Annotated in this window: 60 protein-coding genes (1 of these 60 running past the window's edge); 29 read left to right on the top strand and 31 right to left on the bottom strand. The window is 64.8% G+C overall.

Annotated elements, in window-relative coordinates:
* The 3 genes from serS to ACE3TH_RS08040 all read right to left on the bottom strand — a co-directional run.
* A protein-coding gene (gene serS, locus ACE3TH_RS08050; protein WP_374599034.1) for a serine--tRNA ligase crosses the window boundary here: on the bottom strand, window positions 1-1,069 show its 5' portion. Its footprint begins 278 nt before the window's first position; 1,069 of the gene's 1,347 nt are visible here — the first part of the coding sequence; its start codon is at window positions 1,067-1,069; the stop codon falls past the left edge of the window.
* 160 nt (window positions 1,070-1,229) lie between these two features.
* Complete coding sequence (locus ACE3TH_RS08045) at window positions 1,230-1,625, bottom strand: YccF domain-containing protein (protein ID WP_374599032.1); 396 nt, start codon at window positions 1,623-1,625, stop codon at window positions 1,230-1,232.
* Window positions 1,626-1,727: 102 nt separating this feature from the next.
* Window positions 1,728-1,964, bottom strand: coding sequence for a DUF2171 domain-containing protein (locus tag ACE3TH_RS08040; RefSeq protein WP_296168711.1), 237 nt, complete (start codon window positions 1,962-1,964; stop codon window positions 1,728-1,730).
* 72 nt (window positions 1,965-2,036) lie between these two features.
* On the opposite strand from ACE3TH_RS08040, the gene ACE3TH_RS08035 reads away from it, so the two are divergent.
* Window positions 2,037-2,216 (top strand): DUF4169 family protein, encoded by a 180-nt coding sequence (locus ACE3TH_RS08035; RefSeq protein WP_374599030.1) that lies wholly within the window; start codon window positions 2,037-2,039, stop codon window positions 2,214-2,216.
* Here ACE3TH_RS08035 and ACE3TH_RS08030 read toward each other — a convergent pair.
* Window positions 2,213-3,124 carry a DMT family transporter gene (locus tag ACE3TH_RS08030; RefSeq protein WP_374599028.1) on the bottom strand — a complete coding sequence of 304 codons (912 nt, stop codon included), beginning with the start codon at window positions 3,122-3,124 and terminating at the stop codon, window positions 2,213-2,215. The genes ACE3TH_RS08035 and ACE3TH_RS08030 overlap by 4 nt on opposite strands.
* A 119-nt stretch (window positions 3,125-3,243) precedes the next feature.
* The gene (locus ACE3TH_RS08025; RefSeq protein ID WP_374599026.1) at window positions 3,244-3,999 is read right to left on the bottom strand and encodes a Coq4 family protein; all 756 of its coding nucleotides are present in this window, start codon (window positions 3,997-3,999) and stop codon (window positions 3,244-3,246) included.
* A gap of 128 nt (window positions 4,000-4,127) precedes the next feature.
* Here ACE3TH_RS08025 and ACE3TH_RS08020 point away from each other — a divergent pair, with 128 nt between their 5' ends.
* Window positions 4,128-4,550 carry a YbaY family lipoprotein gene (locus ACE3TH_RS08020; protein ID WP_374599024.1) on the top strand — a complete coding sequence of 141 codons (423 nt, stop codon included), beginning with the start codon at window positions 4,128-4,130 and terminating at the stop codon, window positions 4,548-4,550.
* Window positions 4,551-4,560: 10 nt separating this feature from the next.
* Window positions 4,561-4,785, top strand: a complete 225-nt coding sequence (locus ACE3TH_RS08015; protein ID WP_374599022.1) for a ribbon-helix-helix domain-containing protein — start codon at window positions 4,561-4,563, stop codon at window positions 4,783-4,785.
* A gap of 24 nt (window positions 4,786-4,809) precedes the next feature.
* On the opposite strand, the gene ACE3TH_RS08010 is transcribed toward ACE3TH_RS08015, so the two are convergent.
* Both ACE3TH_RS08010 and ACE3TH_RS08005 read right to left on the bottom strand, forming a co-directional pair.
* On the bottom strand, window positions 4,810-5,130 hold the full coding sequence (locus ACE3TH_RS08010; RefSeq protein WP_374599020.1) for a hypothetical protein: 321 nt from the start codon (window positions 5,128-5,130) through the stop codon (window positions 4,810-4,812).
* 3 nt (window positions 5,131-5,133) lie between these two features.
* Entirely contained in the window at window positions 5,134-5,322 is a 189-nt protein-coding gene (locus ACE3TH_RS08005; protein WP_374599018.1) for a hypothetical protein, read from the bottom strand.
* A 116-nt stretch (window positions 5,323-5,438) separates the two neighbouring features.
* Between ACE3TH_RS08005 and ACE3TH_RS08000 the strand changes: the two genes are divergently transcribed.
* Genes ACE3TH_RS08000 through parE form a run of 3 tightly spaced genes read left to right on the top strand, consistent with a single transcriptional unit; the run spans window position 5,439 to window position 11,263 of the window.
* Window positions 5,439-7,787 carry an ATP-dependent helicase gene (locus ACE3TH_RS08000; RefSeq protein WP_374599016.1) on the top strand — a complete coding sequence of 783 codons (2,349 nt, stop codon included), beginning with the start codon at window positions 5,439-5,441 and terminating at the stop codon, window positions 7,785-7,787.
* 49 nt (window positions 7,788-7,836) lie between these two features.
* Entirely contained in the window at window positions 7,837-9,189 is a 1,353-nt protein-coding gene (locus tag ACE3TH_RS07995) for an O-antigen ligase family protein (RefSeq protein ID WP_374599014.1), read from the top strand.
* Window positions 9,155-11,263 carry a DNA topoisomerase IV subunit B gene (gene parE / locus ACE3TH_RS07990; RefSeq protein ID WP_374599012.1) on the top strand — a complete coding sequence of 703 codons (2,109 nt, stop codon included), beginning with the start codon at window positions 9,155-9,157 and terminating at the stop codon, window positions 11,261-11,263. The genes ACE3TH_RS07995 and parE overlap by 35 nt, the downstream gene beginning before the upstream one ends.
* Here the strand turns inward: parE and ACE3TH_RS07985 are convergent.
* Entirely contained in the window at window positions 11,260-11,781 is a 522-nt protein-coding gene (locus ACE3TH_RS07985; protein ID WP_374599010.1) for a histidine phosphatase family protein, read from the bottom strand. The two genes, parE and ACE3TH_RS07985, sit on opposite strands and share 4 nt — an antisense overlap.
* Window positions 11,778-13,031, bottom strand: a complete 1,254-nt coding sequence (locus ACE3TH_RS07980; RefSeq protein WP_374599338.1) for a glycosyltransferase — start codon at window positions 13,029-13,031, stop codon at window positions 11,778-11,780. Before ACE3TH_RS07980 ends, ACE3TH_RS07985 begins: the two co-directional genes overlap by 4 nt.
* A 336-nt stretch (window positions 13,032-13,367) precedes the next feature.
* Between ACE3TH_RS07980 and ACE3TH_RS07975 the strand changes: the two genes are divergently transcribed.
* Window positions 13,368-16,544 carry an autotransporter domain-containing protein gene (locus ACE3TH_RS07975; protein ID WP_374599008.1) on the top strand — a complete coding sequence of 1,059 codons (3,177 nt, stop codon included), beginning with the start codon at window positions 13,368-13,370 and terminating at the stop codon, window positions 16,542-16,544.
* A gap of 55 nt (window positions 16,545-16,599) precedes the next feature.
* Here ACE3TH_RS07975 and phhA read toward each other — a convergent pair whose 3' ends face one another.
* On the bottom strand, window positions 16,600-17,475 hold the full coding sequence (gene phhA, locus ACE3TH_RS07970) for a phenylalanine 4-monooxygenase (protein WP_374599007.1): 876 nt from the start codon (window positions 17,473-17,475) through the stop codon (window positions 16,600-16,602).
* Between the two features lie 171 nt (window positions 17,476-17,646).
* Here phhA and ACE3TH_RS07965 point away from each other — a divergent pair, with 171 nt between their 5' ends.
* Window positions 17,647-18,795, top strand: a complete 1,149-nt coding sequence (locus tag ACE3TH_RS07965) for a Ppx/GppA phosphatase family protein (RefSeq protein ID WP_374599005.1) — start codon at window positions 17,647-17,649, stop codon at window positions 18,793-18,795.
* Here ACE3TH_RS07965 and ACE3TH_RS07960 read toward each other — a convergent pair.
* From ACE3TH_RS07960 to gyrA, 5 genes are read right to left on the bottom strand one after another with little or no spacing between them, the layout of a single operon-like run.
* Entirely contained in the window at window positions 18,771-19,673 is a 903-nt protein-coding gene (locus ACE3TH_RS07960) for a peptidylprolyl isomerase (protein ID WP_374599003.1), read from the bottom strand. The genes ACE3TH_RS07965 and ACE3TH_RS07960 overlap by 25 nt on opposite strands.
* 24 nt (window positions 19,674-19,697) lie before the next feature.
* Window positions 19,698-20,600: a peptidylprolyl isomerase gene (locus ACE3TH_RS07955; RefSeq protein ID WP_374599001.1), complete on the bottom strand. Its 903-nt coding sequence runs from the start codon at window positions 20,598-20,600 to the stop codon at window positions 19,698-19,700.
* Window positions 20,597-21,085 (bottom strand): pantetheine-phosphate adenylyltransferase, encoded by a 489-nt coding sequence (gene coaD / locus ACE3TH_RS07950; protein WP_374598999.1) that lies wholly within the window; start codon window positions 21,083-21,085, stop codon window positions 20,597-20,599. The genes ACE3TH_RS07955 and coaD overlap by 4 nt, the downstream gene beginning before the upstream one ends.
* A gap of 48 nt (window positions 21,086-21,133) precedes the next feature.
* Window positions 21,134-21,928 (bottom strand): aminotransferase class IV, encoded by a 795-nt coding sequence (locus ACE3TH_RS07945; protein WP_374598997.1) that lies wholly within the window; start codon window positions 21,926-21,928, stop codon window positions 21,134-21,136.
* A gap of 27 nt (window positions 21,929-21,955) precedes the next feature.
* On the bottom strand, window positions 21,956-24,724 hold the full coding sequence (gene gyrA, locus ACE3TH_RS07940; RefSeq protein WP_374598995.1) for a DNA gyrase subunit A: 2,769 nt from the start codon (window positions 24,722-24,724) through the stop codon (window positions 21,956-21,958).
* A 125-nt stretch (window positions 24,725-24,849) separates the two neighbouring features.
* On the opposite strand from gyrA, the gene ACE3TH_RS07935 reads away from it, so the two are divergent.
* A complete protein-coding gene (locus tag ACE3TH_RS07935) occupies window positions 24,850-25,437 on the top strand; it encodes a superoxide dismutase family protein (protein ID WP_374598993.1) in 588 nt (195 codons plus the stop codon).
* Between the two features lie 21 nt (window positions 25,438-25,458).
* On the opposite strand, the gene ACE3TH_RS07930 is transcribed toward ACE3TH_RS07935, so the two are convergent.
* Window positions 25,459-26,022, bottom strand: coding sequence for a hypothetical protein (locus ACE3TH_RS07930; RefSeq protein ID WP_374598991.1), 564 nt, complete (start codon window positions 26,020-26,022; stop codon window positions 25,459-25,461).
* Between the two features lie 144 nt (window positions 26,023-26,166).
* On the opposite strand from ACE3TH_RS07930, the gene rpmG reads away from it, so the two are divergent.
* Both rpmG and ACE3TH_RS07920 read left to right on the top strand, forming a co-directional pair.
* Window positions 26,167-26,334, top strand: a complete 168-nt coding sequence (gene rpmG, locus ACE3TH_RS07925) for a 50S ribosomal protein L33 (RefSeq protein ID WP_181543575.1) — start codon at window positions 26,167-26,169, stop codon at window positions 26,332-26,334.
* A 93-nt stretch (window positions 26,335-26,427) separates the two neighbouring features.
* Complete coding sequence (locus ACE3TH_RS07920) at window positions 26,428-26,619, top strand: hypothetical protein (RefSeq protein ID WP_374598989.1); 192 nt, start codon at window positions 26,428-26,430, stop codon at window positions 26,617-26,619.
* Here ACE3TH_RS07920 and ACE3TH_RS07915 read toward each other — a convergent pair.
* Window positions 26,616-27,980 carry a PleD family two-component system response regulator gene (locus tag ACE3TH_RS07915; RefSeq protein WP_292172381.1) on the bottom strand — a complete coding sequence of 455 codons (1,365 nt, stop codon included), beginning with the start codon at window positions 27,978-27,980 and terminating at the stop codon, window positions 26,616-26,618. The genes ACE3TH_RS07920 and ACE3TH_RS07915 overlap by 4 nt on opposite strands.
* 4 nt (window positions 27,981-27,984) lie before the next feature.
* On the bottom strand, window positions 27,985-28,350 hold the full coding sequence (locus ACE3TH_RS07910; protein ID WP_374598987.1) for a response regulator: 366 nt from the start codon (window positions 28,348-28,350) through the stop codon (window positions 27,985-27,987).
* 145 nt (window positions 28,351-28,495) lie between these two features.
* On the opposite strand from ACE3TH_RS07910, the gene ACE3TH_RS07905 reads away from it, so the two are divergent.
* The 3 genes from ACE3TH_RS07905 to ACE3TH_RS07895 are packed head-to-tail and all read left to right on the top strand — an operon-like array spanning window position 28,496 to window position 31,389.
* Window positions 28,496-29,755, top strand: coding sequence for a DNA polymerase IV (locus ACE3TH_RS07905; RefSeq protein WP_374598985.1), 1,260 nt, complete (start codon window positions 28,496-28,498; stop codon window positions 29,753-29,755).
* A gap of 33 nt (window positions 29,756-29,788) precedes the next feature.
* The gene (locus ACE3TH_RS07900; protein WP_374598983.1) at window positions 29,789-30,247 is read left to right on the top strand and encodes a RidA family protein; all 459 of its coding nucleotides are present in this window, start codon (window positions 29,789-29,791) and stop codon (window positions 30,245-30,247) included.
* A complete protein-coding gene (locus ACE3TH_RS07895) occupies window positions 30,244-31,389 on the top strand; it encodes a GNAT family N-acetyltransferase (protein ID WP_374598981.1) in 1,146 nt (381 codons plus the stop codon). The genes ACE3TH_RS07900 and ACE3TH_RS07895 overlap by 4 nt, the downstream gene beginning before the upstream one ends.
* 1 nt (window position 31,390) lies before the next feature.
* Here the strand turns inward: ACE3TH_RS07895 and ACE3TH_RS07890 are convergent, their stop codons facing one another.
* Window positions 31,391-31,756 (bottom strand): phage holin family protein, encoded by a 366-nt coding sequence (locus ACE3TH_RS07890; protein WP_374598979.1) that lies wholly within the window; start codon window positions 31,754-31,756, stop codon window positions 31,391-31,393.
* 87 nt (window positions 31,757-31,843) lie between these two features.
* On the opposite strand from ACE3TH_RS07890, the gene ACE3TH_RS07885 reads away from it, so the two are divergent.
* Window positions 31,844-32,290, top strand: coding sequence for an HIT family protein (locus ACE3TH_RS07885; RefSeq protein ID WP_374598977.1), 447 nt, complete (start codon window positions 31,844-31,846; stop codon window positions 32,288-32,290).
* A 5-nt stretch (window positions 32,291-32,295) separates the two neighbouring features.
* Complete coding sequence (locus tag ACE3TH_RS07880) at window positions 32,296-33,342, top strand: 2OG-Fe(II) oxygenase (RefSeq protein WP_374598974.1); 1,047 nt, start codon at window positions 32,296-32,298, stop codon at window positions 33,340-33,342.
* 4 nt (window positions 33,343-33,346) lie between these two features.
* Here ACE3TH_RS07880 and ACE3TH_RS07875 read toward each other — a convergent pair whose 3' ends face one another.
* On the bottom strand, window positions 33,347-35,197 hold the full coding sequence (locus ACE3TH_RS07875; RefSeq protein WP_374598972.1) for an ABC transporter transmembrane domain-containing protein: 1,851 nt from the start codon (window positions 35,195-35,197) through the stop codon (window positions 33,347-33,349).
* A 149-nt stretch (window positions 35,198-35,346) separates the two neighbouring features.
* On the opposite strand from ACE3TH_RS07875, the gene rpmE reads away from it, so the two are divergent.
* Both rpmE and ACE3TH_RS07865 read left to right on the top strand, forming a co-directional pair.
* Window positions 35,347-35,571: a 50S ribosomal protein L31 gene (gene rpmE / locus ACE3TH_RS07870; protein WP_374598970.1), complete on the top strand. Its 225-nt coding sequence runs from the start codon at window positions 35,347-35,349 to the stop codon at window positions 35,569-35,571.
* A 172-nt stretch (window positions 35,572-35,743) separates the two neighbouring features.
* Complete coding sequence (locus tag ACE3TH_RS07865; RefSeq protein WP_374598968.1) at window positions 35,744-37,303, top strand: murein L,D-transpeptidase; 1,560 nt, start codon at window positions 35,744-35,746, stop codon at window positions 37,301-37,303.
* Between the two features lie 3 nt (window positions 37,304-37,306).
* Here ACE3TH_RS07865 and ACE3TH_RS07860 read toward each other — a convergent pair whose 3' ends face one another.
* Window positions 37,307-37,807 carry a DUF1465 family protein gene (locus ACE3TH_RS07860; RefSeq protein ID WP_374599336.1) on the bottom strand — a complete coding sequence of 167 codons (501 nt, stop codon included), beginning with the start codon at window positions 37,805-37,807 and terminating at the stop codon, window positions 37,307-37,309.
* 128 nt (window positions 37,808-37,935) lie between these two features.
* Entirely contained in the window at window positions 37,936-38,142 is a 207-nt protein-coding gene (locus ACE3TH_RS07855) for a DUF1192 domain-containing protein (RefSeq protein ID WP_374598966.1), read from the bottom strand.
* A gap of 81 nt (window positions 38,143-38,223) precedes the next feature.
* Between ACE3TH_RS07855 and ACE3TH_RS07850 the strand changes: the two genes are divergently transcribed.
* Complete coding sequence (locus ACE3TH_RS07850) at window positions 38,224-39,195, top strand: NAD(P)H-quinone oxidoreductase (RefSeq protein ID WP_374598964.1); 972 nt, start codon at window positions 38,224-38,226, stop codon at window positions 39,193-39,195.
* Between the two features lie 108 nt (window positions 39,196-39,303).
* On the opposite strand, the gene ACE3TH_RS07845 is transcribed toward ACE3TH_RS07850, so the two are convergent.
* Window positions 39,304-39,828 carry a beta/gamma crystallin-related protein gene (locus ACE3TH_RS07845; RefSeq protein ID WP_374598962.1) on the bottom strand — a complete coding sequence of 175 codons (525 nt, stop codon included), beginning with the start codon at window positions 39,826-39,828 and terminating at the stop codon, window positions 39,304-39,306.
* A gap of 216 nt (window positions 39,829-40,044) precedes the next feature.
* On the opposite strand from ACE3TH_RS07845, the gene ACE3TH_RS07840 reads away from it, so the two are divergent.
* A complete protein-coding gene (locus ACE3TH_RS07840) occupies window positions 40,045-40,716 on the top strand; it encodes a DUF1013 domain-containing protein (protein ID WP_374598960.1) in 672 nt (223 codons plus the stop codon).
* Between the two features lie 78 nt (window positions 40,717-40,794).
* Here the strand turns inward: ACE3TH_RS07840 and ACE3TH_RS07835 are convergent, their stop codons facing one another.
* Window positions 40,795-40,968, bottom strand: coding sequence for a YdcH family protein (locus tag ACE3TH_RS07835; protein ID WP_292169571.1), 174 nt, complete (start codon window positions 40,966-40,968; stop codon window positions 40,795-40,797).
* 179 nt (window positions 40,969-41,147) lie between these two features.
* On the opposite strand from ACE3TH_RS07835, the gene ACE3TH_RS07830 reads away from it, so the two are divergent.
* Genes ACE3TH_RS07830 through ACE3TH_RS07820 form a run of 3 tightly spaced genes read left to right on the top strand, consistent with a single transcriptional unit; the run spans window position 41,148 to window position 42,488 of the window.
* The gene (locus tag ACE3TH_RS07830; RefSeq protein WP_374599334.1) at window positions 41,148-41,750 is read left to right on the top strand and encodes a UbiX family flavin prenyltransferase; all 603 of its coding nucleotides are present in this window, start codon (window positions 41,148-41,150) and stop codon (window positions 41,748-41,750) included.
* Window positions 41,747-42,226 carry a TIGR02444 family protein gene (locus ACE3TH_RS07825; RefSeq protein WP_374598958.1) on the top strand — a complete coding sequence of 160 codons (480 nt, stop codon included), beginning with the start codon at window positions 41,747-41,749 and terminating at the stop codon, window positions 42,224-42,226. Before ACE3TH_RS07830 ends, ACE3TH_RS07825 begins: the two co-directional genes overlap by 4 nt.
* Window positions 42,227-42,263: 37 nt before the next feature.
* The gene (locus ACE3TH_RS07820; protein WP_292169575.1) at window positions 42,264-42,488 is read left to right on the top strand and encodes a YdcH family protein; all 225 of its coding nucleotides are present in this window, start codon (window positions 42,264-42,266) and stop codon (window positions 42,486-42,488) included.
* Window positions 42,489-42,496: 8 nt separating this feature from the next.
* Here ACE3TH_RS07820 and ACE3TH_RS07815 read toward each other — a convergent pair whose 3' ends face one another.
* Complete coding sequence (locus ACE3TH_RS07815; RefSeq protein ID WP_374598956.1) at window positions 42,497-43,513, bottom strand: polyprenyl synthetase family protein; 1,017 nt, start codon at window positions 43,511-43,513, stop codon at window positions 42,497-42,499.
* A 114-nt stretch (window positions 43,514-43,627) separates the two neighbouring features.
* Here ACE3TH_RS07815 and ACE3TH_RS07810 point away from each other — a divergent pair, with 114 nt between their 5' ends.
* Both ACE3TH_RS07810 and ACE3TH_RS07805 read left to right on the top strand, forming a co-directional pair.
* Window positions 43,628-44,386 carry a tRNA1(Val) (adenine(37)-N6)-methyltransferase gene (locus ACE3TH_RS07810; RefSeq protein WP_374598954.1) on the top strand — a complete coding sequence of 253 codons (759 nt, stop codon included), beginning with the start codon at window positions 43,628-43,630 and terminating at the stop codon, window positions 44,384-44,386.
* A gap of 43 nt (window positions 44,387-44,429) precedes the next feature.
* Entirely contained in the window at window positions 44,430-45,041 is a 612-nt protein-coding gene (locus ACE3TH_RS07805) for a TIGR02466 family protein (protein ID WP_374598952.1), read from the top strand.
* Between the two features lie 3 nt (window positions 45,042-45,044).
* Here the strand turns inward: ACE3TH_RS07805 and ACE3TH_RS07800 are convergent, their stop codons facing one another.
* The 6 genes from ACE3TH_RS07800 to ACE3TH_RS07775 form a co-directional block, all read right to left on the bottom strand.
* On the bottom strand, window positions 45,045-46,541 hold the full coding sequence (locus ACE3TH_RS07800) for a serine hydrolase domain-containing protein (protein ID WP_374598950.1): 1,497 nt from the start codon (window positions 46,539-46,541) through the stop codon (window positions 45,045-45,047).
* Window positions 46,542-46,621: 80 nt separating this feature from the next.
* A complete protein-coding gene (locus tag ACE3TH_RS07795) occupies window positions 46,622-47,347 on the bottom strand; it encodes a helix-turn-helix domain-containing protein (RefSeq protein ID WP_374598948.1) in 726 nt (241 codons plus the stop codon).
* 60 nt (window positions 47,348-47,407) lie between these two features.
* Window positions 47,408-47,866 (bottom strand): DoxX family protein, encoded by a 459-nt coding sequence (locus ACE3TH_RS07790; protein WP_374598946.1) that lies wholly within the window; start codon window positions 47,864-47,866, stop codon window positions 47,408-47,410.
* Between the two features lie 10 nt (window positions 47,867-47,876).
* On the bottom strand, window positions 47,877-48,614 hold the full coding sequence (locus ACE3TH_RS07785; protein WP_374598944.1) for a putative DNA-binding domain-containing protein: 738 nt from the start codon (window positions 48,612-48,614) through the stop codon (window positions 47,877-47,879).
* Window positions 48,607-49,473, bottom strand: coding sequence for a DUF692 domain-containing protein (locus ACE3TH_RS07780; RefSeq protein WP_374598942.1), 867 nt, complete (start codon window positions 49,471-49,473; stop codon window positions 48,607-48,609). Before ACE3TH_RS07780 ends, ACE3TH_RS07785 begins: the two co-directional genes overlap by 8 nt.
* Before the next feature lie 13 nt (window positions 49,474-49,486).
* A complete protein-coding gene (locus ACE3TH_RS07775; protein ID WP_374598940.1) occupies window positions 49,487-49,789 on the bottom strand; it encodes a DUF2282 domain-containing protein in 303 nt (100 codons plus the stop codon).
* Between the two features lie 162 nt (window positions 49,790-49,951).
* Between ACE3TH_RS07775 and ACE3TH_RS07770 the strand changes: the two genes are divergently transcribed.
* The 4 genes from ACE3TH_RS07770 to ACE3TH_RS07755 form a co-directional block, all read left to right on the top strand.
* A complete protein-coding gene (locus tag ACE3TH_RS07770) occupies window positions 49,952-50,518 on the top strand; it encodes a sigma-70 family RNA polymerase sigma factor (protein ID WP_374598938.1) in 567 nt (188 codons plus the stop codon).
* Window positions 50,508-51,143, top strand: coding sequence for an NrsF family protein (locus ACE3TH_RS07765; protein WP_374598936.1), 636 nt, complete (start codon window positions 50,508-50,510; stop codon window positions 51,141-51,143). The genes ACE3TH_RS07770 and ACE3TH_RS07765 overlap by 11 nt, the downstream gene beginning before the upstream one ends.
* A gap of 119 nt (window positions 51,144-51,262) precedes the next feature.
* Complete coding sequence (gene ettA / locus ACE3TH_RS07760; RefSeq protein WP_374598934.1) at window positions 51,263-52,930, top strand: energy-dependent translational throttle protein EttA; 1,668 nt, start codon at window positions 51,263-51,265, stop codon at window positions 52,928-52,930.
* A 64-nt stretch (window positions 52,931-52,994) separates the two neighbouring features.
* On the top strand, window positions 52,995-54,596 hold a 1,602-nt coding region (locus ACE3TH_RS07755; RefSeq protein ID WP_374598932.1), incomplete at its 3' end, for a calcium-binding protein.

Genomic DNA, 54,596 nt, shown 5'->3' with positions numbered 1-54,596 from the left:
TCTTCCTCGCCGAAAAGCCCATGTCGCCCTTGCACAGCAGCATGCGCCGATACGGCAGCTCCAGTTTCTCCAGCACCACCTCGGCACAGCGCACCATCCGCTCGTGCTCGGCCTCGCTGTCTTCGGGCCTGGCGATGGAGACCATTTCGACCTTGTGGAACTGGTGCTGACGGATCAGCCCGCGCGTATCCCGCCCCGCCGACCCCGCCTCGGCCCGGAAACACGGCGTCAGGGCGGTGAGGCGCATTGGCTCGGCCAGCTCGTCCTCTGCCAGAATCTGCTCGCGCACGAGATTGGTCAGAGAGACTTCGGCGGTGGGGGTGAGGAAGCGGTCCGACAGTTCCTCATCCTTGGCGCGCGACCCGTCGGGAAGTTGCCATTCGGCCTCCGTGCCGGTGATCTTGAACAAGTCCTCTTCGAACTTGGGAAGCTGCCCCGTACCGTACATCGCAGGACGCCGAACCAGATACGGCGGATTGACCTCCAGATAGCCGTGCTCGACCGTCTGCACGTCCAGCATGAACTGGCCGATGGCGCGTTCCAGCCGCGCCAACCCGCCCTTGATCACCGCGAACCGCGCGCCCGACATCCGCGCCGCCGCCTCGAAGTCCAGCAGGCCCATCGCCTCGCCCAGATCGGCGTGATCCTTGGCCGGCCCACCCTCGCGCGGCGTGCCCCAGCGCGAAATCTCGACATTGCCCGCCTCGTCCTCGCCGTCCGGCACATCGTCCGCCGCCAGCATCTTCTGCGCCGCCAGCAGGTCGCGCAGCTCTTTCGACAGCCGGGTTTCCGCCTCCCCCGTGGCGACGATCTCGCCCTTCAGGCTCTCGACCTCGGCCTTCAGCCGCTCGGCCTCGGCCATGTCCTTCTTGGCCATCGCCGCGCCGATCAGTTTGGACGCCGCATTGCGCTTCGCCAGCGCCTCCTGCCCCGCCGTCTGTGCCGCCCGCAGCTCCCGATCCAGCCGCAACAGCTCCTCGACCAGCGCCTCCGCACCCTCCACCCCACGCGACGACCAGCCGCTCACCCAGGCTTGCGGGTTCTCTCGAATGGCCTTGATGTCGTGCATGGTCGTTCAGTCAGTCAGGGGAAGGAGCCGATGCCTCTAGCCCCGGAGAAGGTTACGGGCAAATCAGACGGTGCATGCTCGACGAGAAACTGCTCGCTCCGATTGGGAAGGCGCTGCGTCCCCACCAGCAAATCAAATCGAAACACGTTGACTGCGTCGATCAGGGCTTCTCGCGGATCGTGCGTCCAATCGGGGCCAAGGCCAGCTTGGCCAGTTCCAGGTCCTTTAGCGCAAACGGAATGCCGATGATGGTAATGGCCTCGGCCACTGCGATCAGCACATGGGCCAGGGCGATGTACCAGCCCGCGAAGACGAACCAGATGACGTTCAGGCCGATGCCGAAACAGCCCGCCCCCAGCGCCGTGGCATCCGGCTCACGCCACACCACCTCGCGCCCGAACGGCCAGAAGGAATAGCTGGCGATCCGCCACGCGGCGAAGGTCCACGGCAGCCCGACGATGGTAAGCGCCAGAACCGCGCCGCCAAACAGCCACAACAGGCCTGCGGCCCAGCCTCCGAGAATGAACCACAGCACATTCAGGATCAGACGGATCAATTCAGGTAGTCTCCCTGCACCCGGGATGGTGCCGTCCTTTAAATAAGCAAAGGCCCCGCCGGTAACAGCGGGGCCTTCGTAAATTCGCGGTAAGCCTGCGGCCTAGTGCGGTTTCTCGGTCCAGCGGGACTTGGCCTCGTCCTTGGTTAGGTTCAGATGCACGTGCTCGTCCACGCGCTCGACCCAGCTGACCGGGATCATGTGGTGTTTGAAGCCGGCGCCCAGGTCCAGCTTGGCCAGTTCGATCTGGTCGCCCAGCACGTGGTCGACGCGGCCGACGTGTTCGCCGTCCGAGCCGACGACTTCGAGGTGTTCCTTGATCAGGGTGGGGTCTACCATGGGGAGGTCTCCTGTTGGGGGTGCATCGAAAATGCACGCCGCACGGGACGGTTTCGTATGGCAGAGGTCGGCATGGGCGAGATCATCAACCTGAACCGCGCGCGCAAGATGCGGGCCAACACGGCGAAGGCCGAGACCGCCTCGCTGAACCGTGCCGCCTTCGGCCAGACCAAGGCCGAGCGGCAAAAAGCCAAGGCTGCGCGTGATCGCATCCAGACAGTCCTGGATGGTGCCAAGCGCGACAAGGACTAGGCGGCGGAAACCTTGGGCGCGCGGATCAGCAGGACCTGCCCGGCCAGAACCAGAACCAGCCCTACGAACGCAGGCCATCCGAAGCGGGCATCCTCGAACAGCACCGACACCAGCATGGCGATGGGCGGCGTCAGCGCCGAGATGTAACTTGCCAGGGCATAGCCGCGTGCCCGTGCGATGGTGAAATAAAGGCCGAACGCGATCACCGAGCCAAACACCGAAAGATACAGCAGCGAGCCGATGTAGCTGAGCGACGGCTCTATCGACCATTCGACGCCGGTGACCAGGCCGTACAGCGCCAGCACGCCGGTTCCGTAGGCCATAGCCCAGGCCGTGGACGGAATGACGGCGGCTCCCGCCGCCTGTCCCCTGAACGCGAACAGATTGCCGAACGCCGAGGCGGCCACGGCCAGCAGGGCGAAGCCGACGCCCGTCGCCGCTCCCTGCCTCAAGCCAGCCCCCAGGATTTCCGAGCCGGACAGAACGCCGACACCCACCACGCCCAGCAGGGCTCCGCCCCAGGACGCCAGCGCCGCACGCTGACCGGCTGCCAGGCGGAAAAGAACCAGATTGATGAAGGCCAGGGACGCAAAGATCACTGCCACGATGGCCGAGGCAATCAGCCCCTCGGCCGCATAGGTGAAGCTGTAGCTGATGGAGAAGGCAAACACGCCCTGGGCGGCGACCGCCAGATGCTGCGACCGCGTCAGTCTCAGTGGCTGGCGAAAGATCAGACAGCCGAGGAACAGCAAGATCGCCGCCAGGCCGAACCGCCAGACGATGGAGGCCAGGGGCGCCACCGTGCCCAGTTGCAAGGTAATGGCGAACCAGGTGGTGCCCCAGATCAGGGCGCAGATGCCGACACCGCCGACCGCCAGTACGGCGGGCGACAGCAGGCGACGGGTCATGGTGTCGGGAGGCGGTTCAGGGCTTTGCACCAGGCCCGATTGAACGGTTGCCGGTCAGGACGCAAGCGGGTTCCGCAAGCCGGCTCACAAGTCGGGCTTATGACCGCCGAAGGCCGCGATCAGGCCCGCAGCTTCAGGCCGGCCCGCACCTCGGGTGACACCGCGTGATAGACGCTGGCAGGTCGGATGTTCAGCCGCATGCGTGCGACCTCCAGCGGCTGGGCGAACAGCGCCTCATAATCCAGGCCCGGCAGCCAGTGCGCGGCCTTGCCGTTGCGATAGGCCTGCCAGACGGCGCGGCGGGCTGGCACCGACTTGACCTCGCGCTGGATTTCCCGCGCCGCACCCCAGCCGATGAAGGCAAAGCCCAGGTTTCGCGTCTGGGCATAGGAGAAGGCGACCACGCAGGCCTCGCCCAGGGCATCGGTCTCATAGCCCGTCAGCACATGCCAGATGTCGTGCACGTCGCGGATGCGGCGCGAGTACCAGACGACGGGATGCTGGGCGTCGATCTGCGGCCCGATCTTGCGGGCCTCGTCGGCCAGCCCCTCCGCGGTGAAGCCACGCGCGTCTCGAAAGGCGCGATAGCTGGCTCCGACCGTGCCCGGCTCGAACCGGGCCAGCCAGACGGGATCATCCAGCTTGTGCGCCAGTTCCTCGGCCAGATAGGCCTGACGCCCGCCCTCCTGCGTCTTGAGCATGTGGTTGTAGCCGCGCGCCAGCGACCGACCCGACAGGGCGCGCATGATCTCGAACACCTGGGCGGTGTCCTCCTTGTTGGCGACCAGCTTTCGAAAGGCCCGCAAGGCCGTCAGCGGCTCGATCCGCTGCGGTTGCAGACGCGTATAGGTGTCGAAGTCGGCGGTCGCGGTCATGGGCGGTCCTGTGACGAAGCCCAAGCACTCTAGCGCGAAAGTCCCATGGGGTGAACGCCGATCATATGATCACGGTGGGGCCCGTCGGCCCGATCTGTTACACTCATACCAGCCGCGAGGAGACCGACATGCGCCGCATCCTGTCCGCCCTGCCCCTGGCCGCCGTCATGGCCGCCTGCGCGCCCCTGCCCGAGGCGGGTGCCGACGCCGGGATCGGCATGGTTCCTGTCGCCGTGTCGGTCACCTATCGAGAGCGCATCCTGCTGCCACCGGGCCATCGCCTGACGGTTCGGCTCGAGGACGTCAGCCTGGCCGACGCACCCGCCCGCGTGCTGGCCGAGGCTGGCGAAGACCTCGAGGGTCGCGCCCCACCCTATGCCGTGACCCTGTCGGTCCGAGAGGCGGACATCGACCCGCGCAACACCTATGCCGTACGCGCCGAAATCCGCGATCCTGCGGGGGCCTTGAGGTTTACCACCGACACGCGCCACGCCGTCCTGACGCAGGGTACAGGGGCTCGCGCGGATATCGTTCTGGTCGGCGTGCGATGAGTTCCAAAGTATGAGCGGCCTGACCAAGCGGTCTGTGACCCTGTCCGGGCACGCCACCTCCGTCGCTCTGGAGCCGGCCTTCTGGAGCGTACTGGACGAGGTCGCAAAGGCGCTGGGTCTTTCGCACGCGGGCCTGATGAAGCGCATCGACGAGACCCGGGGACGAACCCCCCTTGCTTCAGCCTGTCGCCTGCTGGCCCTCGCCTGGGCCAGCGGTGACCGGTCGTTCCACTGACGCGAAACGACCGGCCGACGTCGCTTAGTTGGACGGTGCCGGGTTCGGCTGGGGCACCGAAGGAGGTTCGATGTTCGGCAGTTCCGGCATTTTCGGGGCCTCCGGGAGTTCCGGCAGGTTCACATCGACATCGACATTGGTGTCCTTGGCCTCTCCGCCGAAGCCACCGTTCGAAAAGACGATGAAGCCGATGACGAGGGCGGCCACGACCAGTCCGCCCACGATGAAGGCCAGCACGCCGCCACCACCACTGCGGCGCTCGGGTGCAGGGGCCGCATTGATGGTGGTATGATGGACCACTTCGGGCCGGTCTTCCGGATCGATCGGGCGATTGGGATCGGTCATGGCTCAGTTCCCCGGCGTTGCTGGTGCCGAAACTTCCGGCAGGTTGACGTCGACATTGACATCCTTGGCTTCGCCCATACCGCCGCCGCGTCCGAAAACGAACCAGGCGATGACCGCCACGACGACCAGAAGTCCCCCGACGATGAAAGCCAGACCGGCGTTTCCGCCGCCGCCACTCGTATTCTCGGCCATGTGTAGTGTCCCTTCCCTATTGCAGATGCAGCCGAAACGACGGCCACGCTTGGCGGTTCCGGATCGGATCGCACGCAGGCACTGACATATGGGCCCGTGCCCCTTATGTTCTTCCGATGAGTCTCCCCGATATCCCTGCCCAACGCATTTCCGATCTGGCCCGTTCGCGCGGACCCGGCGGCGTCGAGGCCCCTGCTGTCGACTATCTGCAAGGCCTCAATCCCGAACAGCGCGATGCCGTGCTGGCGGTGGACGGACCCGTTCTGGTGCTGGCGGGTGCCGGCACAGGCAAGACGCGGGTGCTGACCACGAGGCTGGCGCACATCCTGGCTACGGGCCGGGCGCGGCCGTGGGAGCTGCTGGTCGTCACCTTCACCAACAAGGCCGCGCGCGAGATGCGCGAGCGGATCGGCCATCTGATCGGCCCTTCGTCCGAAGGGCTTCGCTGGCTCGGCACCTTCCACAGCGTCGCCGCCCAGATACTGCGGCGGCATGCCGAGCTTGTCGGACTGAAATCCAGCTTCACCATCCTAGACACAGACGATCAGGAACGGGTCTGCAAACAGGTGCTGGAGGCCCAGAACCTCGACACCAAACGCTGGACACCCAAATCCCTGTCCGGCCTGATCGATCACTGGAAGAACCGCGGCTGGACGCCCGAGAAGCTGCCGACGTCCGAGGATTTCGCCAACGGCAAGGGCCAGTCGCTGTATGCCGCCTATCAGGCCCGGCTAATCAGCTTAAACGCTTGCGACTTCGGCGACCTGTTGCTGCACAACCTGACGATCCTGTCCAAACATGCTGATATCGCAGAGGAATATCGCCGCCGGTTTCGCTACATCCTGGTCGACGAATATCAGGATACCAATGTCGCCCAGTATCTTTGGCTGCGGCTGCTGACCTCCTCCAACGGCAACGTCTGCTGCGTCGGCGACGACGACCAGTCCATCTATGGCTGGCGCGGGGCCGAGGTGGACAACATCCTACGCTTCGAGCGCGACTTTCCCGGAGCCAAGGTCGTAAGACTGGAGCGCAACTACCGCTCAACAAAGCATATTCTGGGCGCGGCCTCGGGCCTGATCGCGGGCAACCGCGACCGTCTGGGCAAGACGCTTTGGACCGAGGACGAAGGCGGCGACAAGGTTCGCGTGCGCGGCGTCTGGGACGGCGATGCCGAGGCCCGACTGATCGCCGACGAGATCGAGACCGCCCGGCGCGCGGGCATCGCCTATAAGGATATGGCGGTCCTGGTCCGCGCCTCTTTCCAGATGCGGGCCTTCGAGGAACGGTTCGTCCTGCTGGCCGTCCCCTATCAGGTCATTGGCGGACCGCGCTTCTTCGAACGGGCCGAAATCCGCGACGCCCACGCCTATCTGCGGCTGATCGTCAGCGAAGACGACGACCTAGCCTTCGAGCGGATCGTCAATGTGCCCAAGCGCGGCATCGGCGACACCAGCGTGCAGAAGATCCTGCAGATCGCCCGCCTGTCCGGCGTTTCGGCCATGGCGGCCGTGCGCGACCTGATCGGATCGGACGAACTGCAGGCCCGGACGCGGACAGCGCTCAGCAACTTCGTGCGCGACATCGATCGCTGGCGCGGCTTCGCCCAGACCCTGCCCCACTGGGAACTGACCGAAACCCTGCTGGAAGAAAGCGGCTACACGGACATGCAGAAGGCCGATCGCGCGACCGGCCAGACGCGGCTCGACAACCTGAAAGAGCTGACCCAATCGATGCAGCAGTTCGAGACGCTGCAGGCCTATCTGGAGCATGTCTCACTCGTCATGGACCTGGATCGTGGCGATGCGGATGCCGACGGGTCGGGCGCGGTCCAGATCATGACCCTGCACGGGGCCAAGGGGCTGGAGTTCCCACTGGTCTTTCTGCCGGGCTGGGAGGAAGGCGTCTTCCCCAGCCAGCGCAGCATCGACGAAAAGGGCGAAAAGGGCCTGGAGGAGGAACGCCGCCTCGCCTACGTCGGCGTCACCCGGGCCAAGTCGGACGCGCGGATCTCATTCGCCGCCAACCGTCTGGTCTATGGCCGCTGGACGTCGCAGTTGCCCAGCCGCTTCGTCGACGAACTGCCCATCGACCACGTCGAGGCCGAGAGCGATACCGGCTACTATGGCACCACGCCCGGCATGAAGGACGCCAAGTCCCGCTGGGACGAAATGCCCAGCTTCGGCAGCGGCTATTCCTCCCCCGGCTGGAAACGCGCCCAAAGCTTCACCGCAGCCCAGACTCCGACGGCCCGCCCGGCGCGCCACACGGTCATTGAGGGCGAAGGCCGCCTGGTCGCCACCGCCGACCCCAAGGCCGCCTCCGGCTGGATCCGCGGCCAGCGCGTCTTCCACCAGAAATTCGGCTACGGCTCCGTCCGCGCCATCGAAGGCAACAAACTGGTCGTGGCGTTCGAGAAGGCCGGCGAGAAGAAGGTGATCGATACGTTTGTGGAAAAGGCGTGACGGCGCTCGGCCAAACGCTTCTTTAAGTCCATTGGCTGACCCTGCATCCGTGCGTCCGTCTTATCCAGACCAGGCTGTAGTCGAACCCGCCCCCTCCTGGTGGGAGTACCTGACGTGCGGCCTGATCATCGCCATGCTGACGGGGGCCCTGATCGGGCCGGTGTTCGCGCCCTTGCAGGAAGAAACGCCGGTGCTGCGGCTGGTCTGGTTGCCCGCCTATGCGGCGATCGCCGTGCTGGCGGTGGCGCGGCTGGATCGGGTTTGGCGGGCCTGGCCAGCGGCGATCCTGGTCGGGACCATCGTCGGGCTATGCTTCGCCTCCAAATATTGGTCGATCGACTACCACACGACCGACCGACGCGTGATCGCCCTGGCCATCAGCGGGGTATTCGCCCTGTATCTGGGGTCCGCGTTCAGGGGGCCGCATCTGCCGCGGCTGCTGATGTACACCACCCTGGTCATGGCGGCGGGCAGTCTGGTGATGATCTTCGCCTTCCCCGCCATCGGCGTGCACCAGCTTGAGAACGCCGGCCTGTGGCGCGGCCTCTGGTACGAGAAGAACCAGATGGGGGCTGTCATGGTGATCGGGGCCACGGCCTCGGCTGCCTGTCTGGCCTCTACCGATCCGCGCAAGCTGCTGCCGCTCGCCGCCCTGATCCTGTCCTCGGCCCTTGTGCTGGCGACCCAGTCAAAGACCTCGCTGCTGTGCCTTGTGGTCGGCGTTGGTCTGGTCGGGGGTTTCTGGGCCATGCGCAAGGGCGGTCCGGCCTTTGCGGTCTTTGCTGTCTGGATGGCCGTGGTGCTGAGCGGCCTCGGCATTTGGATATGGGACACGCATTCCGTCGAGGTGCTCGAGGCGCTGGGCAAGGACCCTTCCTTGACCGGGCGCACCGACATCTGGGCCAGCCTGATGCGCCGCGTCGCCGAGCGGCCGATGACAGGTTATGGCTATGGGGCCTTCTGGGGCAGGATCGGCGAGTCGCCGCCCGCCGACTGGGTGCGTCAGGAGACCGGCTGGCTGGTGCCCTCGGCGCACAACGGCTGGATCGACCTTCTGGTCCAGTTGGGCTGGCCGGGGGCCATCCTTGTAGGCTTCAGCCTGGCGCTGACGACCGCGATCCTGATCTTCCGATCCGGCGCGTCGGGCATGCGCGAGGGATGGTGGGGCCTTGGCTTCATGGTCGCCTTTGTCGTGCTGAGCCTGTCCGAGAGCATCCTTCTGACCCACCAGAACCTGCCCTGGGTCCTGTTCATGGCGGTGATGACGCGGTCGATGCTGCCGTCGTCCACAGCTGCGACCGTACCGCTTGCCGTAAAGCGTCGCCGGGCCTACCAGACCCGTCCCCGAATCGCCGCACAGTATGCAGATGGGCCAGTCCAGCAACCTTCCTTCCCTGTTTGACGACATCCCCGAGCCGAGCGGCCCGGCGACGCCCCCTGCCCCGACGCCGGAACCCGCCCTGACGCCCCAGGCCGCCGCACCGCGGCTTGAGCCGGTCGCGGCTCCCGTCACGCCGACACCTGCGCCATCTGCCCCGCCCGTGCCTGGCGGCTATTCCGCCAGTTCGATCGAGGTGCTGGAGGGGCTGGAGCCCGTCCGCAAACGCCCCGGCATGTATATCGGCGGCACCGACGAGCGCGCCCTGCACCATCTGTTCGCCGAGGTCCTGGACAACGCCATGGACGAGGCCGTAGCCCGCCATGCCAAACTGATCACCGTCGATCTGGACGCCGACGGTGTGCTGTCCGTCCGCGACGACGGACGCGGCATCCCCGTTGATCCGCACCCGAAACACCCCGGCAAGTCGGCGCTGGAGGTGGTGATGACCGTCCTGCACTCCGGCGGCAAATTCTCGGGCAAGGCCTATGAGACTTCCGGCGGTCTGCACGGCGTCGGTGTCTCGGTCGTCAATGCGCTGAGTGACCGGCTGGATGTCACCGTCTGGCGCGATGGCTTCGAGTGGAAACAGTCGTTCAGCCGCGGCCTGCCTCAGGGACCGATCCAGCAGATTGGACCGTCGAAGAAGCGCGGCACCCTGATCCGCTTTCACCCGGACGAGGAGATCTTCGGCGTCGGTGCCGCCTTCAAGCCCGCCCGCCTGTTCCGCATGGCCCGGTCCAAGGCCTATCTGTTCCGTGGGGTCGAGATCAAATGGACCTGCGCGCCGGAGCGGATCACCGACGCCACGCCCGCCGAGGCGACGCTGCACTTCCCCGGCGGTCTGGCCGACGCCCTGGCCGAACGGATCGGCGAGCTTGAAACCGTCACGCCGGCCTTCGCCGGCCGCGTCGAGCGCAAGGGCGAAGCCGGGGCGATCGAATGGGCCGTGACCTGGTCCCCCATCGGCTTCGGAGAGGCGGACGGCTTTGTCCAGTCCTACTGCAACACCGTCTCCACGCCGGACGGCGGCACGCATGAGGCGGGTTTCCGCGCCGCCTTGGTCAAGGGGCTGAAGGCCTACGGCGAACTGACCAACGAGAAGCGCGCGGTTCAGATCACGGCCGAGGACGTCATCGCCAACGCCGGGGCGCTGATCAGCGTCTTCATCCGCAATCCCGAATTCCAGGGTCAGACCAAGGACCGCCTGTCATCGCCAGAGGGCCAGCGGCTGGTCGAACAGCTGTTGCGTGACCCGCTGGATCACTGGCTGACCGAAAGCCCGAAACAGGCCAACCTCCTGCTGGGCTTCGTCATTGACCGGGCCGAGGACCGTCTGCGCCGCCGCAAGGACAAGGAGGTCCAGCGCGCCCAGGCCACGCGCAAGCTGCGCCTGCCCGGAAAGCTGTCGGACTGTTCACGGCAATCCGCCAACGGCACCGAACTGTTCATCGTCGAGGGCGATTCGGCCGGCGGCTCGGCCAAACAGGCACGCGACCGTACCACCCAGGCCATCCTGCCCCTTCGCGGCAAGATCCTGAACGTCGCCTCGGCCACGGCGGACAAGCTGCGGGCCAATATCGAGCTTTCGGACCTTGCGCTGGCTCTGGGCGTCCAGCCCGGCAACCGCTTCAACATCGACGACCTGCGCTATGAGCGGATCGTGATCATGACCGACGCCGACGTGGACGGCGCCCATATCGCGGCCCTGCTGATCACCTTCTTCTATCGCTCCATGCCCGAGGCGATCCGTCAGGGCCGGGTCTATATGGCCCTGCCCCCGCTATACCGCATTCAGGCAGGGCCGCTGTCGGAATACGCCCGCGACGACGCCCATCGCGACGAACTGCTGGCCACGGTCTTCAAGGGCAAGAAGACCGAGATCGGCCGCTTCAAGGGCCTGGGCGAGATGATGGCTTCCCAGCTCAAGGAAACCACCATGGATCCAAAGAAGCGCACCCTGGCCCGCGTCACCCTGCCCGCCTCGGAAGAGGAAATCGAGGATTTGGTCGAGCGGCTGATGGGCAAAAAGGCTGACGCCCGCTATCACTTCATCCAGGAAAATGCCCGGTTCGCGGTGGCCGATCTGGACGTCTAGGCAGGGCAGTCTGACGGGACGCCATAACGCGTGGTCACCCCGAAAACGCCTTGCCCTTCAAGGTGTATGGTCAGCAGGCGATCATATTCGCAATCGGCCATATCTGGCACCGACTGGCCCAAAGCACGCGCAATCAGAGGTATGGTGTTGCTGTGGCCGACGACCAGCACATTGGTGTCCTCGGGCTGAGCCTTTATGCGTTCAACCACAGCGGCGACATGAGCTTCAGTACCCCCTTCAAGGCTGATGGCCTCAGGCTGCAGTCCGTTGGCCTCGGCGACGGGTGTCGCGGTCAAGCCGGTGCGCTGAAGCGGGCTGGTCAGGATTAGATCGACCGAAATCGTCGAGAGCCGTGCAGCCAAAGCCTCAGCCCTGGCCTGCCCGGCTTCGGACAATACAGGATCGGTGCTCTGGTCTGCCTTTTCGGCATGACGCACCAGAATGACCGTCTGGGCCACCGCAGGGTTGCTCAGAACCAGCGTCGCGACCGTAGCGATCAGTGCAAATAGACGGGTCATCCCCCGACCGTCTCACGAACCGAGACGCTGCGGAAGGCATCCGCACCACTGACCTCGGCATAGACGTCGCTTAGGTCCTCGAACACTCGCGTCCAGGCGAAGCGCTCGACCATGCGCGCTCGAGCGGCGACGCCGATGGCTTCGATGTCTCGCTCAAATAGAGCCTCGACGGCGGCGGCATATTCGATCGGATCGGCACTGGCGGCCAGTTGGCCGACTTCGTGGTCCACGGTTTCGGCGACGCCGCCGGAGTTGACGCCGACGACGGGACGCCCGCAGGCCATGGCCTCCAGCACGATCAGGCCGAAGGGCTCCTTGTCATTGGCATGCACGAAGGCGTCGCAACTCGCGATTATCCTGGCCACAGCCTTGGGATTGGCCTCGTAGGGCAGCGAGATCACCCGCTCCTCGGCCGGCATCCCCGCACCCGCCCCGACCAGCACCAAATGAAAGGGCTCGCCCAGGCGCTGCACAGCCTGGATCAGCACGTCGATATTCTTCTCGCGCGCCGGCCGGCCCGCAAAGCAGAGCAGTCGTGCCGATGCCGGCAGACCCAACTTCTTCAGCAACCAGTCGCGGTCGCGTCGGTCAGGGCGGAAGGTCTCAATCTCGACCCCCAGAGGACGGATCACGATGTTGCCGACGCCCGCCTCCTCCAACCGACGCGCAATGTAGCGGCTGGGCGAAACGACCTTGTCGAACTGGCCGAACAGGCGGGCCCAGCGCTTCTCCACCGGCTTTTTGGCCCATTCGCCGAAGTGCAGTGCCGCCAGACCGGCAGGGTCGGAGTGACAGAAGCCGATGACGGGGCAACCTGCCCGTTGCCCCGCCTCCAGCGCCCCCTGCCCTGGCGTATAGGGATCGCCCGCCTCGATCACAGTGGGATGCAGCGCGGCCACCCAAGCCCCCCACCGCCGCACCGACGTGGGCCAGCGATAGCCGTCGCCGAATGGAAGCTTGGTCGCGTGAAGTTGAACCACGCCATCCTCGCCCGCCCGGTGATGCGCACCAGGCACCACCAGCGAATGAGCGACGCCCGGACGATGCGTCTCCAGCCAGGCCTTCTTGGACTGCAGGTACCGCTTCACGCCGCCAGACTTGGGCGCATACAGCATTGTCGTATCGACCAGGCGGGGTCGCTCGTCCTCGGCCGCCGCTTTCAGTGCGGCCAGAGTGTTGGACACCTCTTCGTCCCAGCCGGGGATCAGGCGTAGTTCGCCCTCTTCGACCTCCAGCCCGGCCAGGCTCATCAGCTCAGCTTCCTGCGGGCTGACGGTGCCGGTGCGGCGCACACGCTTCTGGATGCGACGGGCCTTGCGAACGCGTGACATGTGAGACTTCACCATATCCGGGCCGTAGCGCCGCTGAATGGCAATCTCAAGCGTCATCCGCAGACGGAGGTTTCAAGGTCACAGCCCGGGCATGAAACGCAATGGGACGCGCCAGCCACGCTTGGCGCACAGCCATTCCGTCCGCCTTCGGCCTTGCATTCGCCTCAAATTCGAGAAACTTGAGGCATGCTGGCGCGGTCCCTGTTAGAGGATCGTCGCCGTCTCTGCGTGTCTCGTCCACGGGGTTTTCTTCGAATGCGTATTCTACTTGCGACCGCCGTCGCGATCGCTCCCCTGATGGCCGCAAGCGGCGCGATGGCGGAAGTGGTGATCAGCACCACCCGCACCACGCCGATAACGACCAGCAATGCTACCGGCACAGGTCCCGATAATGTGAGGATTACGACCGGCGGGCTGATTAGTGTCTCCACCGGGACCGCTGTGACGGTCGACTCAAACAACACATTCGGCATCGGCGGCAACGGCGCGATCAACATGCTGAATGCCTCTGACGGAGCGACAGCGGTTCTGGTCAACCCCGGCGTCACGACCAGTCTTATTTTTGATGGAAGTGTTTCCATCACCGACTCGATTGCTGACTATCCTGATACCGACAATGACGGCGACCTGGACGGACCTTGGGCAACGGGTTCGGGTCGATATGGCCTAAGGCTTGCTGCCGGCGCACCCGTTACCGGTGACATCGATATTGTCGCGGGGACGGGCATCATCAATGTTGAAGGTAACAACTCATACGCCGTCTCCATTGAATCAGGCCTGACCGGAAACTTCGAAAGCTTGGGAACACTAAGAGTTGTCGGCGACAACTCAGTCGCCCTTAGAACAACTGGCGACGTGACGGGTAATGTTACGCTCTTGGGTCAAGTTACTGCGAGGGGCCAAGGATCGTCGGCTATATCTACCGAGGGTGATATTGGTGGGCGCCTGACCCTACAGGGCGAGATTACCGCCAGCGGGTATCGCTACACTTCACGTGGAAGCGATAGTTTCGAATCAAAGCTCGATGCTGACGACAAGCTGCAAGGTGGCCCTGCCGTAGTCATAGCCGGCAATGTCGCAGGGGGGGTTGTGGTTGATAGGCCGCCAACCACAAGCACGACCAATGCTGATGCAGACGGTGATGGCATTCCGGACGCGACTGAAGGAACGGGCGTTATCAACAGTTTCGGTCAGGCTCCCGCTGTCCTGGTGAGTTCGACTACCCAATCGATCACGCTGGGGAACATTGGCACCGGCGACAACGCCTACGGCTTCATAAATCGCGGCACTATAAATGGCCAGGGCGTCTACGATCTCATCGACGCAAATGGCATTGTCTTTGGTGGTGCAGCAGGCCAGACCGTTGACCTGACGGGCGGCTTTTTGAATCAAGGAACCGTTGCAACACTCGCAAACAAGGCAAATGCCACCGCCCTGCGCTTTGGCACAGGAAGCATTGCGCCGGTCGTCACAAACTCCGGTGCCATCACGGCGGGGGTAGCAAGCGACGTGGCGGCCACTGCGACGGCAGTTCAGATCGACGCAGGAGCAGTTGTTCAAAGTCTAACAAACAGTGGCAGCATACTCGCCAGCACCGGCGGCGGGGTCGCAGACGTCATTGGTATCAATGATCAGAGCGGTACGCTCACGTCGATCACGAACCTTCGTTCAATTCAGGCCGCCATAGGGCCGAATGAAGCAGGCGACCCAATCACCGGTTCACGCACAGCAATCGACGTAAGTGCCAACACCACAGGCGTAACCATCACGCAGCGCGGCGTTGTCGGCACCCCAACCTCGGCCAACCCCGATACTGACGGTGACGGCGTCCTCGACGCCGATGAGCCTGTTATCTTCGGAGCAATCAAAATGGGATCCGGCGCTGATACTATCAGCGTCGAGAACGGACTGGTTGAAGGCGATATTTCCTTCGGGACCGGCGCAGACAGTTTGATGATCAGCGGCGATAGCGTCGTGCGTAGCGCAATCACAGATACCGACGGCGACCTAAGCGTCAGCATATCTAGCGGTACGCTTGACTCTCTCCGAACCACGGCGCTCGATCTCACGACGCTGAACATTGGATCAGAAGGCCGGTTGCTGATCAGCCTAGACCCCGAAAACGGCACGGCGGGCACCTTCAATGTTTCCGGTACGGCCACGTTGGCCACTGGTGCGGAGCTTGGCGTACGATTCAACTCTTTGCTGACCGCACCTACTCGCTACAATCTCATCGACGCTGCGGCATTGAACCTCGGTACCGTCGATCTCGGTTCGATCGGCGATAACTCACCCTACCTCTATGTCGTGGAAGCGGGCACGGATCAGCCCAATGGCATCGTCTTTGCCGATGTCCGTCAGCGCACGACCGCCGAGGCCGGCATGATCGGCTCGGAAGCCGGGCTTTACGACGCTTTCTACAGCGCCCTCGGCCGGGATGAAGACATCCGAAATGCCTTTCTTGCGCAGGTTGGGCGCGATGACTTCTTCAATCTGTACGAACAACTGCTGCCGGAAAGCTCGGGCGGCCCCTTGCTGTCGCTGGCTTCGGGCGTCGACGCCGTCACTCGCGCCCTGACAGGCCGTAATGCCTCGGCTGCACCGGGTGAAACCAGCGCTTGGGTGCAGGAGATCAACTTCTATGCCGACAAGGATCGCACCGACACCTATGGCTTCCGTTCTGAAGGCTTCGGCATCGCCGGTGGCGTGGAGCGTGGCACAGGCTTGGGCGCCGTGGGCCTGTCGGTCGCCTTCACCTCGTCCGATCTGGAAGACCCGGAATCGGAGGCAGAGGAAGTTTTGTCGGCCAATCTGCTGGAACTCGGCCTCTACTGGCGCGCCCAGGGCCAGTACTGGACGACTTGGGCCAGAGCCGCTGCGGGCTATGCCTCGTTCGAGTCCGAACGTCGTCTTGTCGGCGGCGGACTGAACCTGCGCAATGAGGCGGACTGGAACGGTGTCACTCTGGCTGCGGCCGGCGGGGCCTCCTATGAACGCAACTTCGGCCGTTTCAGCGTCCGTCCCGAAATCTATGCCGAGTATTTCTCACTCAGCGAGGACGGCTATACCGAAACCGGCGGCGGCGACGGCTTCGATCTGAATATCGACGATCGTGAGGGGCATCTGTTCTCGGCGACCGCCGCCATCAACATCGGCATGGGCATGGGCGAAAACAGCTGGCTGCGGCCGGAGGTTCGTCTGGGCTGGCGTCAGAATATTTCGGTCGATCCGGGCGATACCGTCGGTCGGTTCACGTCCGGCGGTCCGGACTTCCGGCTGGATCCCGCGACCGTCGAGGGCGGCGGGCCGCTGCTGGGCTTCCGCCTGAACGTCGGCAACGAGCTGGGCATGCTGTCCATCAGCGCCGACGCCGAACTGATCGAGGACTATGTCCGATACATGCTGTTCCTGCGGGCCAGCTTCCGCTTCTAGAACTGAAAAGGGCCCGCCCGCTTCCGCCGGCGGGCCTTCTATACGGAGCAATCACTCAGGCTGCGAAACGCCCGCCCTTGGTCGCATAGGCCTGGGTGCCACGCGTGATGACCGCATCGGTTGGCAGCACAGCGTCGATGGCGATGGTCTCGGCACCCTGCAAGCGATCGTAGATCGGGCCGAAGTCCTGAAGCGTCACGGCCTTCAACGCGTCGATACTGTCGATGACGAAATAGACCTGCTGGAAGTCGTCGATGCGATAGAGCGTCTTCATCACCCGCTCCAGATCGAACGCGAGGCGATTGGGTGAAGGGTCTTCCACCGCGAACACACTCTCCGTGGCCGAGGACACGATGCCGGCCCCGTAAATGCGAAGGCCGCCCTCTTCCCGTAGCAGCCCGAACTCGACCGTATACCAATACAGACGCGCCAGATTGGGCAGCATGCCCAGCGCCGCCGCCCGTTGCCCGCCCTTGCCGTAGGCTTCCATATAGTCAGCGAAATCCGGGTCCGTCAGCATGGGCACATGGCCGAACACATCATGGAAGATGTCCGGCTCCTGGAGGTAATCCAGCTGGTCCGGCTTGCGGATGAACTGACCCGACGGGAACCGGCGGTTGGCCAGGTGATCGAAGAAGACGTCGTCGGGCACCAGCCCGGGCACGCAGACGACGGTCCATCCGGTCAGGGCCTGCAGCTTGGGGTTCATCACTGCGAAATCAGGGATGCCACCGGTGTTCAGATCGAGCGCATCGAGGCCCTTCATGAAGACATCGGCGGCTCGCCCTGGCAGGATCTTCATCTGGCGGGCGTAGAGCGTGTCCCAGGTCTGATGCTCGACAGGCGTATAGGCCGCCCAGTCCTGAGGGATCGTCCAGTCAGGGGCCGCACCTTCCGGCGGGGTTTCGAACACATGGGCGAAATCGGACATGGAACTACTCCTGAAACAGGTGCCCGCAACCTAATCACAGGCACACCGCGACACCAGCGCCACCTGAACGATGCGGTTGCGTGAAACTCTGGCTTGGCGCGGAGCAATCGGCGGGCCTAGAGTGATCGGGACGGGTGCCGCGATGGACCACCCACTTTGAAAGATTCGGCCATGCCGGAGACCGACAACGCGCCCGGGCGCGGTCAGCGGTCCCAGCCCGGTCGCCCCAGCGGAGCGCGCGCCGGCAGCGGCGAGCGTCAAGGCGCGAGGGCATCGGGCCGTGAGGCGCCTCTTTACGCGGCGCTGGACCTTGGGACCAACAACTGTCGGCTGCTGATCGCGCGGCCGACGCGGGAAGGCTTTCGCGTCGTCGACAGCTTCAGCCGGATCGTGCGGCTGGGCGAAGGCCTGGGGCGCACTGGCCGGCTGGCCGACGCCGCCATGAACCGCGCCTATGAGGCCCTGAGCTTGTGCGCCGAGCGTGTGGCCAAAAAGGACATCGACCCCTCCAGGCTCATGGCCATAGCCACCCAGGCCTGTCGTCAGGCCGAGAACGGTGCGGCCTTCCTCGAGCGCGTGCGGATCGGCACGGGTCTGAAGCTCCGCATCATCGATCCGATCGAGGAAGCCCGCCTGGCGGTTCAGGGATGTCTCAACCTGTTCGACACAACCGCACAGGCCGTGCTGGTCGTCGATGTCGGCGGCGGTTCGACCGAGCTGAGCTGGCTAAAGAAAACGGGATCAGGCTTCGAACTGCTGGGCTGGATGTCGGCCCCCGTGGGGGTCGTCACCCTAGCCGAGCGACATCCGGAACCCGTCGGAGGAACATCGCAGGCCATGGACGCGTGGTACGAAGCCATGGTGGCTGACATGGCCCGCGCAATCGCCTCGGCACCGGTCGATCCGGCGTTACGGGAGCTTTTTGTCGCTGGCCGGGCCCATATGGTGGGAACGTCAGGCGCGATCACCAGCCTGGCCGGCATTCATCTCGGCCTCAGACGCTATCAGCGCAATCTGGTCGACGGCCTCTGGATGACTCGCAGTGATTGCGAGCGGGCGGCGCAGACGCTCAAGGATCTGGGCCCGGCCGGACGAGCGTCCGAGGCCTGCATCGGACCTGACCGGGCCGATCTGGTCCTGGCCGGGGCCGCGATCATGGAAGCGATACAGAGGGCCTGGCCGTCGGAGCGCGTCCGCGTCGCCGACAGAGGCCTGCGCGAAGGTCTGCTGCTACAGCGCATGCGCGAGGATCACCGACCGGCGCGGCGACGCCGCCGTCGTCGCCGCAGCATCGATCAGGTGGCCGGACCCGCGACCTGAACCGGCAGGGTGATGTCACAGACTGAAAAGTCCGCGCCGCGCGCGGCTCGTGTCTCGGCGACCAGCGCCTGAAATCGCGGTGAGGCGGTGTCCAGCACCTGAACCGATGGCCGATCGGCTTCCGGCAGGTCGGAGGCGACACGGACGCGGGTCATGCGGTCGGGCTCCGCGCCCACCATGCCGTTATCACCGTCGCCGACCTTGATCGCGCGGACCACATCCAGCCCCGACACCGTCATGCCCCAGACGGAATACCGCTTGTCCAGGGCAGGATAGGACTGACGCATCAGGAAGAACTGGCTGTTGGCGGTGTCGTTGCCCTCGTCGCGCGCCATGCCGGCGACGCCGGGGCAATACAGACCCCAGCCGTGCACCTTGCCGTCGCCGGTCAGGGCAAAGGCGGAATCGGGCTGGGTCTGGACCGGCAGAGAGCCGAGGAAGCCGACCAGGGCCCCGGACGGCGCGGCCACGGGCGTGAACGGCATGGCTGGGTCGCGGCGAAAGGTGAACTCGCCCTTCAGGTCGGGATAGGCGCTCTGGCCTTCGCCATTGCCCAGGGGATCGCCCGTCTGGGCCATGAACCAGTCGATCACCCGGTGCCAGGTCAGAGTGTCGTAGAAGCCATTGCGCGACAGCAGCCGCATCCGCTCGACATGCAGGGGCGCGACCTGAGGCATCAGCTCGACCAGGACCCGGCCCTTGGTCGTATCGATGACCAGCAGGTTCTCGGACGGGATCGCGCGCCATTCCGGGGCGGGCACAGTCGTTTCCGGCGTCGGTGCCGGCGGGGGTGGCGGAGGCCCCCCGACATCCTGGGACACAGCGGGACTGGCGATGACCAGCGCAGCGGTGACGATCAGTCCTGAAAGATGACCCATGCTCTCCCCCTCCCCCATCAAGCCTCAGCCGCCGACCAGTTGTGCCGGTGGCAGGGCGTCGCAAATCGTAAACCGCGTGCCCCGCGCTGTGCGACGTTCGGCGATCAGCGCGGCATAGGCCGGATGGGCGACATCCATCACCTGCACCGCAGGCCGCTCCGCCTCGGGCATCGCAGCCGCGGTCCGGACGCGGATCATGACATCGGGATCGGTCACGCGCCCGTTGGCGGCCTCAGGCCCGACCTTCAGCGCCGCCACGACCTCCTGTCCGACCAGCACCCGACCGAAGGGCGTATAGGCTCCGTTTAGATTGGCGCTTTCAGCCAAAGTCAGGAAGAACTGGCTGTTGGCGCTGTTCGGGTCGGTGTTGCGCGCCATGCCGGCGATCCCGGTACAGAACAGGCCGATGGCATCGGTTCGTCCGTCGGCATTGAACATCATCTGAGCATCGGGCTGGGTTTGCAGGGGCACGAACCCCATGATGCCGCGCGTTCCCGCCCCGCTTTCCGGCACGGTCACGAAGCCGGCGTCACGCCCGCGCCGGAACTGGAACTCGCCCGGTACGTCCGGCAGGTCGCTGCTACCCGCACCTGTGCCAAGCGGATCGCCGGTCTGGGCCATAAAGCCGGCCATGACCCGATGCCACGCCAGACCGTCATAGAAGCCACGATCGGCCAGGGTCCGGATACGCTCGACCGACTGAGGGGCCAGCCGCGGATCCAGTCCAACCAGAATGCGCCCCTTGTTGGTGTCGATGACCAGCAGGTTCTCTGGCGCGATCGTCGAGGTCGCATCGGCGGGGATCGGAGTCGCGGCGACCGTCGGCGCAGGAGCCGCAGCGCTCTGTGCTCCTACCGGACCGGCGAGCAGGGTCGCGCCACACAGAGCGGACGCCATCACAAGATTGAACTGCATCGAGGTTTTCATACGCCTGTCTTCACCTTGGCCCGCACCGCCTCGGCGACCGTGGGGCTTACGAAACTGTCGATCGCACCGTCCAGTCGGGCGATTTCCTTGACCAGGCGCGAGGCGATAGCCTGGTGCCGGGGATCGGCCATCAGAAAGACGGTCTCGATGTCGGCATTGAGGCGCTGGTTCATCGCCGTCATCTGAAACTCGTACTCGAAATCGGCCACGGCGCGCAGACCCCGCACGATAATGCTGGCATCCAGTTCCTCGGCGAAATGCATCAGCAGACTGGAAAAGGGCCTGACCTCGATCTTGTCGCCGAACTGGGCGACTTCGCGCCTGACCATCTCGACCCGCTCGGCCGTGGAGAACAGGGGGCCCTTTTCGTCGTTCTGGGCCACGCCGATCACCAGACGATCGACCAGTTTCACGGCCCGGCCGATGATGTCCATATGGCCATTGGTGACCGGATCGAATGTGCCCGGATACAAGCCGATCTGCATGATGTCCCCCTGCCTTTCCCGAGGTTTAGCAGGTGCCACAGGCGCGGCCTAGATCGTCTGCGGCGGCTGTGAAAGCCATGTCTCGGTCAGTCGGTCGATCAAGGCTGGATCGGGCTCAAACGTTCGGTCGCCGATGGCGGCGATCGACGCGGCGGGCGTTGCGCTGTTGCAGATGAAGGCGGCACTGAAATCCGAAAGGTCGGCCACCGTGACCGGTCGAGTCGTCTGGGCGATGCCCTGCGCACGCAGACCCTCCGACAACAGCGCCTGGGTCACGCCCGCCAGCATGGGAGCTTCGGGCCAGACGATGGTGTCACCGGACAAAAAGCCGATGTTCCAGAGCGACCCTTCAGAAATCCGCCCGTCGCGGCCCACGAAAAGCGCGTCGTCGAAGCCCGCCGCCTTGGCGGCCCGGCGCGCCCGCAGCAGACCAAGGGTGGCGACATGTTTCAGGTGCGGAGCTTCACGCTCATAGGTCCGAAGCTGAAGACGGACTGCGCCTCCGAGAGCTGACGGCGGATCGAAAACCCCGACCATCACGCGCGGCGCGCCTTCTGCCGTAGGGTCGCGGTTGGACAGCGCATCGGAGAACAGGCTGACCCGCAGCCAGGCGTCCTGGCGCGGGCCAATGGCGGCGCGCATCAAGGCACGCAGTCGCCCATCCCCCACCACCTGACCAAACAGTTCGACGGCGGCGCTCTCCAGACGCTCCAGATGCAGGTCGAGACCACGCACACCGCCGCTTTCTACGCGGAAGGAGGTGTAGGCCCCGTAGTTCACGAGGGCCTGGTGCCTGAGGTCGGCCTCGGTGGCGGGGGAGCCGTCGACCAACAGCTTGACCATCGTCACCCGCTCCCGCCGAGAGGACGATCAGCCCTCACCGCCCTCGCCGCCATCCCCTTCGACCTCGCCCCCCCCACTGTCGGGCAGGCGTTCGACCGAGACGACCTTCTCGCCGCCGCTTGTCTTGAAGATGGTGACGCCCTGGCTGGCGCGACCGACGACGCGGACCTGATCCACGCGGGTGCGGATCATCTGCCCACCCGAAGTGACCAGCAGCAGATCGTCGCTCTCCTCGACCGGGAAGGCCGCGGCCAGACGCGTACCCGCGCGTCCGCCCAGCCCGTGGGCCGTCAGCCCCTTCCCGCCCCGTCCGGTGCGACGATACTCATAGGCCGACGAGCGTTTGCCGAAGCCGGTATCGGTGACCGTCAGGATGAACTGTTCGGCGGCCCCCAGTTCGGCGATCCGCTCGACCGACAGAACGGCGTCGGCGGACACCTCCTCGCCTTCCTCGTCCGACGCAGCGACAGTCGGCTCGTCCTCGCCCTCACCCGTCGCGGCGCGACGCATGGCATTGGCGTGACGAACATAGGCGGCCCGTTCCTCGGGCGTCGCATCGACCCGACCTAGGATAGCCATGGAGATGACCTCATCGCCCGCGGCCAGGCGTACGCCGCGTACGCCGGTGGAATCGCGGCCCTTGAAGACGCGCACGTCATCGGCCTTGAAGCGGATGGCCTGACCCAGTGCCGTGGTCAGCAGCACATCGTCGTCCGCCGTGCACAGGGCGACACCGACCATATGGTCGCCCTCCTCCAGCTTCATGGCGATCTTGCCGGCCCGGTTCACCGTGGCGAAGTCCGACAGCTTGTTCCGCCGGACGTCGCCCGAGGCCGTCGCGAACATGATGTCGTAGTTGTCCCACTCGCGCTCGTCCTCCGGCAGAGGCAGAACGTTCATGATGCTGTCGCCCGGCTCGATCGGCAGCAGGTTGACAAAAGCCTTGCCGCGCGACGTCGGATTGCCCAGCGGCAGGCGCCAGGTCTTCAGCTTGTAGGCCTTGCCGTTGGTGGCGAAGAACAGAACCGGCGTGTGGGTCGAGGCGGAGAAGACGCCCGTGATGGCATCCTCATCCTTCATCGTCATGCCGGACTTGCCCTTGCCGCCGCGATGCTGGGTCCGATAGGCGTTCAGCGCCACGCGCTTGACGTAGCCGCCGTGTGTGACGGTCACGACCATATCCTCGCGCGGGATCAGGTCCTCGTCTTCCAGTTCGAAATCGCCATCGCCGATCAGGGTCCGGCGCGGCACGGCAAACTCGGCCTTCACCGCCAGCAGGTCCTCGCGGATGATGGTCAGGACGTTGGCCCGATCCGAAAGGATGGTCAGGTGGCCCTGGATGGTATCGGCCAGTCCCCTCGCCTCGCCGAAGATGTCGTCGCGGCCCAGACCGGTCAGGCGGCTGAGCGTCAGGCCCAGTATGGCGCGCGCCTGTTCGTCGGTCAGGTTCAGCTTGTCGCCGTCGATCAGCATGGAGCGCGGATCGGCGATCAGCTCGACCAGGGCGATCATGTCGCCGACGGGCCAGGACTTGGCCTGCAGCCGCTCGCGCGCTTCCGACGGATCGGCCGAGGAGCGGATAATGTGGATGACCTCGTCGATATTGGCGACGGCGACGGCCAGACCGACCAGCACGTGGCCGCGGTCGCGGGCCTTGGCCAGTTCGAACTTGACCCGGCGGATGACCACCTCTTCCCGGAAGTCCAGGAAAACGTCCAGCAGCTTGCGCAGGCCCATCTGTTCGGGCCGCCCATGGTTCAGCGCCAGCATGTTGACGCCGAACGACGACTGCATGGCGGTGAAGCGCCAAAGCTGGTTCAGGACCACGTCGCCCGAGGCGTCGCGCTTCAGCTCGATGACCATGCGCATGCCGTCGCGGTCGGACTCGTCGCGGACGTCGCTGATGCCCTCGATCCGCTTTTCGCGGACCATTTCGACGATGCGCTCGATCAAGGTTTGTTTGTTGACCTGGAACGGCAGTTCAGTGACCACGATGGCTTCGCGGTCCTTGCGGATCGTCTCTATCGTGGCCTTGCCGCGCACGATGACCGAGCCACGCCCCTCGCGCAGGGCATTGCGGGGTGCGGTCCGGCCCATGATCTCGCCGCCGGTCGGGAAGTCGGGACCGGGCACGATGTCCAGCAGCGCCTCATCCCCCAGGTTAGGGTCGTCCAGTAGGGCCACGCAGGCGTCGATCACCTCGCCCAGATTGTGCGGCGGAATGTTGGTCGCCATGCCCACGGCGATGCCGCCCGCGCCATTGACCAAAAGGTTAGGGATTCGCGCCGGCAGGACAACCGGCTCCAGCTCCTTCTCGTCGTAGTTCGGCTGGAAATCGACGGTGTCCTTGTCGATGTCGGTCAAAAGGGCCTGAGCCGCCGGGGCCATCCGGGCCTCGGTGTAACGCATGGAGGCCGGCATATCGCCGTCGACAGAGCCGAAGTTGCCCTGGCCGTCGACCAGCATCAGACCCATCGAGAACGGCTGGGCCATGCGGACCAGGGCCATATAAACCGAGGCGTCGCCGTGCGGGTGGAATCGGCCCAGCACGTCACCGACCACGCGGGCGCATTTCGAATAGGCGCGGTCGGGTGACATTTTAAGATCGTGCATCGAATACAGGATGCGGCGATGCACGGGCTTCAACCCATCGCGCGCGTCCGGCAGGGCCCGGGACACGATCACGCTCATGGCGTAGTCGAGGTAGGAGCGCCTCAGCTCGTCCTCGATCGTGATGGTCGAAATGTCACTGCCGCCCGATGGGGGTGCGGCATTGGTATAGCTGTCGTCGGTCAAGGAAATCGGGCTTTAAATGGCCGGAATCGGAACGTGATCCGCTACCGCGTTTTCTAGCAGTCTGGCCCGCCCAAGGCAAAGTCGCCGCGACCGGGCATTCGTTCAATGCACAAGGATTTTTGCCCATGCGCCTGCCCCTGATCGCCGCCGGACTGTTGAGCCTTCCGATGATCGCCTGCGCCCAATCGCAAGATATGGCACAGCACGCCGGTCACGCTATGAATCACGGCGCAACGCGGGCGACCGTAGGCGCGACCGCCCAGGCTCCGCTGATGAATGCCCAAGGCGCGTCCGCCGGCACGACGACCTTCCGTCAGGGCCCGACCGGCGTCCTGATCCGGGTCGAGGCCAGCGGCCTGACGCCCGGCTGGCACGGGCTGCACCTGCATGCGGTGGGTCAGTGCGAGGGCCCGGGGTTCCAGTCTGCGGGCGGTCACGTCCAGCACAGCGCCGAGGCCAAGCCACATGGCCTCCTGAACCAGGACGGCGATGACGCCGGCGATCTGCCTAATCTGTACGTGGGTGCCGACGGGCGCGGCATGGCCGAGGTCTTTACGACCACGGCCGCCCTCGTCGAAGGCGGCCCGGGCCAGTACCTGCTGGACGCCGACGGCTCCAGCATCATGATCCACGCCCAGCCCGACGACTATGTCAGCCAGCCGATCGGCGGATCGGGTGCGCGGGTGGCCTGCGGTATCGTCAACGGCGGCTGACGGCTTGATCCCACCGTCCCGTCACTCGCTGACGGGGCGGGTCAGGTCGAATTCCACACGGAAGTGACGGTTGGCCCGGCGCAACTCATAGGCATAAATCCGCCCGGGATGGACCTCGACGGCCCAGACGTTGGTGGTCGAGACGGCGGCATTCCCGGCGTTGAATAGTTCGACCGAGAAATCATCGACAGGAAATTCCTGACGATTGTTGGTTCCCATCCTGGTCGTGTCGCCACCATACCAATGCAGGCCGTCGGGATTGCCCTGCGGGTCACGGTGGTCGTGCTTCAGCGTCAGGCCACCGTCCTCGTTACGGCTGATGACCCAAGTGCGGGATCGGTCCTCGCCGACCCAGAATGGGATGCGGACTTCCTCGGCGGAACAGTCGCGCACATGCATCAGCAGACGCTGGCTGGCGAAATCGGCGTCGGCCGCGTCATTTGTCACGACCCGCCCGACGAATCGCTGGCCGCATAGCGCATTGAGATTGGCCATGAAGGCGGTCTGCTGAGCCGCAGGCCTGGGCGCGGTCACACAGGCGGAGAGTGCCATCAGTGTGATGGCGGCAAGAGCGATCTGTTTCATCGGCGAACCCTAGCCGTGAGGCTCCAGATCGCCTAATCGCGGCCAATGCAGGTCGCTGCGCAATCCGCGTTGACTTCCGGGCGCGCCTGAGTATGTTCCGCGCCTCCTATTTTAGCGGCTTTCGCCGTCGCAGAGGTAATTTCGATGGCCAAGCCAGCTTCAATCAAGATCCGCCTGAACTCGACCGCCGACACCGGCTTCTTTTACGTCACCAAGAAGAATGCCCGCACCATGACGGAAAAAATGGTCGTCAAGAAATACGATCCCGTCGCGCGCAAGCACGTCGAGTTCAAGGAAGGCAAGATCAAGTAAGCACTTGATCCTGATCCCATTGAAAGCGCCCGGTCGAAAGGCCGGGCGTTTTTCGTTGGTCGGCGCACTGCCGACGCATATTAGGCTTGCGCCATGAACGACGCCGAACGCGACCCGAAGGCCACCGCCGAAGGGCCAGCGAGCGAGACACCCATCCAGAAGGCCCTGCGGCTGAAGCAGGCGACCATCAACGCCAGACCGACCCCACCCAAAGGCGGCAAGTTTCAGCGCGAGCAGGCTGCGCGGATCGCCGCGGGCAAGTCCAAGCCCTGGATGAGCCGTTAGGCGGCCCGCGCGATCACCTGGTCGCGCCCCCGGGCCTTGGCTTCGTACACGCCTTGATCGGCCCGCTTCAGCAAAGCATCGGGGCTGTCATGGGCGTCACCACTGGCCGAGACGCCGATCGACACCGTCACAGTCAGGGATTCGGCTCCGCCCATGATCGGAAAGGGCTGGCTGGCCACATCGCGGCGGATGCGGTCGGCGACGCGCGCCGCAGCCTCCAGCGAGGCTCCCGGCATGATGACCACGAACTCCTCCCCGCCCAGCCGGCAGGGCAGGTCGATGGCCCGGACATTGGTGGCCAGGCGGACGGCGAATTCCTGCAGCACTTCGTCGCCGGCGTCATGGCCGAAGCTGTCGTTGACGACCTTGAAGTGGTCGATGTCCAGCATCAGCACCGCGACCCCCTCCCCGCCCTGGGCCGAACGCACCATCATGGCGTCCAGCTGGCCGGTCATGTAGCGGCGATTGTGCAGGCCGGTCAGGGCGTCGGTGACGGCCATCTCAAGGCTGTAATCCAGCTTTTCCTTCAGGAAGTCGGTATAGCGCTTGCGGCGCACCTGGGTGCGGGTGCGGGCCGACAGCTCTTCGGGATCAACCGGCTTGGGCAGAATGTCGTTGACGCCCAGCTCAAGCGCCTTGACCAGCCGTGGCCGGTCGGCGGGATCGACCACGGCCAGCACGGGCACGCGGCGCGACGCCTCGGTCGAGCGTACCTGGGCCACGAACCGCAGTCCGTCGAACTCTGCCGCCGAGACATTGACGATCATCAGGTCGATGGGCCCGCGCGCAGCGATCAGGGCGGCGGCCGTGTCGCGCTCGACCACCGGACGATGCTCCTGCGACAGCTGTTCCACCATCCTTTCGGCCTGGACCGTGCTGTCGTCGACGATCAGGATACGTCCGCCCGAGCCGCGCAGGCGTCCGGCGCCACCGGTATCGACGCCCATGCGGCGACCGCTCTCCTCGCGCTCCCGCAACTCGTCCATCACGGACTTCAGCCGAACCAGGGATTTGACGCGGGCGAACAGGATCAGGTCGTCGATCGGCTTGGTGACGAAGTCGTCGGCCCCGGCCTCCAGCCCCTTGATCTTGTCCTCGCGCCCGTCCAGCGCCGTCACCAGCACCACTGGAATATGGCGGGTCACCGGATCGGCCTTCAATCGACGACAGGTCTCGAACCCGTCCATGCCCGGCATCATGACGTCCAGCAGGATGATGTCCGGACGCTCTTCGCCCGCGATCTGCAGCGCCGTTGCGCCATCCATGGCGGTCAGCACCTCATAATATTCCAGCGTCAGCTTGGCCTCGAGAAGCCTGACGTTGGTCTCCAGATCATCGACGACGAGGATACGTGCGGTCATCGCCCTATCCCAGGTGCTTTCGCACGACGTCGAGGAAATGCATCACCGAGATCGGCTTGGAGATATAGGCCTCGCAACCGCCCTGACGGATGCGCTCCTCGTCGCCTTTCATGGCGAAGGCCGTGACGGCGATGACCGGGATATGGCTCAGTTCCTCGTCGTCCTTCAGCCATTTGGTGACTTCCAGACCACTGATTTCCGGCAGCTGGATATCCATCAGGATCAGATCCGGAAGATGTTCGCGCGCCAACGCCAGCGCCTGCAAGCCCTCGCGGGTTTGCAGCGTCTGGTAGCCCTGCGAGTCGAGCAGATCATGAAACAGCTTCATGTTCAGCTCGTTATCCTCGACGATGAGGACGGTCTTGGACATCGGCACCCGGTCTTTTCCGCTTCAGCCTTGAAGCGTATCTGCGCGAAGCGACAACTTCGCCGTCTTCGCGTGCACACTGTCACGGCGTCTCTTAAGTTGGGGTGAAGCCGTCCCATCACCCGACACAAGGCCGTCACCCTTCCGCATGAAATCCCTCTGTCGCGACTGTCTGTGGAGTTCTTCCGAAATCGTCACGCGATGTGAAGCCTGCCTGTCGCGGCGTGTGATCGCGCACCCTGAGCTGGACCGGCTGACCATCGCCCATCTGGACTGCGACGCCTTCTACGCCTCGGTGGAAAAGCGCGACCGGCCGGAGTTGCGCGACAAACCCGTCATCGTCGGCGGCGGCCGACGCGGCGTCGTTTCCACCGCCTGCTATGTCGCGCGCCAGTATGGCGTCGGCAGCGCCATGCCGATGTTCAGGGCGCTGAAAGCTTGCCCCGACGCCGTCGTCATCAAGCCGGACTTTCGAAAATACGTGCATGAGAGCGAGCGCATCCTGGGCACCCTGGCCCGACTGACCCCCCTGATCCAGACGCTCTCGCTGGACGAGGCCTGGGTCGATCTGGCGGGCACCGAGCGGCTGAATGGCGGACCACCGGTCTTGCAATTGGTGCGAGCCCAGAACGAGATCGAGCGCGAGACCGGGCTGACAGTCTCCATTGGCCTCGCCCCCAACCGCTTCCTGGCCAAGATCGCCTCGGAGCTGGACAAGCCACGCGGATTTTCCGTGATCGGATCGGACGCTCAGGCCCTGCTGGCACGCCGGTCGGTCAAGGTCCTGCCGGGCGTCGGGCCGGTGTTCCTGAAGACGCTGCAGAGCGACGGCTATGCCACCGTCGGCGACCTGGCCGCCGCCGATCCGCGCGATCTGATCAAACGCTATGGCGAAACCGGCTTTCGCCTACACGAACTGGCCCACGGCCGCGATGCCCGCACGGTCAATCCCGAGCGCGACCGCAAGGGAATGAGCGCGGAAAACACCTTCAATGAGGATCTGACCAGCGCTTCCGATCTGGAGGCCGAGCTGTGGCCGCTTTGCGAGAAACTGGCGTCCAAGGCCCGGCGCGATGGCGTGGCCAGCCGGGTCATCGTGCTGAAGCTGCGGCGGACGGATTTCAAGATCGTGACGCGGCGCGTCAGCCTGCCCGAACCCGTCCAGACCGCACGCGCCCTGTTCGCCGCCGGGCGGGAGCTGATGGCCCCCGAACTCGGTCGCCCCTACCGCCTGATCGGCATCGGCATGGCCGAGATCGTGGATGCCGTCGATACGCCCGTACTGTTCGAAACCTCCGAGACGCGGGCGCTGAAAACCGAGACCGCCATCGATGCCCTGCGCGCCAAATTCGGCCAGGGAGCGGTCATCGCGGGACGCGCCCTTCCCGGCAAGACGCCCGCACGCTAAACCGCCCGCATAGTCCTCAAGGAGCCCTGCCCCATGACCGTCGCCGCCCGCCTGGCCGAACTGAACATCACCCTGCCCGAGCCCGCCAAAGCCGTGGCCAACTATGTCGGCTGGGTCCGCACGGGCAATCTGGTCCACATCTCGGGCCAGCTGTCGAACGACGCCTCGGGCGGCATCAAGGGCACGGTCGGCGACGACGTCAGCCCGGAACAGGCCCTGGCCGCCGCGCGCCTGTGCGGCATCAACCTGCTGGCACAGCTCAGCGACGCCTTGGACGGTGATCTGGAGCGTGTCGTGCGGGTCGTGAAGCTGGGCGGCTTCGTCCAGGCCGCCGGCGACTTCACCGCCATTCCCGCCGTCATCAACGGCTGTTCGGACCTGATGGTCGAGGTGTTCGGCGACAAGGGCCGCCACGCCCGCGCCGCCGTCGGTGTCTATCGCCTGCCCCTCGGCTTCGCCGTCGAGGTCGATGCCATCATCGAGGTGCAGTGACCTTCCACATCACGGTTCACGATCGGGTCGCCGACATCGGCAAGGCCGAATGGGACGGCTGTGCCGGGCCCAGCGGCGACCCCTTCCTGTCCTATGATTTTCTCGACGCCTGCGAGGCCTCGGGCAGTGCGGTGCCGCGTCAGGGCTGGGCCGGACGTCACCTGTGCCTGCGCGACGACCAGCGGCGTGTGACCGGCGTCATGCCTCTCTGGCTCAAGGGCCACAGCCAGGGCGAATACGTCTTCGACCACAGCTGGGCCGACGCCTATGAACGGGCGGGCGGCCAGTATTACCCAAAACTGCTGGGGGCCGTCCCCTTCACGCCCGTGACCGGTCCGCGCTTCCTGGCCCACCCCTTCGCCGACGAAACCACGGTGCGCCTCGCCCTGCTGCAGGGTGCGACGGCCCTGGTCGAGCGGCTAGGCGTCTCCTCACTTCACATCAACTTCCCGACCGAGGGCGACTGGCGGGCCATGGGTGAAGCCGGCCTGCTACTGCGCGAGGACATGCAATATGTCTGGCGCAACGCAGGCTACCGCACCTTTGACGACTTTCTATCGGCCCTGTCGTCCAATCGACGCAAAACCATCCGGCGCGAACGCCGCGACGCCCAGGCCGGGCTGGACATCTCCGTGTTGACCGGAAGGGACATCGAGCCTGCACACTGGGACGCCTTCTTCGCCTTCTACATGGACACCGGCAGCCGCAAATGGGGACGCCCCTATCTCACGCGGGACTTCTTCGACCGCATCGGTGCGACCATGGCCGACCGCATCGCCCTGGTCATGGCCTTCCGGGACGGCGTGCCGATCGCCGGGGCCCTGAACTTTATCGGTGACGAGGCGCTCTATGGCCGCCAGTGGGGCGCGCTGGACGAGGTGCCCTTCCTCCATTTCGAACTCTGCTACTATCAGGCCATAGAGTTCGCCATCGCGCGGAGGCTGTCGCGGGTCGAGGCGGGGGCGCAGGGCGAGCACAAGATCGCTCGTGGCTATCTGCCCTCCCCCGTCTATTCGGCCCACTGGATCGCAGACCCGGCCCTGCGCGAGCCGGTGGCGCGTTATCTGGACGGCGAACGTCCCTCCGTCGAGGCCGAGATAGCCTCCATGACTGAAGACCTTTCGCCGTTCAGGAGGACCTGAATCAGTCCACGCGCCGGCGGCGGTCGTCACCACCGATGAACCATCCCGCGATCCAGCTGACCACGCCGGTCACGATGGCCGCGCCGATGCCGGCCCACAGACCATCGACCACGAAGCCTTCCAGCAACATGGCGACCAGTCCGATCACGGCGGCATTCACGACCAGAAGGAACAGGCCGAAGGTGATGATGGTCAACGGAAAGGTCAGGATGGTCAGGATCGGCCGCACCACCGCATTGGCGACCCCCAGCAGCAGGGCCGCGATCAGCAGTGTCGTGGTTGAAGCCACCGCCACACCCGGCACGACCTGGGCCGCCAGCCATAGGGCCAGGGCGGTCACGGCGAACTGGATGATGAAACGCAGCATGGCAAAGTCTCCAGTCAGAACCTTGACCATAACGCGAACCGCTTGATCCGGCTCCCTTCATTCGCAACGATGGGTCAGGAGATTTCGATGACCCTTCACGCGCCCTACGATCCCGACAACATCTTCGCCAAGATCCTGCGCGGGGACATTCCGTCCGTGAAGGTGTGGGAGGACGAGCACGTCTTGGCCTTCATGGATGTGTTCCCTCAGTCCGAGGGCCACGTCCTGGTCATCGCCAAGCAGTCGACGGCCCGCAATCTGCTGGAAATCGAGCCGGACGTTCTGGCTCAGGTCATCGCCGCGACCCAGCGCACGGCGCGGGCGGTCGAAAAGGCGCTAAAACCGGAGGGCTTCCAGATCCTGCAGTTCAATGGGGAGGCCGGCGGCCAGACCGTCTTCCATCTGCACTTCCACATCGTGCCGCGCTGGGCCGACCGACCGATGAAGGGCCATGGCCATGCACCGATGGCGGATACGGCGGTTCTTCGGTCACTGGCCGAACGGATCGCAGCGGAACTCGAGCCGCTCAAGTGAACCGGATGGCCGGTCCCGGGTTCGGAGAGCCCGTACCGACGTTCGCCACGCCGGGGGTCAGCAATCCACGATACGTCTTCGACACGGCGGCGGGACGCTACCTTCTGTTGGCGATCGTCCATGCAGGACCGGCTGTCGAGGCTGCGGTCCGTACCCTCCAACTGCGGCGCAGGATGCTCGATGACGTCCACGCCAGCGCTTTCATCCTGATCGTCGGAGCCGACGCGAGGCGTCACAGCCGCAGCGATGAACTGCCGGGTCTGCGTTTTCTCTTCGACAACGACGGGGCAATAGCCGCGCGTTATGGGGCCACCGAGAGGGACCGATGGTTCCTGATCGATCCCGCCCTGCACGTGCTGTCCGCCGTTGATGCAGATCAGGCCGAGCGGATGATCGAGCGGCTGGCCCAGCTCCCGCCGCCAGCCCGTCATTCTGGCTCGGACGGATTGGCACCGGTTCTGATCACTCCCCGCATTTTCGAGCCAGCGTTCTGCGAAGCACTGATCGCCCTCTATCGTGACAAGGGCGGAGAAACCTCGGGCTTCATGAGGGAAATCGACGGGGTGACCACGCTGATGGTCGATGACAATCACAAGCGTCGCAGTGACGTCATCGTCGAGAAAGAACCGCTCCAGAAGCAGATCATGGCCCGGCTGCACAAACGGTTGGTGCCGCAGATCGTCAAGGCTTTCAACTTTGAGCCGACCCGGATCGAACGCTATCTGGTCGCGCGCTATGATGCCGAAACCGGTGGCTTCTTTCGCCCGCACAGAGACAATACGACCCGTGGCACGGCGCATCGGCGATTTGCCGTCTCGATCAATCTGAATGCCGATTACGACGGCGGCGATCTGCGGTTCCCGGAATTTGGCGACCGGACCTATCACCCGCCGCCGGGCGGAGCCTGTGTGTTTTCCTGCTCGATCCTGCACGAGGCGACGCCGGTGACCCGGGGCGAACGGTTCGCCTTCCTGCCCTTTCTCTATGATGAGGCGGCAGCAGCGATCCGTCAGGCCAATCTGAGGTATCTGGACCCGGCCCTGACGGCCTGACCCGTCAGGTTCCTCGGAACTGCAGGTCCGCCAGTCGGGCATAAAGCCCGCCCTGCGTAATCAGCGAGGCATGGGTCCCTTCCTCCACGACGCGGCCGTCCTCCATCACCACGATGCGGTCGGCGCGCAGGACTGTGGCGAGGCGATGGGCGATGACGAGCGTGGTGCGGGTCTCCATGGCTTGGTCCAGCGCCATCTGGACCAGCTGTTCGCTCTCGGCGTCAAGGGCAGAGGTCGCCTCGTCCAGCAGAAGAATGGGCGCGTCGCGAACCAGCGCACGGGCGATGGCCATACGCTGGCGCTGGCCACCCGACAGGCTTTTGCCGCGTTCGCCCAGAGGCGTGTCGAACCCCTCGGGCAGGGCCTCGACAAAGGTCAGAGCCTGGGCCTCTCGAGCGGCCTCACGAACCTCCGCATCCGATGCGCTTTCCCGCCCGAAGCGGATGTTTTCATTGGCCGAACCTGAGAATAGCGGGGCTTCTTGCGACACCCAGGCGAAACGATTGCGCACGGCGACCGGATCGGCATCGCGGACATCGACCCCATCGACCGACACCACGCCCGATTGCGGATCGTAGAAGCGCAGCAACAGTCGGAAGACCGTGCTCTTGCCCGCGCCGGACGGCCCAACCAAGGCCACGGTCTCGCCGGGACGCACCGTCAGGCTGAACCCGCGCAGAGCCGGCAGGTCGGGACGGCCGGGGTAGGTAAAGGCCACATCGGTCATCGACACCTGCCCCACCGGCGGCTCCGGCAGGGTCACGGGTACCGCCGGCGCGGCGATGGCGGGCTGGCTGCGCATCAGTTCGTCAATCCGCTCCATGGCCCCTGCCGCCTTCTGGACATCGCCCCAGCTCTCGCCCAAGGCGCCGACGGCAGCCGCGGAAAATACCGAAAGCAGGACGAACTGAAGCAGCGCGCCGGTGCTCATCCGCCCGGCGATCACATCCTGAGCTCCCAGCCACAGGACCAGCGTCACCCCGCCGAACATCACGATGATGATCAGCGCCGTCATCACGGCCCGGGCCCGCATGCGGATCAGGGAGACACCGAACGCCTCCTCCACCGCCTGACCGAAGCGGGCGATCGACGACGCCTCGCGCCCAAAGGCCTGAACCGTCTCAATGGCGTCCACGCTCTCGCCCGCAAAGCCGACGGCCCCCGCAAACCGGTCCTGCGACCGGACCGTCAGCTTTCGGACCGTACGTCCGAAGACGAACAGCGGCACGATCAGTACCGGCACGATCAACAGCACGAAAGCGGTCAGCTTGGGGCTGACGATGAACAGCAGGATCGTTCCCCCGACCAGCGTCAGCGCATTGCGGATCGCATAGGAGACCGAGGTGGTCATCAGCGTCTCGATCAGGGCGATGTCGGTTGTCAGGCGGGACAGCACCTCACCAGTGCGCATCTTCGCATAGAAGGACGGATCCAGCGTCAGGATGCGCTCGAACAGCCCCTTGCGCAGGTCTGCGATGACCCGCTCACCGCTCTTGGTGACGTAGAAATAGCGCACGGCCGTGGCCAGGCCGAGGAAAAGGGCATTGGCTCCCAGCACAAGGAACCACAGGTTCAACTGACTACCGCCGTCCTTGAAGCCGTTGTCGATGGCTCCGCGCGCCGTCGCCGTGAGCCCCAGGGAAGCTGAAGTCGAGGCCAGCAGCCACAGGCTGGCCATGATCAGCTGCCCCTTGTGGCGCAGCGCATAGGGAACAAGCCTCAGAAGGGGACGGACATCACGTGACTTGCTACGGCGTGCGGCTGCCTCTGAAATCTGCTCGCTGAGTTGAGCGCCCGCACCGGGCCGCGCCCTAAGGTCGGCGGAATCGGTCTGGGCGGCAAAGGTTTCGGTCATCGTGCGCGCCTCTTGCCCCGGAACGCCCCCCGGTGTAAACGCCGCCGCTCATTCCCGTCGGGTCCTGTTGTCACAGGCACGGCGGGTTTCTCATTTTCGCGCACCGACGGTCGGCATCGTCATCGCGCCAGAGACAACGGACGACGACCATGAAGCCCGACACCCACCCCGACTATCATTTCATCACCGTCACGATGACGGATGGCTCCAGCTATCAAACGCGCTCGACCTATCAGAAGGAAGGCGCTGTCCTGAACCTGGACATCGATCCGCTGACGCACCCCGCCTGGACGGGTGGCAACCAGCAGATGCTGGACCGTGGTGGCCGCGTGTCGCGCTTCAACAACAAGTTCGCCGGCTTCATCAAGAAGTAGGCGCGCCCTTCGGTGTGCGCCAAAGCCACACCGTGAGGTTTGCAGATCACGAAGGCGTTGGGCCCCGGCCCAGCGCCTTTCTGTTTGTCCGGAACGCCGGTAATATGAACGCGTTGACCGTCGCGGGGCGTGGACGTGGTGTCCGCATCGACGGACGAAAGATGCGACTGAGATGAATCGTAGGGAATTGGGTCTGGGCGCGGCTGTGACGGCCATGGCCTCGGCGGCAGGTCTGGCCGCACAGGCACAGACCCGCGATCCGGCCGCCGTCGCCTTCTATAACGGCTTCAACGACCAGCTGGCCCGCCTGCCCGAGGCGATCCAGCCCGATGTACGCGCCTTCTATGAGCTGAATGGCTGGCGTCCTGTCTGGACCCCCGAACGTCTGCGCGGGCTTCAGGCTGCTTCGCTGCGAGCCGAGCGTCACGGCCTGTCGCCCGCCGACTATTTCGACTTTCAGGCCCTGACCGCCGACCGCAGTGCCGCCGAAATTCGCACGACCGCTGCCGCCCTGACCTATGGGCGCGTGCTGGCCGAAGGACGCGTTCGGCCCGAGGACGTCGAAGACCTTTGGGAGATGCAGAAGAACCGCGTCGACCTGCCCACCGGCCTGAACGACGCCCTGGCCCAGAATCGTCTGCTGGACTGGTTCGAGGGCCTTGCCCCGACCGACATTGGCTACACCAATCTGTCGGCCGGCTACGTCCGCTATCGCCGTCTGAGCGCGTCAGGGGGCTGGCCCACCTTCCGCCAGGGCGGTACGATCGAGCCCGGCACCAGCGACCCGCGCATTCAGCCGCTGATCAAGCGCCTTGTCGCCGAGGGCGATCTGAGCGCAGAGGCCGGGGCGCGTCTGGCCTCTGCGGGCAACGTCTACAATGCCGAAATTCAGGCGGGTGTGCGCAGCTTCCAGACCCGGCATGGCCTCGGTGCCGACGGGCGCATCGGTGCAGGCACGCAGCGCTCACTCGGTGCCTCCGTCGAGGACCGCGCCCGCCAGATCGCATTGAACCTGGAACGCCGCCGCTGGCTGAAACGCGAGGTCAATCCCGAGCGGATCGAGGTCAATACCGCTGCTGCCATCATGGTCTATTGGAAGGACGGTCGCCCCGTTCATTCCAACCGCGTCGTGGTCGGCAGCCCCGAGAACCAGACGCCCAGCCTCGAGAAGCCGTTTGCCTCTGTCGTGGCCAATCCGCCCTGGTATGTACCGGCCGGCATCGCCCGCCGCGAGATCCTGCCGCGCGGGCCGGCCTATCTGGCCAGCCAGAACATGTATGTGACGCCGCAGGGCAATGTCGTTCAGCGCGCAGGACCTCAGGCGGCCTTGGGCTATGTGAAGTTCGAGTTGCGCGACAGCTATGCCATCTTCCTTCACGACACCCCGACCAAGGCCGCCTTCAACCTGTCGGTCCGCCAGCGGTCGCACGGCTGCGTGCGGGTGCAGAATGCTGTCGAATTCGCGCGCATCCTGCTGGCCCCCGATCCTGCCCTGCTGAGCGAGTTCGACACAGCCCAAGACACCCGCGAGACCAAGCGTATCCAGACCGGCCGCGAAATCGGGGTGCGTCTGCTGTACTGGACGGCCTTCGTCGACGGTCAGGGCCGCGTCGCCTTCCGCGAGGATGTCTATAGTCGCGACGCCAAACTGGCAGACGCCTTGGGCATCGCCGTCAGCCTGCCGCGCGTGGTCGCCGATGGCCGTGCCGACGCCGACGATGTTGGGCCGTAAGACCTAGCGCCCGAACGCAGCCGCCAGCCGGTCCATCTGGCTCTGGACGGGATTGGCCGGAGCCTCATCGGGCGCATCCCTGTACATGCGACGGTCCAGATGCAGGACTCGGTCATACAGCTTCTCGGCCTGCACCAGATATTCGACCAGGGCGATCGGCAGTTCCGGATCGCTGGGCTCAGCCGACGGCTTGCGCTCGGCTAACCGATACCGGGGATCGCAGGCGGCGAGCGCGCTCATGTCGCCCTCTCGCACGGCGCGCTGGACCAGCAGCCAGGACGCGATCTGCATCAGGCGCGTCGTCAGGGTCATGCTCTCGCTGGCATAGGCTAGGGCTGTGGCGCGTGACAGCAACCGTGATTCGCGCCGCCCGTCGCCATCCAGATAGGCGGCGGTATCCTCGACAAGCTCCATGCCCTCGCGAAAGGTGCGGTCGAACAGCTGCGAGCGCGCGAAATCGTCCACCACGGCGGCGCGATCGCGACCGGCAGGCATCGCAGGCATGGGGGCGGCGGGATCTTCGGTCGGCATGACTTCAGTCAGATTCATGGAACAGGCGCACTCGTATCACGACCGGCACGATTTCGCGCGGCGAGAGAACGATCTGCAACGGCCATGCCACGAGACGTCCGTCATCGGCCGAAGTTGAACAGGGCGTCCGCAGCGTTGCGCTGGCTGGACTTGCCATCGATAGCCGCACGGCAGCGAGCGATTTCGGCTTCCAGCGTCGCGATCCGCGCCTTCAGGTCTTCAACGGAATAGAGGTCCAGATCTTCTCGCGTCACGGCGATCAGGGACGCACCGCGTGCGGGGCGGGGCTCGTTGGTGTCTTCAAACATGCTCACCTCCTCCTTGGCCAGGGGCGTCAGAACCGACTAGGAAACGCTGGGATACGTATATTTGCAAGGAGGAGGGGTGGCATGAAGGCGATCGACATCGACGGCGGCTCCGGAACAGCCGAGGCTCTCCGGCTGGTCGAACGGCCCGAACCCATCGCGGGACCCGGCGAAATCCGCATCCGGGTCAGGGCCGCAGGCGTCAATCGTCCCGATCTTCTACAACGGCGGGGCCTCTACCCTGCCCCGCCCGGCGCACCAGAGGGTCTGGGGCTTGAAGTCGCCGGCGAAGTCGATCAGGTCGGGGACGGCGTGACCCGTTGGGCTATCGGCGACCGCGTCTGCGCCCTGCTGGGCGGCGGTGGTTATGCCGAGATGGCAGTGGTCGATGCCCGGCATGCCCTGCCAATTCCGCAAGACATGGACTTCGTTCAGGCCGCTACCCTGCCCGAAACCGTGTGCACCGTTTTCGCCAATGTGTTCGAGGCAGGCGAGCTCAAGGCCGGCGAGACTCTGCTGATGCACGGCGCAACCAGCGGGATCGGCGTCACGGCCATTCAGATGGCAAAGGCCGCGGGCGCGAAGGTGATCGCCACCTCGCGCGGGGCGACCAAGGCTGCGGCGGCGCGGGCCTTGGGCGCAGACCTCAGTCTGGATGCCACGGCCGACGACTTGCAAGCCGCTATCTCGGACTTCGGCGGTGTCGATGTCGTTCTGGACATGGTCGGCAGAGACTACGCCGCGCTGAATCAGACCGTGCTCAACCGGTTCGGCCGCTGGGTCGTCATCGCAACGCTGTCAGGCGCGAAAGCAGAGATCGACCTCGCCGCCGTGATGATGAAGCGCATCACTCTGACCGGTTCGACTCTGCGTGCACGCCCGGCGGACGAAAAGGCCAGATTGATCGCTCAGGTCGAAACCATCGCCTGGCCGTGGATCGCCTCTGGCCAGCTGCGACCGCCGGTGCAAGCAACCTATCCTCTGGCTGACGCCACAGCCGCCCACCTCAAGCTCGAGGCGGGCGACCATGTCGGCAAGGTCGTGCTTACGATCTGATCGCTACCAGCGACCGCCGCCGCGACGAACTGGCCGCAGCGAAGAGATGCTATCATTCAACTGCCAGCGGGCCAGATTGGTTTGGTCGATGTCGAAAACGGTGCAGCGTCAGCCAAAGTTGGCATCCGTGCACAGTTCCCAAGCACCGCGAAGCTGGAAGGAGCTGATCGCATCGTTCATTCCGGTGTTGCGCAGGTTGGAAACCTCACCGTTGAACTGCAACGCCTGGCCGCGATAGTTGGCGTCACGGTAGACGACGATGCTCTGACGTCCGCCGTTCCAGCCGCCGCCGGGTCCGCCGGGATAGCCGCCGCCGGGGCCACCCGGGTTCCATCCTCCGCCGGGACCGCCTGGATAACCGCCACCGGGTCGACCTTCATCGTCGCCGCGATAGGGACCGCACGTCAGAATCCCGTCTGTGTTGCGGATCTCGTAGTTCGAGCAACGGGCAAGTTCGATTGATGTGGCCCGAATGTCGTTCCGTCTCGTGCGACAGTCGGCATACAGACGCCCTCGATTCACGTATTCGCCGCTGCAGCTGTCACGATAGTCGCCACGTGGCGCGCCGCGTTCCTGCATCGGGGCCTCGACCCCGGACATCATCGCCGCGGCAGCCAATGCTTCAAGCAACATGATACCCTCCCAATATTCAGTCTCAGACGCCCAACGCGCCATTGCCCCCAATGTTCAACGTCCCTGATGAACCTTGGCTGTACGAGATTGCAGGCTTTCGTTTTCTTTTCCAGAGAATGCGCTTATATCCGAAATATCAACGCCCGGTCGAAAGGCCGGGCGCCGTCGTATCGGGAGCCCGACTTTCTGGCCCCGTCCTAGAACCGGAATACTCGCATGACCGACATTCTGATGCCCAAGGCCACTGCGGTCTGGCTGGTCGACAATACCTCCCTGACGTTCGAGCAGATCGCCGACTTTTGCGGCCTGCATCCGCTGGAAGTGCGCGGCATCGCCGATGGCGACGTGGCGCGCGACATCCGGGGTGCCGACCCTCTCGTCAACGGCCAGTTGAGCCGCGAAGAGCTGGACAAGGCCCAGAACGACGAAAACTACCGCATGAAGGCGGTGGTCAGCCGCCACGCCGAGATGATGAAGGCGGCCAAGCCCGCGCCGAAATACACCCCGGTGTCGCGCCGTCAGGATCGCCCGGATGCCATCGCTTGGTTCGTGCGCAACCACCCCGAGGTGACGGACGCTCAGATCGCCAAACTGCTGGGCACGACCAAGTCCACGATCGAGAGCGTTCGCAACCGCACCCACTGGAACAGCGCCAACATCAAGCCCGTCGATCCCGTGACCCTGGGTCTGGTCGGTCAAATCGTACTGGACGATCTTGTCAAGAAGGCCGCTGACAAGAAAGCCAAGGACGACGCCAAGAAGGGCGGCGCAACGCTGCAGCCCGCCGACGCCCCCGTTGAACCGATAGAGGAAGAATTCGTGCCAGAGGCCCGCGAACGCCGTGGTGCCGAGCCCACGGCGGAGTCGGTGTTCGGCTCTAGGGAGTGATCGTCGTCTCGCCAAGAAAAAACGGCCCCGGAGATCGTTCTCCGGGGCCGTCTTCAATTTCGGACTTCGGAGACGCGGCTATCCGGCGCGCGCCTCCAGACTGGTAATCTGTTCCTTGAGCCGGAGCTTCTGCTGCTTCAGCTCGCGCACACGAAGCGAATCCGTGGCCGGGTGGGTGATCTCGCGCCGGATGGTCTCATCCAGATTGCGATGACGATTTCCCAGTTCGCGGATACGGGCTTCGATGGTCATGGCTTTCGCCTCCATGTCTAAGGACCGATAGCGACACCCTGGCACCGACCCGCTGGCTTGCGCATCGGACCCGGTATCGCCACTAGTGAGCGCCCAGCTTGACCGGCTGTAGAATCACATTCCGGTGATCGCCGATCCGACCGGACAGACAGAGCCTGGAGCCCGAATTGGCCGAAGTTGTGAACACAGCCATACGGAACCCGCCGCAGCGGCTGGTGGTCGGGATTTCCGGTGCATCCGGCGTGACTTACGGCGTGCGCGTACTGGACGCCCTGCGCGAACTAGGCGTCGAGAGCCATCTGGTCGTCACCCGCGCGGCTCTGCTGACGCTGTCGCAGGAAACGGATCTGACCCCCGACGACCTGACCGGCCGGGCCGATGTGGTGCACAAGCTGGCGGATGTCGGCGCCACGATCGCATCCGGCTCGTTTCGCACGCTCGGCATGATCGTCGCGCCCTGTTCCGTCCGCACCATGAGCGAGATCGCCACCGGCGTGACCTCCAACCTGCTGACTCGTGCCGCCGACGTCGTGCTGAAGGAACGGCGTCCGCTGGTGCTGCTGGTGCGCGAAGCACCGTTTCACTTGGGCCACTTGCGGACCATGACGGCCCTGACCGAGATGGGGGCCATCATCGCGCCGCCTCTGCCCGCCTTCTATGCGCGGCCCGGCTCTATCGAGGACATCGTCGATCAGTCGGTCGGGCGGGCGCTGGATTTGTTCGGGCTGGACTGGTCCGCCGTGCGGCGCTGGGACGGGCTCAAGGGCGCGCCGGAGGCATGAGCGGTGGCAGCGACAGCCTGTGGCCCTGGGTCCTGACCGCCTACGCCCGCCCCGGCGTGGCCGAGACCTGTCTCGAGCTTCAGGATAGCGCCGGTCAGAATGTGCCCCTCTTGCTCTGGACGGCCTGGACGGCCGCTACCGGGCGTGCCCTGGATGAGGACACTCGAGACGCCGCCTGTGATACGGCCCGCGTCTGGGAAGAGACCGTCATCGCGCCGCTACGGGCGGTCCGCCGCGCCTTGAAGATCAAAGCCGTCGATATGGATGACGACGACCGCGAAGCTGTACGAAGTCAGGTCAAGGCCGCCGAACTGGACGCCGAGCGTCGCCTGCTGCTGGCGCTGGAGGCGCTGAGTCCATCTCCGTCTGGCCCGGCGCGCCCCGCCATCGACGCACTGGTGGCCGTGGCCCGCATCTGGTCGTCATCCATTCCGCGCCCCGGCCTGGTCCATCTGGCCGAACGCCTTCCGGCCTGAGCGGTCGCACGATATAAGCGCCCGTCCGGGGACCACCATGAACGACGACGAACCGTTTCTGAGCGAAGAAGACAAGGCCCTGGAGGCCCGGCTGAAGGCGCTTCAGCAGGAGCATGCCGACCTGTCAGCCTCAATCGAGGCCTTGGGCCACATGCCTATTCCCGACCAACTGATGATCGCGCGGCTGAAGCGCAAGAAACTGACGCTGAAAGACGAGATCGTCCGGATCGAAAACCTGATCCTGCCCGACATCATCGCCTGACGCGGCGATCAGGCGGCGCGGCTGACCGCAAAATCCGCCAGCTGTTCCAGTGCCGCGCGCCACTCGCCCGCAGGCAGCGCCTTCAGCGCGATCTTTGCCGCGTCAGCATAGGCATAGGCCGTATCCAGCGTCGTCGCGACCGCTCCGGTGCCAATGATCAGTTCGCGCGCCCGGCGGAAATCGTCCTCGGTCCGCTCGCCCCTGTTGATGGTGCGCTCCCAGAACGCATCCTCGCGGCCGCGGGTGCGGGAGGCGGCCAGCAACAGAGGCATTGTCACCTTGCCCTCGTGGAAGTCGTCCCCCGCATTCTTGCCCAGAACGTCGGACGAGCCGCCGTAATCCAGCGCATCGTCGGCCAGCTGGAAAGCCAAGCCCAAGTTCAGGCCATAGGACCGCAGAGCCTCCACAGTCTTATCGCCTGCTCCCGCCCCAACGGCTCCGGCCTCGGCGGCGGCGGCGAACAGCTCGGCGGTCTTGGCCGAGATGATGCGCAGATAGGTTTCCTGATCCAGATTCAGGTCGTGGGCCCGGGTCAGTTGCAGCACCTCGCCCTCGGCGATCACGCTGGAGGCCCGCGCCAGAATGCCGAGCGCACGCATCTGGCCCGTCTCGACCATCAACTCGAAGGCGCGTGCGAACAGGAAGTCGCCGACCAGAACGCTGGACGGAGCCCCCCAGATCAGATGCGCCGCCACCTTGCCGCGCCGAAGCTGGGACGCATCCACCACATCGTCATGCAGCAGGGTCGCCGTGTGGATGAACTCCACAGCCGCCGCCAGCTTGATCGGGGCCTCGATATCGCTCGTTGCACCTGCCGCTCGCGCGGCCGCCACCGTCAGCAGAGGTCTCAACCGCTTGCCACCCGCCGCCACGATATGGTCGGCCAGCAGGGGGATGACCGGCACCTGCGACTGCATGCGGGCCACGATCAGCCGGTCGACGGCGGACATGTCGGCACGCGCCAGCCGAACCAGGGGTTCGACGTCACCCTTCATGCGGGGTTCGGCCAGGGTGACAGCGTCCAACAGCTTACTCGCTCGGCATGCGCGAGAAAGGATCGCGCCGGAAAATCCTGACGCCGCCTTGCCTGACGACGACGCACCGCACAATGGTGATGGCCCAAGAAAGGGTCAAGCCGCGTGACCGTCGCACCACTGCCACACCTGACAACTGAGGTCGTCGAGAATGCCCTGCTGGGCGGGCGTGTGCGGCTGCGCCAGCCGGCCAAGGGGTATCGCGCGGGGATGGACGCCGCCCTGTTGGCCGCCGCCGTTGCGGGCAAGCCTGGCGAGCGCCTGATCGAGGCGGGCTGCGGTGCCGGCGGTGCACTGATGCAGATTGCCGCGCGTCAGCCGAAAATGGCGCTGGTCGGGCTTGAACGGGATGCCGCGATGGCGGAACTCGCGCGCGAGAACGCGAGCCTGAACCGCGCCCCCGCCAGCATTGTCACGGGCGATGTCGCCACAGGCTTTAGAGCGTTGGATCTGCCACCGTTCGACTGGGCCATCAGCAATCCGCCGTTCTTCGACGATCCCGCCGCCCTGCGCGCACCGGCACCGGGCAAGCGCGACGCCTGGATGGCCGATGACGGCCTGGCGGCATGGACGCATTTCCTGCTGAAGGCGGTGCGCGAGGGTGGACGGATCGTCGTCATCCACCGGGCGAATCGGCTCGCGGACTTGCTGGCGCTTCTGGGCGAAACGGCCGGGTCTTTCTCGGTTAGAGGCATTCATCCGTACACGGACGAGCCCGCCAAGCGGGTGCTGGTCCAGGCGATCAAGACCGGTCGCGCCCCCTTGCGTCTATTGCCGCCCCTGATCCTGCACGACCGCAGCGGGGCCAAGCATACGCCCGAGGCCGAGGCGATCCTGCGTGGCGAGGCCGCCCTTCCCTTCTAGCCCGGGCCTTCTGATAGGCGACCGCTTCGTCTAAAGCGGTGCCATGTCCCTGCGCCCTCTCTTCGTCACCCAGGTTTACGAGGCCAGTCTGGCCGACACACCAGGCTTCGATGCCATCAACGCCGAACTGGCTGAGGCCTGCCGCATGCTGGCGGTCGAGGATTATGCCGGCCGGGCCTGGTGCAAGGCGCACGGCTATCGCGGCTACACCTCCTACGGCTCCCTGACCGACCTGCCCCAACGCCTGCCGGAGTTCGCCGACCTGAAGCGGCATCTGGATCGCCACGCCGTCGCCTATGCCAGGGCCCTGAACTTCGATCTGGCCCGCAAGCCCCGGCTGGACAGCCTGTGGGTCAATATCCTCAAGCCTGGCGGCAGCCATACCGGCCACATCCATCCCCACGCCTTCCTCAGCGGCACCGTCTATGTCGATATCCCGGACGGAGCCTCGGCCCTGAAGCTGGAAGACCCCCGCCTGCCCATGATGATGGCCCGCCCCGGTGTCCACGCTGACGCCCCCGAGGCGGAGCGCCCCTTCGTCTATCTGGCCCCGCGCGCAGGCACGGTCCTGATGTGGGAAAGCTGGCTGCGCCATGAGGTGCCGGTAAACGCCGCAAAGACGGAACGCATCTCGATCAGCTTTAACTACGCCTGACGCCTATCGGCGAACAAAGACGTGGCCGTCGAATGTCAGGCCTTCTGCGCCAAAAGTTATGGTCTGTCCTTGCATCGGGACCAGTTCAACACGAATGCTTTCGAAGTCCGTCGCCGGCTCGCTGATGGCCGACATGACGCCGGACTGGACAACCAGATGCCCATCCTCTTGGTCGACGATGAGGGTTCCCATGGCCGAGTTCTCATAGGTGCCCAGATAGTCCGCCAACGGGCGCGATAGCATCGAAGGCCTCGCCGCGCGCTCTTCGCGCGCTGCCGTCAAGGTGGCAAGGCGGCGATCGCGTGTCGCGACCATCTCGGCCAGAAGCGCGTCGTATCTCGCCTCGATGTCAGGCAGATCGGCGAACCGATCATAGACATAGTTGGCCACCAGATCAGCCAGTTCGCCGGTGACCAGGTCCTCATTCACCATCACCGCCACGCCCAACCGCCGCTCGGGCATGAAGGAAACATGCGCCCTGGACCCGCCGAAGTTGCCGAAGTGGTGGATCAGAGCGTCATCCTCATAGCGGCCCGTCTGCCAGCCCAGCCCGTATCCGTCGCGATGGTACCTGCCGAACGTGCGGTCCTGAACCACGCGCGCGCGATGAGTGGCAGTGACCAGACCAGGCGGGAAAATCTGCCGGCCATCAAGCTCACCATCGTTGATCTGCAACTCCAGCCAGCGGGTCATGTCACGCGCCGTCGATACAAGGCCACCGGCCGACTGCATGGTCTCGTCCACCTTCTGCAACGGACTGGGTGACGCTGCGGCGGCGCTATAGGCGAGATGGCCAGTGGCCACTGTGCCCGTCTCGCGAGCTTGGGATATAAAAGGCGTCGTGCGGGACATGCCTGCGGGCACAAGCACTTCATCACGCACCAGGGTTTGCCAGGTCTGTCCAAAGCGCCCTTCGATCAGCGTCGTGGCGATGTTGTAGCCGATGTTGGTGTACTGGAAGGTGCCGCGTGGAGCCTCGCCATTCAACCTGGTCTCGGCAAGCAAGCCTTGCAGTACGGGCGGGGTATGTTGGCCTGAGAAGGCCAGCCGGTAACCCATGGCCTCATTGCTCAGCCCGGATTGATGGCTGAGCAAATCGGTCAGCGTCACGGTTTCGGACTGATCGGCTGGTAAGGAACACTTGCCGGCCCAGCGGCTGAGTGGCTCGTCAAGGTCAACTTCGCCTCGCTCGCCCATGCGCGCGATCGCCAGGGCGGTGAATGATTTGGTGGCAGAGGCGATGTAGAAGGCAGTGTCGGCATCGACAGGATGGCGGGCCTCGATATCAGCCACACCATAGCCAGCGACGATCACTACGTCCTCGCCGGCGACCACCGCCAGTGACAGCCCTGGAACCGTTCCGACCGTCGCCATGGCATGCCGCACGAAGGCATCGACATCGGCGGCCTGACGGGTTGTGCCCGGCTCTGACCAGGCCGGAGTGGCCACAAGAAAGCTGGTGAGCGCCAGCAGGCTCGAGACGGTTCGATATCGGGACATCAGGGCCTCTATGATCACCAGAAGGATGACGATCATTGGCACCGCGGTCAGCTTGGGTCTTGAACGGATGAAGCGTCGGCTCAATGCGCGAGGACCCGCCTCAAATCTGCGGGCGTCCACCCCGTCATCGCCTTCAGGGCCCGTGTCATGTGCGCCTGATCGGCGAAGCCGACATCGAAAGCGATGTCAGAAAGGGTACGCGAAGACCGCACGATCTGATCGATCGCACGCGCGGTGCGATCACGCTGTCGGACTTCGGATGGTGCTTCTCCGAACGTCGTGCGGAACTGTCGGGCCAGATGAACCGGATGTTTTCCCAGTGTTCGAGCCAGTGCCGTTATGGCGACTTGCGGGTGGTCCAGCAGACGCTGGCGCGCCTCGGCGAGCCAGGGCTGAGCCGACGAGAGATTACAAGCAGACCGTTTGATGTCTGGGCAAGGACCGCCAGTCGATGCGTGGCCGCCCCCCTCCCCCACCGTCATGGCTCGAGGCGGTACAGACTTGGGCCAGACCGAAAGATGATAGTCGCTAGCTCCCTCGCCACCGACTTCATGCACGACCGACAGGATCAGCGCCCCTGCACGGCCGAACTCGTCCTCATGCTCGAAACCGGCGGGCTTGATACTCAGGGTCCGACATTGCACTTCGCGCCGCCCGGCCTCGCTGTCCTCGACATAGCTTCCCGCGAGCAGCAGCGAGCGCTGCGCCTGAGTATGGCGATGCGCCCGGCATTCCTCACCGGCCGCGTAGTGACTGAGCATCACCGTTCGGCCGCAACTCGCGGAAAGGACTTTTCTGATCGGCATGACGGGCGCACCTCCAACCATGGCAGAGGCCGCCAGCGGTGAATTTGGATGCGCCTGCAGTCAGGGAATTCGTAGCACCCGGTCCAGGCTGACCGGCCCCCCGCCGAACCGGACGAGATAGAGCAGCAGCGCGCCCCACAGCAGGTGGGTCGGCCAGCCGAGCGGATAGACAAAGATCTGGATCACCAGGGTCATTCCCAGCAGAGCCAGGGCCGAAAGCCGCGTCATCAGACCCAGCACGATCAGCATGGGAAACAGATGCTCGGAATAGGTGGCCAGATCGGCGGCGATGTCGCTGGGGATCAACGGCACCTGATATTCTGTGGCGAACAGGCTGTAGGTGCTGTCGGTGATGTCCAGCAAACCCTCCACTTTGGTGCGGCCGGACAGGAAGAAGACCGCGGCAATGGCGACGCGGATGATCAGGCTGATGACGGAGGCCGGAAGCAGACGCGCGATCAGGTCGTGGATGAAGGCCAGGGCGGGACGCACGGCGGTATGGGCTACAGTATCGGTCATGGTCGAGCTTTCAGATCAGATGGGTGAACAGGCCCGCACTCAGCAGGCCGGAGAAAAGGCGGGCGATGTCGGTATCTGGAGCCTGCCCATGGACCTCCAGCGCCACCCGGCCCAGCGGCAGGTCGCGGCGGCAGCCGTCGAGGAACAGCCATTCCGCGCGCGACAGCCGGCGATGAAGCACCGTCATGTCGGGTCGATGGATGACCAGGCCCTCTGGGCTGTCGGTCCAGTCGACGACCTGATCCGGGTTCGCATCCGGTCGATTGGCCAGCCAGATCGAGGGCGCGGTCCAGTCGAACCAGAACAGCTGGACCGAGGGATGCAACGTTGCGCGTGAACCAAACAGGTCGCGCCCGGCCAGGCCGTCAGCCGTCAGCACGGGTGCGTCGGCGGCGCGATGGGCCCGGCTCCAGGCCTGATCCATCCGCGCGACGGGCGGTAGATACGGCAGGGATTGCGCAGGCTCGAACCCGGCCAGCCAGGCCGGAAACGCCTGCCCATAGTCGTCCAGGACGGGACTGGTCGGCAGATGTGCGGCGGCGAAGATCAGGGCGGCGTCCCGGAACCAGTCCTCTCCCACCAGCCGCTGCACCGTAGGGAACAGTCCGGCCAGGGCGTCGGCCCGCCCCTTGGCCACGGTGTTGCGATAGACCGCCAGTCCGGCCCGGTCGCCGGCCAACCATGGCGTCAAACCCTGATCCGGTCCGGTGATCGCAGCGTCGAGCGCTCGGTGAAATGCTTCAGGCACGCAGCGCCTCCTCTACCGCGACCAGCACGGCGTCGGCGCGGTCCCGCTCGATCATCAGGTCTGCAAAGGCTGGCAGGTTGTCGTCGCGCTCGATCAACGTCGGACGCGGCCCGATACGGGCGATGGTGCGGGCATAGAGCGCCCAGACCGGCTGGGAGACCGGAGCGGCATGGCTGTCGATCAACAGTCGCTCGCCGTGCTCCGGGTCGGGGTCATGCCCGGCCAGATGGATTTCGCCGATGGCCTCGACCGGCAGGGCATTCAGATAGTCCAGGGCCGAGGTGCCCAGATTGTTCGCGCTGACATGAACGTTGTTGACGTCCAGCAACAGGCCGCAGCCCGTGCGCCGGACCAACTCGCTCAGCAGTTCCGGCTCCGACATCTCGTGACCGCGAACATCCAGATAGTGGGAGGGATTTTCGATCAGAATCTGCCGGCCCAGCACGTCCTGGGTGCGTGAGACATTGGCGCAGATCTGGTCCAGCATGGCGCGACTGCGCACGAAGGGCAGAAGGTCCGGATGGTAGACCTCACCCCGCCGCGACCAGGCCAGATGTTCGGACACGACGAAAGGCTCGAACCGATCCGACAGGGCCTTCAACCGTGCCAGGTGATCCTCATCCGGCGGCTGGTCGCCCGCGAGCGACAGGCCGACGCCGTGGAGGGACAGCGGCTTGTCCTGGCGAATGGCGTTCAGCCAGGCCAGCCGGGGCCCGCCATCGACCATATAGTTTTCCGCATGGACCTCGAACCACAGACCGGCCGCCGACGCGGCCAGGGCTTCTTCGTAATGCACGGATTTCAGCCCCAGCCCCGCCGTGGGGGCAGAAGGGGGAACCGCGGCCGGCCTGTGGGTCATTCGCCTGATCCGATCAGCGGGTGATCGGGGTCAGCGAACCATTGCCCGCCGGCGTGCGGATGGAGGTGCAGGTGCCGCGCGGAACGTTCTTCCAGGCGTTGCCCTGATAGTTGCGCACCGAGGTGCCGGCGCAGGTCGTGCCGGGGCCGGCGGCGCAGTCGTTCTTGCCCGCCATGGCGACGCCATAGCATTTCTCGACGGCGGGAGCCGGGGCCTGGCGGTTGTTGTTCTGGGTCGACTGGGCGTAGGCGGCGCTGGCACCGGCGGCCAGGGCGACGGCGACCAGGCCGGTGGAGGTCAGGGTCTTGGCGTTCATCAGAAGGCTCCTTTGAAGATGGTGGTGGCCGGTCGTCCGGTCACACCTCACTATTCGCCGGGGCCCGTCCGGCGGTTACAGCCACGCTGGAGAAAATCGCGTCGGCTTTTCGGCAGACAGGCTGTAACCCTTTGCTTCACGCGCGCGTATGGACCCCATGACGTGACAGATCGCGAAGCTCTTCTGAAAGCCTTGATGCTGCGTGGCCTTGCGGGTGACGCGGCGGCCTGGCGCGTGCTGTTGACGGACATGGGCGGCCATCTGCGGCCGTTCTTCACACGACGCCTTTACGACGGAGCGGCTGACGCCGAGGATCTGGTGCAGGAGACATTGATCGCCATCCACGCCAAGCGCGCCACATGGGACTCCAGCCAGCCCTTTACGGCCTGGGCCTTCTCGATCGCACGCCACAAGCTGATCGACCACCTGCGCCGTCAGGGACGTCGCCCCACCGCGCCTCTGGACGACGCCGGCGATCTGTTCGCCGATCACACGGTCGAGGATGGCGCGGCAAGGCACGATCTGACCCGCGTTTTGGCTCTCCTGCCGATGCGCCAGCGTCGCCTGATCGAGGACATCCGGGTCCAGGGGTTGTCGGTCGCCGAGGCCGCGGAACGCCACGGCTATTCCGTCGCCGCCGCCAAGGTCAGCGTCCATCGCAGCCTGAAGACCCTGACCGCCCGATTTGCGCCCTCACGGGTGCATGAAGGGATTTCCGATGAAGACTGACGACCTGATCACCGCCCTGTCGGCCGACCTTCCCCCTGCGCGGCGGCCCGAGCGCCGTCTGCTGCTGTGCCTGGTGCCGGCCGCCGTCCTGGTCCTGATCGCCGTTGGCCTGTGGCTGGGCTTTCGCGCCGACCTTATGCTGGCCATGCGAGGGCCGACCTTCTGGGCCAAGGCGGCCTATACGATCGCCCTGGCCATTTCAGGCTTCTGGCTTCTGGACCGTCTGGGTCGCCCCGGTGTCAGTGCGCGTGCGCCTCTTCTCGTGCTGGGCCTGATCCTGGCAGGTGTTCTGGGACTGGCCGCCTATGAGCTGATCGCCATGCCCATGCCGGATCGCATGCCCGCCGTCATGGGTGACAGCGCCCGTGTCTGTGCGCCCAACATCGTCCTGCTCAGCCTGATCGCGGCTCCCTTCGTCTTCTGGGCGGCACGGGCATTCGCTCCCACCCGACCCATGCTGGCCGGGGCCGCCGCGGGCCTGCTGACCGGCGCCCTCGCCACGACCCTGTACGGGCTGCACTGCCCGGAGCATACGGCCGCCTTCGTCGCGGTCTGGTACACCCTCGGCATGGCGATTGCCGTGGCAATCGGGGCCTTGATCGGCCGACGGGTCTTTCGATGGTAGGGCGATCGCGCCTTCAAACCGCCCTGCCCGGCCGCTAGAGGTTTGCCACTCGGCGCTGGGGTCGCTACATCCCGCGCCTACCTCCCCATCCGATCGAATGACAGGGCGCGACGCACCTCATGGCGCAGCAATATATTTTCCAGATGCAGGGTCTGACCAAGACCTTTCCCGGCGGCCGCAAGATTTTCGAGAACATCTGGCTGAGCTTCTACAACGACGCCAAGATCGGCGTGGTCGGCGTCAACGGTTCGGGTAAGTCCACCCTGCTGAAGATCATGGCCGGGCTGGATACCGAGTTCAACGGCGAGGCGCGCGCCGCCGACGGCATCAAGCGCGGCTATCTGGAGCAGGAGCCTCAGCTCGACGACAGCCTGACCGTCCGCGAGAACGTCGAGGCCTGGTGCGAAGAGAAGCAGTGGGTTAACCGCTTCAACGCCATCGCCATGGAAATGGCCGAGAACTATTCCGACGAGCTGATGGAGGAGATGACCGCCCTCCAGGAGAAGATCGACGCCGGCGACGTCTGGGACATCGACAGCCGTATCGAAATGGCCATGGACGCCCTGCGTTGCCCGCCCGACGACTGGGCGGTGACCAACCTGTCCGGCGGTGAGAAGCGCCGCGTGGCCCTGGCCCGGCTGCTGCTCTCAAAGCCCGACATGCTGCTGCTCGACGAACCGACCAACCACCTGGATGCCGAAAGCGTCGCCTGGCTGCAGCACCATCTGGAGGCCTTCCCCGGCTGCGTCATCCTGGTCACCCACGACCGCTATTTCCTGGACCTGGTGACCAAGTGGACGCTGGAGCTGGACCGCGGCAAGGGCCACCCGCACGAGGGCAACTATTCCAGCTGGCTGGAAGCCAAGACCAAGCGTGTCGTGCAGGAGCAGTCTGAATCCGAAGCCCGTCAGCGCGCCCTGACCCGCGAACTGGAATGGGTCCGCTCCGGTGCCAAGGCCCGTCAGGCCAAGTCCAAGGCCCGTCTGGCCGCCTATGAGCGGATGGTGGAGGAACAGGAATCGATGCGCGGGGCCCAGACCCACGCCCATATCCAGATCCCGCCCGGACCGCGCCTGGGCAATGTGGTGCTGGAGGCTGAGGGGCTGCAGAAATCCTACGGCGACAAGCTTCTGTTCAAGGACCTGTCGTTCAAGCTGCCGCCTAACGGTATCGTCGGCGTCATCGGCCCCAATGGTGCGGGTAAATCCACCCTGTTCCGCCTGATCACCGGTCAGGAACAGCCCGACGCCGGATCCATCAAGGTCGGCGAGACGGTCAAGCTGGCCTATGTCGACCAGTCGCGCGACGACCTGAAGCCGGACGAGACGATCTGGCAGGCCATCAGCGGCGGCACCGATGTGATGATGGTCGGCAAGCGCGAGATCAATACCCGCGCCTATGTCGGCAGTTTCAACTTCAAGGGCGGCGATCAGCAGAAGAAGGTCGGCCAGCTTTCGGGCGGTGAGCGCAACCGCGTGCACTTGGCCAAGACCCTCGCCACCGGCGGCAATCTGCTGCTGCTCGACGAACCGACCAACGACCTGGACATCGAGACGCTGCAAAACCTGGAAGAAGCCCTCGAAGGTTTCGCCGGCTGCGCCGTGGTCATCTCCCACGACCGCTGGTTCCTGGACCGTCTGGCCACCCACATCCTGGCCTTCGAGGGCGACAGTCACGTCGAATGGTTCGAAGGCAACTTCGAAGCCTATGAGGAAGACAAGAAGCGTCGCCTGGGCGTCGAAAGCCTGATCCCGCACCGGATCAAGTTCCAGAAATTCGGCAGATAACGCTCATGACAGCCTCACCGACCCCTGCTATGCCTTTTGACATAGCAGAGGTCTGGGGGCTCTTGTGACGATAACGATCCGGTCGGATTTCATCATTGAAAGCGATGAAGTTTACACGTCCACTTCAGGCGCAGCGTTCTATTCAGAAAATTCGACTTTCACGTTTGTGAATTACGGATTGATAAGAGCCACAGGCGCTGGTGCGATTGGCTTTTACTCATTTGTATCCAGTGGACTGGTCCATAACGCAGGATCCATGGAGGTGCATGGCACGGGCACTACCTATGGGTTCTACTCCCCCCAATGGTTCGCCAACATTCGCAACACCGGAAATGTTTCGGTCATGGGCGATAACGCTTATGGATTGCTGACCTGGTCTCCATCGCAGGTGTTCGAAAATGCTGGTCGCCTCGACGTGATCGGTACAAACTCGGCGATGGGTCTGTATTTTGTCAACGGCGCGAGGTTGACCAACACCGGGTCGATCACGGTGACCGCAGAGGCCAGGGCAACAGGCATATACATCGATCGCTTCGATGGCGGGACGTTTGAAAATGCCGGTTCGATAACCGCTGTGTCGAACGGGCAAAGTTTCGGGTTGGTCGTCGACGGATTGGCCAATGCCGCTACGTCGCCGAACATTATAAATCGCGGAACCATAACTGCTGATATCGCGATCTTTGCTGCAGATGGCGGGTATTCGCCACAACAGCAAACAATTCAAAACATAGCCAATTACGGCACCCTCAACGGAAATGTCTTCCTCGCCGTGGGGGCCGATATCCTGACCAACTTTTCGATCATCAATGGCGATGTCGATATGGGCGCCGGGGCGGATACTGTTGATCTGTCCAAAGGCGGGATCAATGGCATTGTCGACCTAGGGGAAGATGACGATACGGGCATCGGCTCATCAGGTCGTGATGTTTTCTACGGCTATCTCGGGCGAGACACTATCAGTGGTGGCGGAGGGGATGATTTCATTGATGGCGAGCAGGGCAACGACACATTGTCCGGTGGCGCTGGAAACGACATTATTTATGGAGGCACGGGGTCGGACATCATCAACGGCGACGAAGGCGATGACATCATCGATGGCGGCACCGGCAATGACATCATCAACGGCGGCGATGGTACTGACGTAGTCGTCTTAAGCGGGAACTTCTCGACCTATACCTTGGTCACCGCCAACGGCACTACGACGCTCACAGGCGCAGACGGATCCGATCAGCTCGTCAATGTGGAACGGCTGCTCTTTGCCGATGGTCTTCGAGATATCAATGGCAATCGTATTCGGCAGCCTGGTGACGATATAGATGGGAGCCCACTCGACGACATTTTGATCGGAACGTCGGCTGCTGAAATCATCAACGGCAATGATGGCAACGACCGTCTGGTCGGCGGGGCGGGCAATGACACGCTGATTGGCGGTGCCGGGATCGACACGGCGGACTATTCGTCGGCGGCGGCCGGGGTGACGGCGCAGCTGAACACGGGCGTGGCGTCCAACGATGGCGACGGCGGGACCGACACATTCAACGGGATCGAGAACCTGACCGGGTCGGCGTTCAATGACGTGCTGCTGGGCGATGGGGGCTCGAATGTCCTGCGCGGCGGGGCGGGTTATGACGTCCTGATCGGCCTGGCCGGGAACGATGTGATCCAC

The organism is Brevundimonas sp., assembly GCF_041919755.1.
Taxonomy (GTDB): domain Bacteria; phylum Pseudomonadota; class Alphaproteobacteria; order Caulobacterales; family Caulobacteraceae; genus Brevundimonas.
Note: the sequence above shows the minus strand (reverse complement) of the source record. Positions and strands in the feature narration are given on the sequence as shown.

Coding starts and splice junctions, on each gene's coding strand:
- ACE3TH_RS08040 (WP_296168711.1), bottom strand. CDS start 1,964: ATGGTAGACCCCACCCTGATCAAGGAACACCTCGAAGTCGTCGGCTCG.
- ACE3TH_RS08035 (WP_374599030.1), top strand. CDS start 2,037: ATGGGCGAGATCATCAACCTGAACCGCGCGCGCAAGATGCGGGCCAAC.
- ACE3TH_RS08030 (WP_374599028.1), bottom strand. CDS start 3,124: ATGACCCGTCGCCTGCTGTCGCCCGCCGTACTGGCGGTCGGCGGTGTC.
- ACE3TH_RS08025 (WP_374599026.1), bottom strand. CDS start 3,999: ATGACCGCGACCGCCGACTTCGACACCTATACGCGTCTGCAACCGCAG.
- ACE3TH_RS08020 (WP_374599024.1), top strand. CDS start 4,128: ATGCGCCGCATCCTGTCCGCCCTGCCCCTGGCCGCCGTCATGGCCGCC.
- ACE3TH_RS08015 (WP_374599022.1), top strand. CDS start 4,561: ATGAGCGGCCTGACCAAGCGGTCTGTGACCCTGTCCGGGCACGCCACC.
- ACE3TH_RS08010 (WP_374599020.1), bottom strand. CDS start 5,130: ATGACCGATCCCAATCGCCCGATCGATCCGGAAGACCGGCCCGAAGTG.
- ACE3TH_RS08005 (WP_374599018.1), bottom strand. CDS start 5,322: ATGGCCGAGAATACGAGTGGCGGCGGCGGAAACGCCGGTCTGGCTTTC.
- ACE3TH_RS08000 (WP_374599016.1), top strand. CDS start 5,439: ATGAGTCTCCCCGATATCCCTGCCCAACGCATTTCCGATCTGGCCCGT.
- parE (WP_374599012.1), top strand. CDS start 9,155: ATGGGCCAGTCCAGCAACCTTCCTTCCCTGTTTGACGACATCCCCGAG.
- ACE3TH_RS07985 (WP_374599010.1), bottom strand. CDS start 11,781: ATGACCCGTCTATTTGCACTGATCGCTACGGTCGCGACGCTGGTTCTG.
- ACE3TH_RS07980 (WP_374599338.1), bottom strand. CDS start 13,031: ATGAGCCTGGCCGGGCTGGAGGTCGAAGAGGGCGAACTACGCCTGATC.
- ACE3TH_RS07975 (WP_374599008.1), top strand. CDS start 13,368: ATGCGTATTCTACTTGCGACCGCCGTCGCGATCGCTCCCCTGATGGCC.
- phhA (WP_374599007.1), bottom strand. CDS start 17,475: ATGTCCGATTTCGCCCATGTGTTCGAAACCCCGCCGGAAGGTGCGGCC.
- ACE3TH_RS07965 (WP_374599005.1), top strand. CDS start 17,647: ATGCCGGAGACCGACAACGCGCCCGGGCGCGGTCAGCGGTCCCAGCCC.
- ACE3TH_RS07960 (WP_374599003.1), bottom strand. CDS start 19,673: ATGGGTCATCTTTCAGGACTGATCGTCACCGCTGCGCTGGTCATCGCC.
- ACE3TH_RS07955 (WP_374599001.1), bottom strand. CDS start 20,600: ATGAAAACCTCGATGCAGTTCAATCTTGTGATGGCGTCCGCTCTGTGT.
- coaD (WP_374598999.1), bottom strand. CDS start 21,085: ATGCAGATCGGCTTGTATCCGGGCACATTCGATCCGGTCACCAATGGC.
- ACE3TH_RS07945 (WP_374598997.1), bottom strand. CDS start 21,928: ATGGTCAAGCTGTTGGTCGACGGCTCCCCCGCCACCGAGGCCGACCTC.
- ACE3TH_RS07935 (WP_374598993.1), top strand. CDS start 24,850: ATGCGCCTGCCCCTGATCGCCGCCGGACTGTTGAGCCTTCCGATGATC.
- ACE3TH_RS07930 (WP_374598991.1), bottom strand. CDS start 26,022: ATGAAACAGATCGCTCTTGCCGCCATCACACTGATGGCACTCTCCGCC.
- rpmG (WP_181543575.1), top strand. CDS start 26,167: ATGGCCAAGCCAGCTTCAATCAAGATCCGCCTGAACTCGACCGCCGAC.
- ACE3TH_RS07920 (WP_374598989.1), top strand. CDS start 26,428: ATGAACGACGCCGAACGCGACCCGAAGGCCACCGCCGAAGGGCCAGCG.
- ACE3TH_RS07915 (WP_292172381.1), bottom strand. CDS start 27,980: ATGACCGCACGTATCCTCGTCGTCGATGATCTGGAGACCAACGTCAGG.
- ACE3TH_RS07910 (WP_374598987.1), bottom strand. CDS start 28,350: ATGTCCAAGACCGTCCTCATCGTCGAGGATAACGAGCTGAACATGAAG.
- ACE3TH_RS07905 (WP_374598985.1), top strand. CDS start 28,496: ATGAAATCCCTCTGTCGCGACTGTCTGTGGAGTTCTTCCGAAATCGTC.
- ACE3TH_RS07900 (WP_374598983.1), top strand. CDS start 29,789: ATGACCGTCGCCGCCCGCCTGGCCGAACTGAACATCACCCTGCCCGAG.
- ACE3TH_RS07890 (WP_374598979.1), bottom strand. CDS start 31,756: ATGCTGCGTTTCATCATCCAGTTCGCCGTGACCGCCCTGGCCCTATGG.
- ACE3TH_RS07885 (WP_374598977.1), top strand. CDS start 31,844: ATGACCCTTCACGCGCCCTACGATCCCGACAACATCTTCGCCAAGATC.
- ACE3TH_RS07880 (WP_374598974.1), top strand. CDS start 32,296: ATGGCCGGTCCCGGGTTCGGAGAGCCCGTACCGACGTTCGCCACGCCG.
- ACE3TH_RS07875 (WP_374598972.1), bottom strand. CDS start 35,197: ATGACCGAAACCTTTGCCGCCCAGACCGATTCCGCCGACCTTAGGGCG.
- rpmE (WP_374598970.1), top strand. CDS start 35,347: ATGAAGCCCGACACCCACCCCGACTATCATTTCATCACCGTCACGATG.
- ACE3TH_RS07865 (WP_374598968.1), top strand. CDS start 35,744: ATGAATCGTAGGGAATTGGGTCTGGGCGCGGCTGTGACGGCCATGGCC.
- ACE3TH_RS07860 (WP_374599336.1), bottom strand. CDS start 37,807: ATGCCTGCGATGCCTGCCGGTCGCGATCGCGCCGCCGTGGTGGACGAT.
- ACE3TH_RS07855 (WP_374598966.1), bottom strand. CDS start 38,142: ATGTTTGAAGACACCAACGAGCCCCGCCCCGCACGCGGTGCGTCCCTG.
- ACE3TH_RS07850 (WP_374598964.1), top strand. CDS start 38,224: ATGAAGGCGATCGACATCGACGGCGGCTCCGGAACAGCCGAGGCTCTC.
- ACE3TH_RS07845 (WP_374598962.1), bottom strand. CDS start 39,828: ATGTTGCTTGAAGCATTGGCTGCCGCGGCGATGATGTCCGGGGTCGAG.
- ACE3TH_RS07840 (WP_374598960.1), top strand. CDS start 40,045: ATGACCGACATTCTGATGCCCAAGGCCACTGCGGTCTGGCTGGTCGAC.
- ACE3TH_RS07835 (WP_292169571.1), bottom strand. CDS start 40,968: ATGACCATCGAAGCCCGTATCCGCGAACTGGGAAATCGTCATCGCAAT.
- ACE3TH_RS07825 (WP_374598958.1), top strand. CDS start 41,747: ATGAGCGGTGGCAGCGACAGCCTGTGGCCCTGGGTCCTGACCGCCTAC.
- ACE3TH_RS07820 (WP_292169575.1), top strand. CDS start 42,264: ATGAACGACGACGAACCGTTTCTGAGCGAAGAAGACAAGGCCCTGGAG.
- ACE3TH_RS07805 (WP_374598952.1), top strand. CDS start 44,430: ATGTCCCTGCGCCCTCTCTTCGTCACCCAGGTTTACGAGGCCAGTCTG.
- ACE3TH_RS07800 (WP_374598950.1), bottom strand. CDS start 46,541: ATGTCCCGATATCGAACCGTCTCGAGCCTGCTGGCGCTCACCAGCTTT.
- ACE3TH_RS07795 (WP_374598948.1), bottom strand. CDS start 47,347: ATGCCGATCAGAAAAGTCCTTTCCGCGAGTTGCGGCCGAACGGTGATG.
- ACE3TH_RS07790 (WP_374598946.1), bottom strand. CDS start 47,866: ATGACCGATACTGTAGCCCATACCGCCGTGCGTCCCGCCCTGGCCTTC.
- ACE3TH_RS07780 (WP_374598942.1), bottom strand. CDS start 49,473: ATGACCCACAGGCCGGCCGCGGTTCCCCCTTCTGCCCCCACGGCGGGG.
- ACE3TH_RS07775 (WP_374598940.1), bottom strand. CDS start 49,789: ATGAACGCCAAGACCCTGACCTCCACCGGCCTGGTCGCCGTCGCCCTG.
- ACE3TH_RS07765 (WP_374598936.1), top strand. CDS start 50,508: ATGAAGACTGACGACCTGATCACCGCCCTGTCGGCCGACCTTCCCCCT.
- ettA (WP_374598934.1), top strand. CDS start 51,263: ATGGCGCAGCAATATATTTTCCAGATGCAGGGTCTGACCAAGACCTTT.